This is a genomic window from Burkholderia sp. BCC1972, assembly GCF_905339605.1.
Lineage (GTDB): Bacteria > Pseudomonadota > Gammaproteobacteria > Burkholderiales > Burkholderiaceae > Burkholderia.
This window is the reverse complement of the sequence record NZ_CAJPGH010000039.1, coordinates 1-56,359: the sequence shown is the minus strand read 5'-3', so window position 1 is coordinate 56,359 and position 56,359 is coordinate 1. Positions and strand designations below refer to the sequence as shown.

Annotated in this window: 40 protein-coding genes and 2 pseudogenes; 14 read left to right on the top strand and 28 right to left on the bottom strand. The window is 65.1% G+C overall.

What is annotated here, in order from left to right; all coding sequences use genetic code 11:
* Positions 1-522 precede the first annotated feature (522 nt).
* Both cynS and U5798_RS34425 read right to left on the bottom strand, forming a co-directional pair.
* Positions 523-993, bottom strand: a complete 471-nt coding sequence (cynS, locus tag U5798_RS34430; RefSeq protein ID WP_322084638.1) for a cyanase — start codon at positions 991-993, stop codon at positions 523-525.
* A gap of 36 nt (positions 994-1,029) precedes the next feature.
* A complete protein-coding gene (locus U5798_RS34425) occupies positions 1,030-1,689 on the bottom strand; it encodes a carbonic anhydrase (RefSeq protein ID WP_322084637.1) in 660 nt (219 codons plus the stop codon).
* 113 nt (positions 1,690-1,802) lie between these two features.
* Between U5798_RS34425 and cynR the strand changes: the two genes are divergently transcribed.
* The 6 genes from cynR to U5798_RS34395 all read left to right on the top strand — a co-directional run bounded on the left by cynR (position 1,803) and on the right by U5798_RS34395 (position 9,504).
* The gene (gene cynR / locus U5798_RS34420) at positions 1,803-2,699 is read left to right on the top strand and encodes a transcriptional regulator CynR (RefSeq protein WP_322084636.1); all 897 of its coding nucleotides are present in this window, start codon (positions 1,803-1,805) and stop codon (positions 2,697-2,699) included.
* A gap of 208 nt (positions 2,700-2,907) precedes the next feature.
* Complete coding sequence (locus tag U5798_RS34415; protein WP_322084635.1) at positions 2,908-5,460, top strand: type VI secretion system Vgr family protein; 2,553 nt, start codon at positions 2,908-2,910, stop codon at positions 5,458-5,460.
* Complete coding sequence (locus U5798_RS34410; protein WP_322084634.1) at positions 5,457-6,506, top strand: DUF4123 domain-containing protein; 1,050 nt, start codon at positions 5,457-5,459, stop codon at positions 6,504-6,506. The genes U5798_RS34415 and U5798_RS34410 overlap by 4 nt, the downstream gene beginning before the upstream one ends.
* A gap of 16 nt (positions 6,507-6,522) precedes the next feature.
* Positions 6,523-7,002 carry a DUF3304 domain-containing protein gene (locus U5798_RS34405; RefSeq protein WP_322084633.1) on the top strand — a complete coding sequence of 160 codons (480 nt, stop codon included), beginning with the start codon at positions 6,523-6,525 and terminating at the stop codon, positions 7,000-7,002.
* Positions 7,003-7,019: 17 nt separating this feature from the next.
* The gene (locus U5798_RS34400) at positions 7,020-7,475 is read left to right on the top strand and encodes a DUF3304 domain-containing protein (protein WP_322084632.1); all 456 of its coding nucleotides are present in this window, start codon (positions 7,020-7,022) and stop codon (positions 7,473-7,475) included.
* A gap of 16 nt (positions 7,476-7,491) precedes the next feature.
* Entirely contained in the window at positions 7,492-9,504 is a 2,013-nt protein-coding gene (locus tag U5798_RS34395) for a phospholipase effector Tle1 domain-containing protein (protein ID WP_322084631.1), read from the top strand.
* A gap of 76 nt (positions 9,505-9,580) precedes the next feature.
* On the opposite strand, the gene U5798_RS34390 is transcribed toward U5798_RS34395, so the two are convergent.
* Both U5798_RS34390 and U5798_RS34385 read right to left on the bottom strand, forming a co-directional pair.
* Entirely contained in the window at positions 9,581-9,784 is a 204-nt protein-coding gene (locus U5798_RS34390; protein WP_124476610.1) for a hypothetical protein, read from the bottom strand.
* 34 nt (positions 9,785-9,818) lie between these two features.
* Positions 9,819-11,138, bottom strand: coding sequence for a DUF3422 domain-containing protein (locus U5798_RS34385; protein WP_322084630.1), 1,320 nt, complete (start codon positions 11,136-11,138; stop codon positions 9,819-9,821).
* Positions 11,139-11,299: 161 nt separating this feature from the next.
* Between U5798_RS34385 and U5798_RS34380 the strand changes: the two genes are divergently transcribed.
* On the top strand, positions 11,300-12,175 hold the full coding sequence (locus tag U5798_RS34380; RefSeq protein ID WP_124456650.1) for a LysR family transcriptional regulator: 876 nt from the start codon (positions 11,300-11,302) through the stop codon (positions 12,173-12,175).
* Here U5798_RS34380 and U5798_RS34375 read toward each other — a convergent pair whose 3' ends face one another.
* Positions 12,176-12,736, bottom strand: a complete 561-nt coding sequence (locus tag U5798_RS34375) for a hypothetical protein (RefSeq protein WP_124456651.1) — start codon at positions 12,734-12,736, stop codon at positions 12,176-12,178. It abuts the gene before it with no gap.
* 82 nt (positions 12,737-12,818) lie between these two features.
* On the bottom strand, positions 12,819-13,169 hold the full coding sequence (locus U5798_RS34370) for a hypothetical protein (protein ID WP_322084629.1): 351 nt from the start codon (positions 13,167-13,169) through the stop codon (positions 12,819-12,821).
* 304 nt (positions 13,170-13,473) lie between these two features.
* Here U5798_RS34370 and blaOXA point away from each other — a divergent pair, with 304 nt between their 5' ends.
* Positions 13,474-14,304, top strand: coding sequence for an OXA-1043 family class D beta-lactamase (gene blaOXA / locus U5798_RS34365; RefSeq protein WP_415859531.1), 831 nt, complete (start codon positions 13,474-13,476; stop codon positions 14,302-14,304).
* Positions 14,301-15,440, top strand: coding sequence for an acyltransferase (locus U5798_RS34360; RefSeq protein ID WP_322084627.1), 1,140 nt, complete (start codon positions 14,301-14,303; stop codon positions 15,438-15,440). The genes blaOXA and U5798_RS34360 overlap by 4 nt, the downstream gene beginning before the upstream one ends.
* Before the next feature lie 206 nt (positions 15,441-15,646).
* Here U5798_RS34360 and U5798_RS34355 read toward each other — a convergent pair whose 3' ends face one another.
* The 3 genes from U5798_RS34355 to U5798_RS34345 form a co-directional block, all read right to left on the bottom strand.
* A complete protein-coding gene (locus tag U5798_RS34355) occupies positions 15,647-16,237 on the bottom strand; it encodes a class I SAM-dependent methyltransferase (protein WP_322084626.1) in 591 nt (196 codons plus the stop codon).
* 258 nt (positions 16,238-16,495) lie between these two features.
* Positions 16,496-18,217, bottom strand: coding sequence for a ubiquinone-dependent pyruvate dehydrogenase (gene poxB / locus U5798_RS34350; protein WP_322084625.1), 1,722 nt, complete (start codon positions 18,215-18,217; stop codon positions 16,496-16,498).
* A 145-nt stretch (positions 18,218-18,362) separates the two neighbouring features.
* Positions 18,363-18,863 (bottom strand): Lrp/AsnC family transcriptional regulator, encoded by a 501-nt coding sequence (locus tag U5798_RS34345; RefSeq protein ID WP_322084624.1) that lies wholly within the window; start codon positions 18,861-18,863, stop codon positions 18,363-18,365.
* A 196-nt stretch (positions 18,864-19,059) separates the two neighbouring features.
* Here U5798_RS34345 and U5798_RS34340 point away from each other — a divergent pair, with 196 nt between their 5' ends.
* A complete protein-coding gene (locus U5798_RS34340) occupies positions 19,060-20,076 on the top strand; it encodes a 1-aminocyclopropane-1-carboxylate deaminase (RefSeq protein ID WP_322084623.1) in 1,017 nt (338 codons plus the stop codon).
* Positions 20,077-20,131: 55 nt separating this feature from the next.
* Here the strand turns inward: U5798_RS34340 and U5798_RS34335 are convergent, their stop codons facing one another.
* Positions 20,132-21,211 (bottom strand): fimbrial protein, encoded by a 1,080-nt coding sequence (locus U5798_RS34335; RefSeq protein ID WP_124456658.1) that lies wholly within the window; start codon positions 21,209-21,211, stop codon positions 20,132-20,134.
* 1,407 nt (positions 21,212-22,618) lie between these two features.
* Here U5798_RS34335 and U5798_RS34330 point away from each other — a divergent pair.
* Positions 22,619-22,783: pseudogene (locus tag U5798_RS34330) on the top strand (aminocyclopropane-1-carboxylate deaminase/D-cysteine desulfhydrase family protein); the annotation flags it as partial.
* 75 nt (positions 22,784-22,858) lie between these two features.
* On the opposite strand, the gene U5798_RS34325 reads toward U5798_RS34330, so the two are convergent.
* From U5798_RS34325 to U5798_RS34290, 8 genes are all read right to left on the bottom strand, one after another.
* Positions 22,859-23,998 (bottom strand): polysaccharide pyruvyl transferase family protein, encoded by a 1,140-nt coding sequence (locus U5798_RS34325; RefSeq protein ID WP_322084622.1) that lies wholly within the window; start codon positions 23,996-23,998, stop codon positions 22,859-22,861.
* On the bottom strand, positions 23,995-25,155 hold the full coding sequence (locus U5798_RS34320) for a glycosyltransferase (RefSeq protein ID WP_322084621.1): 1,161 nt from the start codon (positions 25,153-25,155) through the stop codon (positions 23,995-23,997). The genes U5798_RS34325 and U5798_RS34320 overlap by 4 nt, the downstream gene beginning before the upstream one ends.
* A gap of 15 nt (positions 25,156-25,170) precedes the next feature.
* Positions 25,171-26,214, bottom strand: coding sequence for an EpsG family protein (locus tag U5798_RS34315; RefSeq protein WP_322084620.1), 1,044 nt, complete (start codon positions 26,212-26,214; stop codon positions 25,171-25,173).
* A gap of 31 nt (positions 26,215-26,245) precedes the next feature.
* Positions 26,246-28,420 carry a glycosyltransferase gene (locus U5798_RS34310; RefSeq protein ID WP_322084619.1) on the bottom strand — a complete coding sequence of 725 codons (2,175 nt, stop codon included), beginning with the start codon at positions 28,418-28,420 and terminating at the stop codon, positions 26,246-26,248.
* Positions 28,417-30,624, bottom strand: a complete 2,208-nt coding sequence (locus U5798_RS34305) for a polysaccharide biosynthesis tyrosine autokinase (protein ID WP_322084618.1) — start codon at positions 30,622-30,624, stop codon at positions 28,417-28,419. Before U5798_RS34305 ends, U5798_RS34310 begins: the two co-directional genes overlap by 4 nt.
* Complete coding sequence (locus tag U5798_RS34300) at positions 30,621-31,082, bottom strand: low molecular weight protein-tyrosine-phosphatase (protein WP_322084617.1); 462 nt, start codon at positions 31,080-31,082, stop codon at positions 30,621-30,623. The genes U5798_RS34305 and U5798_RS34300 overlap by 4 nt, the downstream gene beginning before the upstream one ends.
* A gap of 52 nt (positions 31,083-31,134) precedes the next feature.
* Positions 31,135-32,196, bottom strand: a complete 1,062-nt coding sequence (locus U5798_RS34295) for a polysaccharide biosynthesis/export family protein (protein WP_322084616.1) — start codon at positions 32,194-32,196, stop codon at positions 31,135-31,137.
* 124 nt (positions 32,197-32,320) lie between these two features.
* Entirely contained in the window at positions 32,321-33,634 is a 1,314-nt protein-coding gene (locus U5798_RS34290; RefSeq protein WP_415859530.1) for an undecaprenyl-phosphate glucose phosphotransferase, read from the bottom strand.
* A 986-nt stretch (positions 33,635-34,620) separates the two neighbouring features.
* Between U5798_RS34290 and U5798_RS34285 the strand changes: the two genes are divergently transcribed.
* From U5798_RS34285 to U5798_RS34275, 3 genes are all read left to right on the top strand, one after another.
* Entirely contained in the window at positions 34,621-36,183 is a 1,563-nt protein-coding gene (locus U5798_RS34285; RefSeq protein ID WP_322084614.1) for a ShlB/FhaC/HecB family hemolysin secretion/activation protein, read from the top strand.
* Positions 36,184-36,363: 180 nt separating this feature from the next.
* Entirely contained in the window at positions 36,364-39,804 is a 3,441-nt protein-coding gene (locus U5798_RS34280) for a GLUG motif-containing protein (protein WP_322084613.1), read from the top strand.
* 449 nt (positions 39,805-40,253) lie between these two features.
* Positions 40,254-41,249: a fimbrial protein gene (locus tag U5798_RS34275; protein WP_322084612.1), complete on the top strand. Its 996-nt coding sequence runs from the start codon at positions 40,254-40,256 to the stop codon at positions 41,247-41,249.
* Positions 41,250-41,488: 239 nt separating this feature from the next.
* Here the strand turns inward: U5798_RS34275 and U5798_RS34270 are convergent, their stop codons facing one another.
* From U5798_RS34270 to U5798_RS34225, 10 genes and pseudogenes are all read right to left on the bottom strand, one after another.
* Positions 41,489-42,508: a fimbrial protein gene (locus tag U5798_RS34270; RefSeq protein ID WP_260434999.1), complete on the bottom strand. Its 1,020-nt coding sequence runs from the start codon at positions 42,506-42,508 to the stop codon at positions 41,489-41,491.
* A gap of 225 nt (positions 42,509-42,733) precedes the next feature.
* Positions 42,734-45,223: a fimbria/pilus outer membrane usher protein gene (locus tag U5798_RS34265; protein WP_221623710.1), complete on the bottom strand. Its 2,490-nt coding sequence runs from the start codon at positions 45,221-45,223 to the stop codon at positions 42,734-42,736.
* A gap of 88 nt (positions 45,224-45,311) precedes the next feature.
* Complete coding sequence (locus tag U5798_RS34260) at positions 45,312-46,031, bottom strand: molecular chaperone (RefSeq protein ID WP_124456669.1); 720 nt, start codon at positions 46,029-46,031, stop codon at positions 45,312-45,314.
* Between the two features lie 68 nt (positions 46,032-46,099).
* Positions 46,100-46,669, bottom strand: coding sequence for a fimbrial protein (locus U5798_RS34255; RefSeq protein ID WP_322084611.1), 570 nt, complete (start codon positions 46,667-46,669; stop codon positions 46,100-46,102).
* A gap of 553 nt (positions 46,670-47,222) precedes the next feature.
* A complete protein-coding gene (locus U5798_RS34250) occupies positions 47,223-50,207 on the bottom strand; it encodes an ATP-binding protein (protein WP_322084610.1) in 2,985 nt (994 codons plus the stop codon).
* Between the two features lie 45 nt (positions 50,208-50,252).
* Positions 50,253-50,912 carry a response regulator gene (locus tag U5798_RS34245; RefSeq protein WP_124456671.1) on the bottom strand — a complete coding sequence of 220 codons (660 nt, stop codon included), beginning with the start codon at positions 50,910-50,912 and terminating at the stop codon, positions 50,253-50,255.
* 329 nt (positions 50,913-51,241) lie between these two features.
* Entirely contained in the window at positions 51,242-51,430 is a 189-nt protein-coding gene (locus tag U5798_RS34240) for a hypothetical protein (protein WP_124456678.1), read from the bottom strand.
* A gap of 122 nt (positions 51,431-51,552) precedes the next feature.
* On the bottom strand, positions 51,553-54,636 hold the full coding sequence (locus tag U5798_RS34235) for an ATP-binding protein (protein WP_322084609.1): 3,084 nt from the start codon (positions 54,634-54,636) through the stop codon (positions 51,553-51,555).
* 387 nt (positions 54,637-55,023) lie between these two features.
* A complete protein-coding gene (locus U5798_RS34230; RefSeq protein WP_322084608.1) occupies positions 55,024-56,046 on the bottom strand; it encodes a hypothetical protein in 1,023 nt (340 codons plus the stop codon).
* Positions 56,047-56,169: 123 nt separating this feature from the next.
* Positions 56,170-56,359, bottom strand: a pseudogene (locus tag U5798_RS34225) (hypothetical protein); the annotation flags it as partial.

Genomic DNA, 56,359 nt, shown 5'->3' with positions numbered 1-56,359 from the left:
CTCTCGATGCGGACGAACGTATCGTTCGGCTTGAGCATGTTTGCCGTCGCACGATTCAATGCATCAGGTGTACTGAATGAATCACGTTTCATGATGGTCCGTGTTGAGCAGGTAAGCGAATCTCAGGCGTCAGGCGCGACCGGAATCGGCCGATGCACTGGCTGTCGTGAACATTTCATCGGTTTTCATCGGGCTTTCCGCACGTTTCCGTCGTCTCCAGGGCGAATTTTTAAACCCGTCCAAAACTTTTTGGATCGCGGATTTCCGTTCCGGACATTGAACGGGATCGATGTTTGGGGAGGCAGGAAAAAGAGGGGCACGACACGGCGTCGCGCGGCAGCGCGGGCACCCGGCGGTACACGTACCGCCGGGCGAAACGGAGGGTGGGGAAAACGAGCAGCCGGGGCGGCTGCCATGCGCAGCCGGTGCGCCGAACGGAATGGCGGGAACGCGCGCCGGCCGGCAGCCGGCGCCCGTCGGGCGGAACCTGCGCGACACCGCTGCTGCGGCGCCGTGCGGGCGTCAGAACGGCTTGGTCGGCAGATACTTGCCGTCGAGCGTGATCACCGCGCGCGAACCGCCCTCGGGATCGTCGACCTTCTTCACGTCGAGCCGGAAGTTGATCGCGCTGATGATGCCGTCGCCGAACTTCTCGTGGACGAGCGCCTTCAGCGTCGTGCCGTACACCTGCAGCATTTCGTAGAAGCGATAGATCGTCGGGTCGGTCGGTACGCGATCGTCGATGCTGCCGCGCAGCGGGATCGTCTGCAGCAGCAGTACCGCATCGTCGTCGAGGCCGAGCTTGTCGGCGACGACGCGCGCCGCATCGGCCGGCAGCGCATGCTGGCCGAGCAGCGCTGCCGTGACGAACGCTTCACTCAGGCCTGTGCCTTCGGTGAGCTGCGCGAACGACAGGTTCTTGCGCGCCCTCGCGAGGACGACGGTTTCCGCAAGCGCGTGGCGGGCAGTCTGGCTGTGCTGGGACTGGATCATGGCAATTCCTCGTGGTGGGGTGGGAGCAATCCGGATTCAGGCCGCGACGGCGAGCGTCGCGGGGGTTGCGCGGACACCGGGGTGGTCCGCGAGGGGCACGAACCGGCCGGTCGCGCCGTCGTAGGCGTCAATGCAGCCCGATTCGATGTCGTAGACCCAGCCGTGCAGTGCGAGACGCCCTTCTTCGAGCGCGAGCCGCACGGCGGGGTGCGTCTTCAGGTTGGCGAGTTGCGCGACGACGTTCTCGCGCACCATCGAGTCGATCCGCTCGCGTTCGCTGCGATGCGTGCGCGCCTCGTTCACGACGCGTGCCGAATCGGCGTAGCGCAGCCAGTGGCCGACGGCCGGCATGTGGTCCATGCATTGGCAGGTCGCGATCGCGGTCATCGCGCCGCAGTCGGAATGGCCGCAGATCACGACGTCGGTCACGCGCAGCGCGGCGACCGCATATTCGACCGACGCCGACACGCCGCCCGGCTCGGGGCCGTACGACGGCACGATGTTGCCGGCATTGCGGATCACGAACAGGTCGCCCGGTTCGCGCTGCGTGACGAGTTCCGGCACGAGCCGGCTGTCCGAGCACGAGATGAACAGCGCGCGCGGGTTCTGGCTGCGTGCGAGGTCGCGGAACAGCGCGGCGCGTTCCGGATAGGCGTCGCGCTGGAACTTCAGGAAGCCTTCGATGATGTCCTTCATCGCGTGTTCTCCGGTGCAGGTGGAATCGATGAAGGGCAGGTTACGCCGGACTTCCAATAACGTAAAAGACCGATTTATGATCTAGCTGATAAGCAAGACTTATAGGACCCGCCATGCTGCTGCGCCATATCAACTACTTCCTGGCCGTCGCCGAGCACCGCAGCTTCACGCGTGCGGCCGCCGCGCTGCACGTGTCGCAGCCCGCGCTGTCGCAACAGATCCGCCAGCTCGAGGAGACGCTCGGCGCGCAGCTGTTCGACCGCACCGGGCGCGTCACGCGGCTGACGGACGCCGGCGACGTGTATTTCCGCTATGCGCGGCAAGCGCTGCACGATCTCGCGGAAGGCCGGCGCGCGATTCACGACGTGCAGGACCTGAGCCGCGGCTCGCTGCGAATCGCGGTCACGCCGACCTTCACGAGCTATCTCGTCGGGCCGCTCGTCGAGGCGTTTCATGGGCGTTATCCGGACGTGACGCTGTCGGTGCGCGAAATGGCGCAGGAGCGCATCGAGACGCTGCTCGTCGACGACGAGCTCGATGTCGGCATCGCATTCGAGGACGTGCAGTCGGCGGAGATCGAAGTGGAGACACTGCTGGTCGAGACGCTCGCGCTCGTCGTGAACCATCGGCATGCACTCGCGGGAAAACGCAGGGCCGGCCTGCGCGCGCTGCACGACGCACCGCTCGTGCTGCTCACCGCGGAGTTCGCGACGCGCGCGCAGATCGACCGTTATTTCCGCGTGCACGATGTGCAGCCGCGCGTGCTGATGGAAGCGAATTCGCTGGGGGCGGTGATCGAGATCGTGCGCCGCACGCACCTCGCGACGCTGCTGCCCGCGACGATCGCGACGGGGCATGACGATCTCGCCGCCGTCGCGCTCGATCCGGCCGTGCTGCGGCGCACGGCCGTGCTGCTGCAGCGCAAGGGCGCGTACCGCAGCGCGGCCGCGCGTGCGTTCGTCGAGCTGGCGCTCGCGCAGGGGGCGGGGCCGGTCGGGCATTCACGATGACATGGACCGTCGCGCGCGGCCCGCTCGGCTGCTGGCGGCTGCCTGGCCGGCTGGACGTGTCGCGCCGGGCCCCACGTCCAGCCGGTGCCGACGTCGCCGAAATCGTGTGATTTATCCTGTAAAATCGCGAATCGAGAGAATTTGTACGATAAAACCGGCGATCGAATCGCTGCCCGCTCATCGTTCTCGATTCAAGAGGGCCACGACGATGAATTCCCAAGAACTGGTTCGCGCGATCGGCGGCGGCCTGTTTCAGCAAGCTCGCCTGCTCAAGCTCGACACGCCGCTGGGCCAGAATGTCCTGCTGCCGCAGACGGTTCACGGTGTATCCCGGCTGGGCCGCGATTACACGTTCACGGTCGACGCCGTGTCGACTCGCGACAATATCGAGCTGAAAAAGCTGATCGCACAGCCTGTCACGCTGTGGATCGAACAGCAAGGCGACGCCTATCTGCCATGGCACGGCTACGTGCAGACCGCGCGCCGGCTCGGCTTCGACGGCGGCGTCACCTCGTATCAGATCCGTTTCATGCCGTGGCTCGGCTTCCTCCGGTACCGCCGCGACCAGCGCATCTGGCAGGATCGCACTGCCGACGAAATCCTGACCGACGTTTTCAACCAGCATCCGCAAGCCGCCGGCATGTTCCGGTTCGCGCTTTCCGCGCCGCTGCGGAACCGGTCGTTCTGCATGCAGTTCGAGGACGACTGGCATTTCGTCCATCGCCTGCTCGAGGACGAAGGCCTGTTCGGCTATTTCGAGCAGGCCGGCGATGGCTCGCACCACACGCTGGTAATCACCGATTCGCTCCGCTCGCTGCCCGCCGCCGCGCCGGCACGCGTGCCGTTCCAGCGCACGGCCTCGGGCGACGAGACCCAGGCGCTCGTCCAGTGGTCGGGCTCGCGCACGCTGCAGAGCAGCCACTACACAACGCGCACGTTCGACTACAAGTCACCCGGCACCGCACTCAATCCGAAGGGCACCGACGTCCCGACCCGGCCCGATCAGGGCGACCTGCCGAACCAGGCCGAGGTCTACATGTATACGGGTGCCTATACGTACGGCGCCCAGGGTGACGGCAACCGCCAGTCGACCATCCGGATGGAAGAATGGGAATCGCGCGCGAAGCGCTTCCACGGTATCGGCGGGATGCGCGGCATCGACGCGGGCCGCGTGTTCGAGCTGACCGACCATGCGGCCCATCCGCCGGCGGAACAGGACGGCAACCGGTTCGCGGTCGTCGAGACGGTGTGGTGGATCAGGAACAACCTTCCGGCTATGCCGTCGCATTTCCCGCACGGCCTGGCCGCCCGGTTCGACGCGATGAAGGCGCAGCTCGGCGACGCAGCCGGTGCGATGACCATGCGCCACGCCGATGGCAGCGAAGGCTTCTATCTGGTCGAAATCGAGGCACAGCGCCAGACGGTACCGTTCCGCAGCCCGTTCGAGCACCCGAAGCCCGAGATGCATCTGCAGACCGCGACCGTCGCGGGGCCGAAGGGCGAGGAAGTCCACACCGACGAACTGAACCGGATCAAGGTCCGGTTCCACTGGGATCGCCAGAATGAAGGCGACGAGCGCGCATCGTGCTGGCTGCGCGTCGCGTCGTCGGACACGGGCGGCGGGTACGGCAGCGTGCATGTGCCGCGCATCGGCGAGGAGGTGGTCGTCGACTGGATGTCCGGCGACTGCGACCGGCCGATCGTCACCGCGCGGCTCTACAACGGCGCGACCAAACCGCAGTGGCACACCGACGGTCTGCTGTCCGGATTCCGCTCGAAGGAATACGCAGGCGGCGGCTACAACCAGCTCGTGATGGACGACGCGACCGGGCAAAACCGCGCGCAACTGTACAGCAGCACGGCGAACAGCCTGCTGCATATCGGTTATCTGATCGAGCAGTCCGGGAACACGCGCGGCACCTACGTCGGCAGCGGCTTCGACCTGCGAACCGACGCCTACGGTGCCGTACGCGCGAACCAGGGCCTGTACGTCACGACGCATCCGAACGGCGTGTCGAGCCAGCCGCTCGACGTGCGCGAGACACAGCAGCAGCTCGTCGGCGCCGAGGGCCTGCTCGAATCGCTGTCCGACGTGAGCGAGACGCACCAGGCCGACACACTGAGCCCCGGTCGCGACGCACTGAAGACGTTCACCGACGCGACCCAGCAGAGCATGCCCGGTGCCGCGTCGGGCGGACGCACGTCGGGCGGCGGGACCGGCAACGCGAATGCGTTCGCGCAGCCCGTGATGCTGTTCGGCAGCCCGGCCGGCATCGGGCTGGCGAGCCAGCAGTCGGTACAGATGGTTGCCGACCGGCACGTCAACATCGTCAGCGGCCAGACGACCCATCTCGTGACCGGGAAGTCGCTGATCGCCAGCGCGATTGCGTCGGTCAGCCTGTTCGCGCAGAACGCCGGGATGAAACTGTTCGCCGGCAAGGGCAAGATCGAGGTCCGCGCACACGACGACGACGTCCAGATCACCGCACAGAAGACCGTGAAGATCGTCGCCGCCACGGCGCAGATCGACGTCGCGTCGAAGCAGCCGATCCTGCTGACCTCCGGCGGTGCGTATATCCGCATCGGCAACGGCAACATCGAGATCCACGCACCCGGCAAGGTGGATTTCAAGGGCGGCGACCACAGCTTCTCGGGCCCGACCAGCACCGACTACCCGTTGCCGCGCCTGCCCGAAGGCGTGTGTTCGGAATGCCGACGCAGCGCCGCAAAAATGAAATCCGCATTGACGCCCCGTACATGACATCCGCCGCCTCGATGAAGCCGTTTCACGACCTGACGCGCGCGCTTCCGCTACCGGCTCAGTGGCCGCGCACGACCGTCGCGCAACGGCATGACGATCTGCGCGACTGGCATCGCACACGGCAAGCCGCGGAAACGCGCGCGCTGCGCCTGCTGGCGCTCGTCGACGGCGCGCTGGACGATACGATGCTCGATGCGGCACGAGCACGCGGCATCGCGTGGCAGTCGCTGTATCCGGACACGATGCTTGAAGCGTCGCGGCCCGAAATCGGCCCGTTCCTGCTCGACCTGACGGCGGACGACGACGCGTCGCGCGCGACGATGCTCGACTTGCTGAATGCCGGGAGCGATTCGGATCTCGTCGTGTGGCTCGCGACCGGTCATGCATTGCCCGCGCTCGCCGCGTATCTGCATCCGCTTGCCGAGGCGACGTTGCCGGACACGCGTCGGGCGCTGCTGCGCTACTACGATCCGTCGATTCTCGAAAACCTCGTGCCGATCCTGACGCCTGCGCAACGGCGCGAGCTGCTGGCGACGTTCGTCGAACTGCGTTATCGATTCGATCCGTGGGAGAGCATCGTCGGCGAGGAAAAGGGACCGCTGCCCACCGCCGCCGCAATGCCGATCGTGTTCACGGAGGCGCAGTACGATGCACTCGCACGCGAGGGATTTGCGGAGACACTGTATTTCCAGTTGCATGACGAATTCCTGCCGCCGATGTCGGCCGTGCCGGACCGCTGGGGCATTCGCTATGTAAAGGATCTGGTCGCGCGAGCGCGGAGCCGGCACGGGCTCGTGAACGAGAACGACCTCGCGTATTTCGTGCTGATCGGGATGAACGTGCATCCGGCGTTCGATGCGCATCCGGCGATCGCCGGAAAGATCGCAGCGCGCGGAGAAGTGCCTCCGCCAATGTCGTCAACGCTCGCGGATGTCGACGCGGACGTTTGGGCTACGTTGCTCGATGCGCATCCGCTCGCCGGATATGCCGGCGAGTCGCGGGATGCCGAAGCAATAGCGGCCGATGCGTCGCCTGACGCGGGTTGAGCGACGGGAGATGAGGATGGTGCGCGAATTGACGTGCGGGATGCGGCGGGCCGTTGCGGTGGGCGCGGTTGCCGCTGGCGGTTTGTGGACTGCGTTGGCACATGCGGGGAGCGACGGACCGTATCGCGTCATCGGGTACAACTTCACCGATCGGAGTATCTATCGTTTCGTGATCGACGGGTTTGGGGCGGGCAACCTGCGCGCGCACAAACCGGGCGGTGGCGGCGGAACCGTGTGCTGCGTGGAAGTGCCGCGCGGGAAAAGAACCTGGCATATCAAACTCGAGTACGAGTTGACCCAGGAGCAGTACAAAAACAACCTGCCTGGCGACGTTTACGAAACGGACATCGCGATTCCCCCGCTTCCCGACAAGCACGGTGGATATATCGAGTTTTACTTTCGTCCGGACCGCAGGATCGAGGCTCGATGGGCGGCAGCTCCGACTGATCCGCGCAACCCGAATACAACGAGCAATGCGTCGTCTGCGACGAACTGAATGACAGGAACATCGACATGCTGACTTTGCTTCGCCGCCTCATTCGCAACCCCATCGTCATCGCGGCACTGCTGCTGAGCGGCGCATGGTGGGTACATGCACAGACTACAAGCTACGGTCCCTATCGCGTCGTGGGGTTCAACTATACCGAGCGAGGTGTCTACAACTTCGTCGTGGATGGCTTCGGCGCAGGCAGCGTGCACGCCCGCCAATTTGGCGGTGGCGGCGGTACCGTCTGTTGCATGGCGGTGCCGCGCAACAAGAAAACCTGGCACCTCAAGATCACGTACGACCTGACCCCCGAAGAGGATGCCAAGAACCTGTCGCCGGAAATCTATGAGACGGACGTCGCCGTCCCGAAGCTCCCGAACAAGCGCGACGGCTATATCGAGTTCCATTTCCTGCCTGAACGTAAGATCGAAGCGCAGTGGGTCGAATACCCGACGATGCCGCGCATGCGCGCCACCAACTAGTCCAGCGAGGGGAAACATGTCGAATGAAACCATCGCCGCACAAGGCGCCTCAAAAAGCCAGTCCGAATCGGCATCGGCTGCATCGCGGGCCACACGCGCCGCGAGCGTCAGTGCACAACTTCCGGCCGAGCCGCCCAGCCCGTGCTTTCGTTGCAATCAGGAGATTTATCAGAGCTTCTTCTTCGACGGTTTCGCACAGAGCCTGGCCGACACCGATCGCCTGTCGAATATCGCACGTCTCTTCAACGCACACGCTGACAGCAGCGATGAGTTCGGCATCTACAAGATGTATTACGAAGGCATGGGCCGGGACTTGTCGGGGCAGACGGTCGGTGCGGTCAAGAAAGTCCTGACCGATTCCGAAGCCGCCTTGCTCAAGGAAGCCGATGCCAAAGTGATCAAGGATCCCGGCAAGAAGATCGCCGCCGACATCGCCCAGCGGTTTCGCGACTCGCCTGCCGACAAAGGATTGTTGTCACGGGGCACATCGTCGGTCCTCGACGGGCTGGAGCATGCGGGAGAGACCGCGAGAAATCAGATCAAGGAATCAGTGACGCCGGGAAAAGTGGCTGGTGCCCTGCTACCCGCCGCCACGACCATCGCGGCAGACTCCATTCCGGTTGTCCGGGACAGTGAATTCGCTGCGGGTTACATGGGTACGGGATTTGATGCACGGGTGAACAAGGCTATTGCGGATTTCAAGAATAACGTCGCGCACGCCACCTCGGCCGATCCACGCGAAATCAAGCGCATTCGCGTGGCGATTTTCGGATATGACCGCGGCGGTGTCATCGGACGGAAATTTGCAAACGAATTGATCGGAAAGACCTGCAAGCAGAAGGACGGCAAGATCACTTACGCCGGCATCGAGGTCCAGTTCGATTTCATGGGGCTGTTCGATTGCGTATCGACGTCCTATGCGGATTCGATCTTCACGAAAGTCGTCGCGCCTGTACTTGGCGTCGTCCCCGGCGAAGGCAAGGTCGCCAGCATCAGCATCAAGGGGCTGAGTTTCTTCCTCGCCCTGTCCAAGCAGTCGCTCGGGCAATTCGACATCCAGAAGGAATTCAAATCGATTGTCCATCACGTCGCCGCAACGGAGCTGCGCTTCTACAAGAACCTGGATTCACCACGAAAATCACCGGACCACGCGAACCTGCTGGAGATCGTCTATCCAGGCAGTCAATCGGACGTCGGCGGCGGCTTCCGGGACGGCGAGGATCAAAAATCCTCCGAGCTGGCCCGTGTCTCCGCACGAAACATGCTCGATCGTGCCTGGTCCGCCGGCGTGCCGATGCTGCCGCTCGCCAAGCTGCGCACGATATCTCCATTGGCGGCACGCGAATTCGATTATCGCAAGACAGTCAATGTCAACGGCAAGGATCTCAACGTCAACGATCTGTTCGGTGCGTACACTGCGATGCTGCCGAAAACAAGCGGTCCGCTCGAGAAACACTTCCTCGAACATCAGAAGCTGTTCGTGTCGTGGGCACGCTATGTTCACGATCGCACGGGCCACTACAGCAGCGGCAGCAATCTTTTTATCAATACCATCGATGCGGACGTCTACAACTCGATCTTCACGAGTGGTGGTGGCTTGCCGGACTACGAAGGTCGAGACTGGTACTACAAGGGCCAGGATCCGAACTCCAAGGTTCCGCAGTCGACCTTCGGCGAACGCCGGACGGTCAACGACATCTCGGACAAAACGGTGCGTGCACTCGCCACCGCATGGGTACATCCGCCAAAGCTGACGCCGGAAGTGATCGCGTTCTTCGACAACTTCGTGCACAACACGATTACGCGGCTCAATAACGTGTCACTCGGCGACGGCGTATTCATGCAACTTCGCGAAATCGAAGAGAAAGGCTGGATGGCGCGTCAGACCGACGCCGCCAAGGACTACATCAAGAAAGTCCTCGGCAACATCTCCAAGAACATCAAGGACGCTCAGGACGAATACGTCCGGCAAGTCACGTCCGGCCAGATTCCTCACGGCGCGTCGATCGGCGATCTCTCCGGCGACTGAGCATCACCCTTCGGTTCGGTTAGCAAACCACCCGGCCGCACGCGCGGCCGGGCAACTCACGCTCCCGCGTCGGGCGTCAGTTGTACCCCAGAATCGCCACCGCCGCGACATCCGGCCGGTCGAGCGTATTCCCGACGAGCGACGTCATCGGTTCCTGCAGAACGGCCTGATACGACGTCACGCGCGCCGCTTCCGGCACACCGGCATCGTCCGCTGCCGGCTCGTCGAACGCCGCATCGAAACCGCTGTAAAACCCCGCTTGATTCTGCGAAAAAGTCATCTCCACTCCTTTCCTTGATTATGCTTTTGATGGTCTAACCGACCTGCTTCAACACTGCTGCCTGCACGGGCGCACCGTCATGCGCGGCTTCCGATCGCGCCAGCTGCGCGCGCGTGCGCCGCGTGATGTGAATCACCGCGAACACGACCGGCGCGATCAGCAGGCCTTCAGCCAGTTCCGGATCGACCGGCAGGTTCATCACGTGCAGCGCCTTGAACGCCGCCGTCGCAAGCGACAGCACGTAGTACGAAATAGCCGCCACCGACAGCCCTTCAACCGCGTGCTGCAGATGAAGCTGGTTGCGCGCGGTACGTTCCATCCCGGCCAGCAGGCGCGTCACGTCCTTTTCCTGCGCGAGGTTCACGCGCGTGCGCAGCAAGTCGACGGCGCGGGCGATCCGCGCGGCGATCTGCTCGTGGCGGGCCCATACGCTGCGGCACGTTTCCATCGCCGGCGCAAAGCGCCGCTCCATGAATTCGGCGATCGTCGGCATCCCTTCGATCCGCTCCTCGCGCAACTCGTGGATGCGCGCCAGCACGAGCTTTTCGTACGCGCGCGACGCACTGAAGCGCGCGCCGGCCCCTGCCAGCGACTCGACCCGCACCGCGAGATGCGTGAGCTTGACGAGCAGTGCCGTGTCGTCGCCGTCGGCGCCGCTCGCGTCCATCCGCTGCATCAATGCATGCAGCGCCACGTGGATCTCGTCGAGCTCGCGGCTCATCCGGCGCGCGACCGGCAGCGCGAGCAGCGCCATCATCCGGTACGTCTCGATTTCATACAGGCGCTGCAGCAGGCGACCGCCCTGCTCCTCGCGGAAATCCTCGTCGACGACGAGAAAACGCATGAAACCGTCGTCACGCACATGCCAGTCGCAGAACACCTTGCCGCCGCCGAGCACGCGGCTGCCGACGAGCGCGGGCCCGTCGATCCAGCGGCGCAGGTCGACGCACACGAGCCGCGCGGCCTCGCCCGACAGCAGCTCCATCCGCACCGCGACGAAGCGGATGCCGGCCAGCCGCGCGAACCATGCGGGTGGAATGCCTTCGATCGCGAGATCGTCGAAATAGCCGGTATCGCGGCGCGGCGCGACGAACGTGAAGGTCGAGAATTCGGTGTGGCGCTCCCACTTCAGGTGCCAGCCGCACGGCGACTGCACCGCGTAGTGCGTCGCGCCTTCGTGCGGCGCGGCAATGCCGGTATCGCGGCACAGCGCGTGCAGCAGCGTTTCGTGGATATCGGGCTGGCCGTCCGCATAGATCGCGTAATGCGTGAGCGACACGGCTTCGGCGAGCCGCAGGAACGGCCGGGCATGCAATTCCGCGGCCAGTGCGGCGCGCAACGGATGGTCGATCATCGATACACCACGCTTCCTTGTTCAGTGCTGCACGCCGGATCGACCGGCCTGAACGCCGCGCCGCCCTCGGGCGAAACGCCAGCGTGATCGCACTATGGCAGACACACAGCAACAATAAAAACGCATAATGCTGATCGTTACGTTCAGTTTTCCTGATACCGATGAAGATGCTCGATCACGACGTGCTGGCCACCGTCGTCGCCGTCGCGGAGACCGGCAACATGACCCGCGCGGCCGAGGCCGTGAACCGCTCGCAGTCGGCCGTGAGCATGCAGATCAAGAGCCTGGAAGACGCGATCGGCCGGCCGCTGTTCATGCGCAAGCCGCGCAGCATCGTGCTGACGCGCGAGGGCGAGGTGCTGCTGGGATTCGCCAGACGAATGCTGGCGCTGCGCGACGAGGCATGGGCGGCCGTGGTGCGGCCGGAAGTGACCGGCAAGGTCGTGATCGGCGTGCCGGACGACTATGCGTCGTCGCTGCTGCCTTCCGTCCTGAAGAAATTCTCGGCGACCTACCCGAAGGTCGAGATCCAGGTGATGGGGTTGCCGAGCAGCGCGCTCGCGCCGCTGATCAAGGACGGCACCGTCGATCTCGTGTGCGGCACCCGCATCAAGGGGCTGACCGGCGACTTCATCCGCCACGAGCCGATGGCGTGGGCCGCGATGACGAACGGGCCGCGCGTCTGGGAAGAACGGCCGCTGCCGATCGCGGTGTTCATGCCGGGCAGCGTCGCGCGCGAGAACGCGATCCGCAGCCTCGAACGCGCGAAGGTGCCGTACCGCACGTCCTATGAAAGCCCGAGCCTGCTCGGGCTGCTCAGCATGGTCGAAGCCGGCCTCGCGGTCGCGCCGCTCGCGCGCTGCGCGATTCCCGCGCAACTGTCGATGCTCGGCCGCTCGCACGGGCTGCCCGACCTGCCGCCGCTCGAACTGATCCTCGCACGCAGCACGAAATCGAAGCGGCCGCCGTGCGACTTTCTCGCGGAACAGCTGATGGAAGACCTGCAGCGGCAAACCGGGCAGGCCGGCGACGCCTGATCAGCGCGTCGCGCCGAACCCGGCCGCGGCCAGCGCCGCGTTGACGTTCGCGGCGACCGCATCGACAAGCGCCTCGAGCGTGTCGCCGCGTACGTGCCGGTGTTCCGGCGCGATGTGCTCGGCCCGTTGCCAGCCCCACTGCGGACCCGACGCGACCGACAGCGTCGCACCGAACCGGTGGCCATGGCGGCGGCCGAAGATGCTCACGCGCCGCTCGGCCACATATTCCTGTTCGGGCAGGTAAAGCCGGATCTCGACTGCGACCTGGACGGGATCGTTGACGCGCGCGGCTGGGCTGACGGCCGCACCGAATACCTTGCCGATCCGCCAGGTCACGCAGGTCTCCCAGGCCGCGAGCGGCCCGCCGATCGCATCGACCCGCTCCGTGTCGACCGACCACTGATGCCTTGCAGGCAAGGCGATCGCCTGATGCAGCAACAATTCGGCCACGCGTACCGTCGTCAGAAGCTGACGCGCGAGCTGCTGACCCGACGGCAGCGACGCCGTCCGCGCGCGGCGGCTTGCCGGCCGCGCGACATGCACTTCTTCCTGGACGTACATGGACACTCCGTATTCAGGGGGTCGCGCCGCGTACGACGCGGCGCACGAACCATCTGCGAACGAGCAATGGTCGTTCCCGGTGTCACCGGGCCCGCGGCCCGACACGCAACCGGCGCGCAACCGGCCCGATCACCGCATCGGCCTGCTGCGCGATCAGCATGTGCAGCGTGAGGTCCAGGTCTTCCGGCGCGATCTCGAAGTGAACGTGGATCACGTCGCGCACCGCGCGGGCGCTGACGACATACACGCCGAGCGGCGAGTGCAGCAGCGCCGCGAGGCGGCCGCGCGCGTGCTCGGCGGAGTCGGACGTCAGCGTGACGGGCAATTGCAGCCGCGGGCGCGGCGGCGGGAACGGAACGACGTTGGTGCGTGCACCGGCGCGCAACTGGCGGCCGGCGACATCGAAGGCGGGAACGGGATGAATGAAGGTCATGGAGCGGACGGAAGCCGTCTCGGCTGTTCGACACACCCCCAGCTTAGAAGAGACTGCATAAACGTCGTGCAAAAAAATGGGGCGGCCGTGCAAAAAACGGCATGCAGGCGCCCCGATTGCACCGCGTGCACGCCATTCCGCCCGCGCGGCCGTCGCCCGCCCCCGTCAACCGTGACAGGTCAAGCGGCGGCGCTCCGCCGATACACTGTGTGCCATCCCGACGGCCATGAGCCGCAGCATCCCCGATGCGGCCGTCGCTTCGATTGCGCGCGGCCTCCCGCTACCCGCCCCGCGCACCTTCCCCATGCCTTCCAAGGAGCGCCTGTTGAAGCACTTACGCCGCGCGCTGTTCGCCTTCGCCGCCGGCCTCCTGGCCGCCGCATCCTCCCACGCCCATCCCGTCTGCACCGTCGTCGCCGACGCCGCCACCGGCCGGGTGCTCGTACAGCAAGGCGATTGCGCGACCCGCGTGACGCCGGCATCGACGTTCAAGGTCGCGATCAGCCTGATGGGCTTCGACGCCGGCGTGCTGAAGGACGAGCACGCACCCACGCTCGACTTCCACACCGGCTACCCCGACTGGGGCGGCGCGCCGTGGCGCGAGCCGACCGACCCGGCACGCTGGATGAAGCTGTCGATCTTCTGGTATTCGGAGCAGGTCGCGCAGGCGCTCGGACAGGCGCGCTTCCAGCAGTACACGAGCGCGTTCGGCTACGGCAACGCCGACGCCACCAGCAAGCAGGGCGAACTGAGCGGCGTGATGGGCGCGTGGGTCAACGCGTCGCTACGGATCTCGCCGCTCGAACAGGTCGCGTTCATGCGCAAGATCGTGCGCCGGACGCTGCCCGTCAGTGCGCATGCGTACGACATGACCGAGCGCATCACGCTGATCGACGCGCAACCGGGCGGCTGGACCGTGCACGGCAAGACCGGCACCGGCTCACCGGGGCTCAAGTACGACGCCGCGCATGCATACGGCTGGTTCGTCGGCTGGGCGACGAAGGGGCCGCGCACGCTGGTATTCGCGAACCTGATCCAGGACGACAAGCGGCAGACGCCGAATGCCGGACTGCGCTCGCGCGACACGTTCCTCGCGACGCTGCCCGCACTCGCCGAACCGGGCCGGCCGCAATGAGCGCCGGACTGCGCAACGCACGAATCGACCTGCTGCGCGGCGTGTCGATCCTGCTCGTCCTGCTGCATCACTTCAACATCGCGTACCCGCTGCGCGACACCGCGCTCGCGCGCGTGTTCGGCTGGGACACGATCCACGCGATCGTGCGCAACGGCAACTACGGCGTGACGATGTTCTTCGCGATCTCGGGCTACCTGATCACGTCGAATGCGCGCCGCCGCTGGGGCAGCCTCGGCACGCTCGACGTGCGTGCGTTCTACGTGTCGCGTATCGCGCGCATCGTCCCGTGCCTGCTTCTGCTGCTCGCGCTCGTCAACGGCCTCGCGGCGGCCGGCGTGCCGATCTTCACGAACCACGCGCCGCAAGGCATCGCCGTGTCGTACTGGCTCGTGAACCTCGCGTCGCTCACGTTCTGGATGAACGTGCTGATCGGCACCTACGGATGGGTGAACTACGCGCTCGGCGTGCTGTGGTCGCTGTCGGTCGAGGAGGTGTTCTACCTGTCGTTTCCGCTGCTGTGCATCGCGCTGCGCCGCAACACACGGCTGTTCGCGTTCTGGCTGCTGATCGCCGCGATCGGTCCCGTGTATCGCTACACGCATCCGGGCGACGAAGGCGGGTTCCTCTACGCGTACTTCGCGTGCTTCGACGGCATCGCGATCGGCTGCTGCACCGCGTTGCTCGCCGAACGCGCACGCTGGCAGAGGCTTGCGGCAGCGCCTGTGCAATGGCTGACGGCAACCTCGATGGTCGTGCTCTATCTCGCATGGCCGATCGCCGCAAGCCATGTGCTCGGTGTCTCCGCGATGGCGCTCGGCACGGCCGTGCTGCTGATCGGCGCGCATGCCGAACGCGCACCCGCGCACGGACGCATGCTCGCGCCGCTGCGCTGGAGCGGCCGGCTCAGCTACGAGCTGTATCTGTTCCATCTGATCGTGCTCGGCGCGCTGCGTACGTTCTGGCCGCCTTCGGGCATGCACGGCGACGGCAAGCTGGCGTTGCTCGTCGCGTATCTGGTGCTGTCGGCCGGATTGAGCGCCGCCATCGCGAGCGGCTATGCGACGCCGCTCGACCGCTTCATCAAGCGCGTCGCGACGCGGCCCGCGGTACGCGTGGCGGACGACGCGCGCGTGTAGCGGCTGTCGGCGGACCAATGTCCGGCGGCTACGCGCGGCGCTCGGTCCCTGCGCGGTAGCTTGACGTGCAGTGCCGCTGCCAGGAGGCACGCGTCTCTCGTGAGGCTCGTCGGCGAAGATCTCGCGAATGGAGATTCGAAGGATTCGTACGACTGATGAAAGCATTGGGCAGGGCGCTGCATCCGTGCGCCCTGCGCGCGGCGGTGTCACCCGGCGTGTTCGGCGGCAGCGCTGCGCACGGTCACGATGCGCGCAGGCGGAATATTTGCCCACACGATCCGGCTGCCACTGGCAACAAATGCCGAATCGCCGAGCGGATGGCGGCCGGGCGGCCGCAGGTCGTACGTGAACTGGATCATCACGCCGTCGGCCGACAGCACGCGATGGCATTGATCGACGATCGCCGCCACGGCCTCCCGCGGCAGCGTGCGCAGCGGCAGGCACGACACGATCGCATCGACGCGCGCATCGGGCGGCAGCAGCCGCTCGAGCTGCCGCGCATCGCCCGAGACGATCGAGATGCCGGGAAAGCGCCGTCGCAGATGCTGCACGAACGCCGGCGAGCGTTCGACCACGACGAGGCGCCGTGGCGCGACGCCGCGTTCGAGCAATGCCGCAGTGATTGCACCGGTGCCGCCGCCGAGCTCGACGACCAGCCCGTCGCCGTCCGGCACCGCATCGGCCATCTCGCGCGCCAGATGCCGCGAACTCGGGCACAACGCACCCACCGCAGCCGGACGGCCGACCCACTCGCGCACGAACAGTGCCGAGACCCGCCATGCGTTCGGCCACATCATGGGCAGACCTTGAGCGGTTGCGCCGCCGGCTTCGACGTGCCGGCGGCTTCGTGGAACAGGGCTACGGCGACACGGGGCTTGGGCATGCGCATCCTCCTGGACGAATCGATCCGCCGCAGGAAGCGCGACGATCCAATCGATTCTAGGAAACGCAAACTTAAGGCGACGTGAAGATTGACCCTGATTTGACTGATCAATTCGTGCCGGATCAGCCGACGAATGCCCGGCCGGCGCGGCCCCGACGCGCCCCGTAGCGCCTCACCGCAGGTTGGTTCTCGCGAGCTCGACGATTTCATCGCCGCGCCCGCTGAGGATCGCACGCAGCATGAACAGGCTGAAGCCCTTCGCGTGCGCGAGCTCGATCTTCGGCGGCATCGCGAGTTCGTACTTCGACGTGACGACGTCGACGACGGCCGGCCCGTCATGCGCGAACGCCATGCGCAGCGCTTCCTCGACGTTCTCCGAATGCTCGACGCGTACGCTGAAGATGCCGGCCCCCTTCGCGATCGCCGCGAAGTCGGTCGGGCTCAGGTCGACGTTCGTATCGAGATAGCCGGCCGCCTTCAGTTCCATCGACACGAAGCCCAGCAGGCTGTTGTTGTACACGACGATCTTGATCGGCAGGTTGAGCTGGCGCGCGCTCAGCAGATCGCCGAGCAGCATCGACAGCCCGCCGTCGCCGGACAGCGACACGACCTGACGCCCCGGATGCGCACCTTGCGCGCCGAGCGCCTGCGGCATCGCGTTCGCCATCGACCCGTGATTGAACGAGCCATGCAGTTGCCGCTTGCCGTTCATCGTCAGGTAGCGCGCGGCCCACAGCGTCGGCGTGCCAACGTCGGCCGTGAAGATCGCGTCGTCGGCCGCGACTTCGTCGACGATCTTCGTCAGGTATTGCGGATGAATCGCGCGGCCCGGCGGCTCGGCCACCGCGAGATCGTCGAGCCCCTTGCGCGCGGCCGCATAGTGCTTCAGCGCGTTCTCAAGGAAGCGCCGCTGCGTCTTGCGCGTCAGGCGCGGCAGCAGCGCCGCGATCGTTTCCTTCACCGTGCCGACGAGACCGAGCGCAAGCGGCGCGCGATGGCCGAGCTGCGAGCCCTTCCAGTCGATCTGCACGACCTTCGCGTTCGCCGGATAGAACGGCCGATACGGGAAATCCGTGCCGAGCATCAGCAGCGTGTCGCACGATTCCATCGCGTGATAGCCCGAGCTGAAACCGATCAGCCCCGTCATCCCGACGTCGAACGGGTTGTCCCATTCGACGAACTGCTTGCCGCGCAGCGCATGCACGACCGGTGCGCCGAGCGTGTCGGCCAGCGCGACCACTTCGTCGTGCGCACCCTGCGTGCCGCTGCCGCACAGCAGCGTGACCGCGTCGGATGCGTTGAGCAGCGCCGCGAGCCGGTCGAGATCGGCATCGGCCGGCAGGATCGACGGCGGCGCGGAATCGCTCCATGCCGGCGCTTCTTCCGGGCCGTCGCCGAGCGCGATGTCGCCCGGCAGCACGATCACCGCGACGCCGCGCTCCTCGATCGCGGTGCGCATCGCGCGCGCGAGCACGCGTGGAAACTGCGACGCGTTCGTCACGAGTTCGGCGAAGTGGCTGCACTCGCGAAACAGTTCCTGCGGATGGGTTTCCTGGAAGTAGCCGAGGCCGATCTCGGTCGACGGGATGTGCGCGGCGATCGCGAGCACCGGCTGGTGATTGCGGTGGCAGTCGTACAACCCGTTGATCAGGTGCAGGTTGCCGGGGCCGCAACTGCCCGCGCACACCGCGAGCCGCCCGGTCGACGCCGCATCGGCACCGGCCGCGAACGCCGCGCTTTCCTCGTGCCGCGTATGCATCCAGCGGATCGAGCCGATCTGGCTCAGGCTGAACGACAGGCCGTTCAGGCTGTCGCCCGTCACGCCCCAGATGCGCTCGACGCCTGCTGCCGCGAGCGTCTTCGCCAGGTATTCCGCCATCGTCTGTCTTGCCATGATGCCCTCACAGTTGGGTGGTCGCGACATGCGGCATCTGCCCGCATGGGCGCATGATAGTCAAGGACGCGAAACGACGTCTGAACGGTGCAATCTCGAATTGTGCCGCGCGGAACACCGACGCGAAATCGGCCTGTTCGTCGCGCTACAGCGGCAGCGCATGCGTCGACAGGATCTCCTTGAGCACCATGAACGAGCGCACCTGCCGTACGCCCGGCAGGTAAAGCAGCTGTTCGGCGTGCAGCCGGTTGAAGCTGTCGTTGTCGCGCGTGCGCACCAGCATGAAGTAGTCGAATTCGCCCGTCACGACGTGGCACTCGACGCATCCCGACACCTTCTGCGCGGCCTTCTCGAACGCGGCGAACGCTTCGGGCGTCGAGCGATCGAGCACGAAGCCGATCACCACCAGCATCCCCGCGCCGAGCGGCTTCGGATCGAGCAACGCGACGATGCCGCGGATCAGCCCCATTTCCTTCAGCCGCTCGACACGCCGGAGGCAGGCCGGCGCGCTCAGCTTCACCTTCGCCGCGAGGCTCACGTTCGAGATCGACGCGTCCTGCTGCAGCTGCCGCAGGATCGCGCGGTCGATGCGATCGAGCGCCGGCGCGGCGTCGGCCGGCGTTGCACTGCCGCGATCTAATTTCATTGCGTCAACCTCCATTTCAGCGAACTAAAATTGTTTATCTCTCATACATATCGTCGATAACGTAGGTCACGGCAATTTATTTCGCAAGCTCATTTCCCGCGCTTCTGCCTATCATTTTTCTCATCGGGGCACGGCCTGCCGGCCCGCCCGATCGATCCGATTTCCCGCCCAGTCCATTGCTTTCCGGAGCCCGCCGATGAACCTGCAACGCTTCCCCCGTTATCCGCTGACGTTCGGCCCGACGCCCATCCAGCCGCTCAAGCGCCTGAGCGCGCATCTCGGCGGCAAGGTCGAGCTGTATGCGAAGCGCGAGGACTGCAACAGCGGCCTCGCATTCGGCGGCAACAAGACGCGCAAGCTCGAATACCTCGTCCCCGATGCGCTCGAGCAGGGCGCGGACACGCTCGTGTCGATCGGCGGCGTGCAGTCGAACCAGACGCGCCAGGTCGCGGCCGTCGCCGCGCATCTCGGGATGAAGTGCGTGCTCGTGCAGGAACACTGGGTCAACTATGAAGATCCGGTGTACGACCGGGTCGGCAACATCCAGTTGTCGCGGATGATGGGTGCCGACGTGCGGCTCGTGCCGGACGGCTTCGACATCGGCATTCGCCGCAGCTGGGAAGAAGCGATGGAAAGCGTGCGGCAGGCCGGCGGCAAGCCGTATCCGATTCCGGCCGGCTGTTCCGAACATCCGCTCGGCGGGCTCGGGTTCGTCGGCTTCGCGGAAGAAGTGCGTGCGCAGGAAGCGGAACTCGGGTTCAAGTTCGATTACGTCGTCGTCTGCTCGGTGACGGGCAGCACGCAGGCGGGGATGGTTGTCGGCTTCGCGGCCGACGGGCGCGCGGATCGCGTGATCGGCATCGATGCATCGGCGAAGCCCGAGCAGACGCGCGAACAGATCACGCGGATTGCGCGGCATACGGCCGAGCTGGTCGGCCTCGGCCGCGATATCGTCGAACAGGATGTCGTGCTGGATACGCGATATGGCGGGCCCGAATATGGGCTGCCGAGCGACGGCACGCTCGAAGCGATTCGACTGTGCGCGCGGCTGGAAGGGATGCTGACCGATCCCGTCTACGAAGGGAAGTCGATGCACGGAATGATCGACAAGGTGCGGCTCGGGGAATTCGAGCCGGGGTCGAAGGTGCTGTATGCGCATCTCGGCGGGGTGCCGGCGTTGAGTGCGTATAGCGACACCTTCCGCGAGGGTTGATGCAGCGCCGCTACGTCGACCGACCGGCGCGCGCTTCGCAATCCGACCGGCGGCGCTATTGATAGGAAAAGGTGAACGTCGTGGCCGCGTTTACCGTCCCCGCCGTAAGAAGCCCGGTTCTGACGTACCGCACAGCCAGCGGGATGGACAGCGCGTTGTCCCTGCCCCTGCCCACGAACCATTGATTGGTGTTGCCTTTCGCGCTCGAATCCGGGCCGAACGAGATCTTGCTCGCGTCGTTCGCCCGGTAAAGCCGGAGACCGACACCGCGCGCCGTCGAGCCGGGCGACAAGCTCAGGACATCCGTGGTATTGACCGGATTCGCGACGTCGGTCATCGTCACATAGACGTCGACCGTGCCCCGACAACTGACCTGCAACGATGTCGTGCCCACCACGTCCGAGACGTCGCCGACCGCAGCCAGCTTGCCGGCATAAACCCGCGATAGCGAAATGTTGCTGGTCGCGGCCGACGTCAGCGAACAGCCGCTCGCCGTTACATTGAGCGTAAAAGGGTCGAGCGAAATGGTACGGGTGTCAGAATATCCGTTCGAGCCGGAGATCCTGAATCTGAACATCGGACGCGGCTTCGACGTATGTGAGCCTGTCACTATCTGACCCGAAAATACAAGCGCGACGCGAAAAACGGTATACCACTTGTAATTGCTCGCGGGGACCTTGGCAACCTCGATTTCCCCGGGTCCGAGCACCGTCCATCCGCCCGTGCTTTGTTGCTGAACGCCTGCCATGACGGCAAAGCCGACACCGGGAACACCCGTTTCATAAACAGGATGAGTTTGCCCATCCACACGATACGTGACACCCGGAACCGGTGTCCCCAATGCGGTTGCCGTAATGGTCATCTCCGCTTTGCAATCGTTATAAATCACGCTCGTCTTCTCCGATGTCAACGCGTTCGGACCAACCAGTGTCCCCGGTACGTATGCGTCTCGCGAGGCCGTGATGTTCGCCGGAACCTTCACCGAAGTGCTTGACGAAAATACGCCCAACTCACACGCCAGCGCGTTCGTTTGCGGAGCCAGCAGACAGGCCACCCCCCAAAAAAAGCTCTTCACCAGCAACCGGATACGACACATCCTCGCTCCGTAGAAGTTTTTGAAATAAATGAAATTCACTTATTTTCTCTTTGACGTCAAAAATTATGGATAAGCAAAGCATTAATTTTGTTAAGTACGACCATGATGCAAAATCAGACCTATCTCGATCCACCTAAAAAATGTAGGGTGAGTACGGCAATCACGTTCGAGCTTGATCGCATCGGGTCGCCCTGAAAAGTTGCGCCGACCGAGATCGAGCATCACGACTGCCCGGGAGAGACACGGCGGCGCCTTTCGGTATCGCAGCCGTGCCTCTCCACCGGCCGGTTCAATACCTGTCACGGGACTGAACCGTGCAGTGTCTTTATCTCGATGTCGCCGTGGTATATCGGCCATCGGGTTACATCGGAGGGGCGTGTCTTCCGCCACCATTTGTAGAGACCGCGCCTGAAGCGGGCGTAACGGTCGTGCGAAAACGTGTTCGATACGCCCATGACGGACGCGACGCGTTTGCCGTTTCGAAAGACATCCGTCAGCGCGTCGCCACCGCGAACGTCGGGCCGAGATCGCAGCACCTATCGGATCGCCTGCCCCGGTTCGCCGAGCGCAATTGTCAGACACGGCGTACCCGGCGCACCACGCACGTCGACCCGGCATTTCCCGTCGTTCAACAACAGCGCAAAGGGCGGCGATCCGTCGCTGTCGCCTTGATGCAACCACACGATGCGTTCCAGTTGTCTGGAATCGAACCGGTCGTCCGCAGGAATCACCGTCGACCAGCACACCTCGTAATCGTGGCCGCATTTACACCGCGCGGTCGCGTCGACACGGATCGATTGCCAGATCGACGACGGGTTTTACCCTGCCATTTCAAAAAACAAAAAACGACTGATGACGAATAACCACACAATCGTCATAAACCGTCAAATATATTATTAACGCAATACGATACTGATCCAAATGACACTCGGACTTGCCGCACCCTTCTCCAGAGTTTTTCGGACCAAATCAACGCGATTCCGTATACTGCCATCGTAAAAAGTCATTCATAATAGGACACGTACTAAATATATTGAGATCTTCACGTGTTTTGTCCTATTTCTCAAACAGACCACGTCCGCTACCTAACGAGTCGATCGATGTCAAGCAATTGCATGTACCTATCGTCAGGCACGCCGTCCGCGCACTCGTGCTTCATCGCTGTTGGACAGTGCCTCGCATGACCTCGGCCGCGGCACTCGCACGACATGCCGCACGCGGAGAACGGCTGCACGGCAGGAATCACGGGGGCCGGTCTCGCGGCATCCATTCTTGATACCGGCCGTGGCAGGCTTATTCGCTTTGAGCTGGTTCGGGCAGATGCGTCGCACGATCGTCAGGATCCGTGCGGCATGGTTCGCGTGAGCCTGGCACCAGTCTTCTCCAGCGGCCGTGCCCAGCACCCGGCGCATGCTGTTTCGACGCGCCAATGCGCCAGAACGGTTCGTGCAAGGCGTGCTGGCCGATCCCGTTCACGAACGGCAATCGGTGCACGGGATGATCGACAAGGGACGGTGCGGGGATTTCGAAGCGGGGTCGAAGGTGCTGTATGCGCATCTCGGCGAAGTGCCGGCGTTGAGTGCGTATAGCGGGATTTTTGGGGAGGGGTGACGAGGCGGGCGCATGCGCGAGGCGGGCCATACCGGCGCGCATCGCGCCGCCGCGCCCGCATGACTTCATGCATCGTCAGTCGCGCAATCCGGCAACGGTGCGGATGAAATCGGTGAATCCACGGCGATACCGTTCCGCGCGCAGGTAGCACGCTTCTTCGACACCGTCGCGCGGTACGTCCTTCAGCGCACCGATCGCCGCCACGCAATCGCTCGGGGCCGGCATCGGGTCGCGCGGCCCGGGCAATCCTCGATCGTCGAGAAAGTCGGCGCATTTGCGCTGATAGCAGAACAGCAGCACCGGCACGCCGTACGCATGCGCCGTGATCGCCCCATGCAGCTTCGACGTCACGACGCACGATGCCGACGCCAGCACGTCGACGATCGATTCGACCGAATCGCCGTAGCGAACATCATCGATTTCCATTGTCCGCGACGTATGGCGACTGCGTATCGCGTCAGCCACCCGCGCGCTGGCATCGTCCAGCGCAACGAAGCGAACACGGTCGAAACGGCCGCTTCGATCCGCGTCGCGCAGGATGGCCGCCGCGTGCTCGACATAGCCCATCAAATGCACCGCGACAACCAGCGTGCGTGCCTCGTCGGCGCGCGCTGGCCGATAAAGCGCCGGCAATGCGAATGCGAGATCGCCGAGCAGCTCGGCGGGCCGCCGGACGAAGGCTCCGTTCAGTTCCTCCAGCGAGGCTGCGTCGCGCACCGCGAGCGCGCCGAGCCGCGCCGTCAGGGCGAGGAATTGCCTGAGCCGCCCGCCGTCGTCGAACGGGCCCACGGAAACGCCGAGTGCGGCGACCGGCTTGCGCATCAGCGCGCCGCCGAAGACGATCAGGCGCGCGAATGCCAGCGATGCATGGGCGCCGAACAGTGAGCCGCCACCGAATGCGGCGACGTCAGCCCGCACCAGCGCCGCGCAGTAGGTCGCAAAACGCGCGATCGTGCCGATCGTGCCACTGCACCCGACGCCGCGCGAGAACGGCTTCCATCGCCATGCCGCGCTCAGTTCGCGCCGCACCGGCGCGCCGACGAGCATGGGGCGTACATTGCCCGCGCGCCCGGCCAGCCGCTGCAGCACGTAGCCGAACAGGTCGTCGCCGAAATTGTGGCGACCGTAAAAGCCGAAGAACGCGATGCGCACCGCGCGTCGCCTCGTCGGCCGGGCGCACACGTCCCGATGCGTGATGTCGGTCGACTCGCTCATGGCGTCTCCTCCCGCCATCCTCGGCGCACGGGCACGCGTGGCACGCGGCGCCCGTGTGCGGCCTCGTACAGCGCATCGAACTCCCGCACGAAGCGCACGGCGCCGAACCGGGCGAACGCGCGTTCACGGGCCGCATCGCCCATGCGTCGCCGCAGCGCCGCATCGTGCAGCAGCCGTTCCGTGTAATGCCGCAGTTCGTCATCGTCGTTGACGAGAAAACCGGTCACGCCGTGCTCGACGATGTCGCGATTGCCGACGATGCGGCTCGCCACGGCCGGCAACCCCATGGCCTGCGCTTCGATCAACGCAATCGGCATGCCTTCCCACAGCGACGGCAACACGTAGACGTCGCTGCGCGCCAGCGCATCGCGCATCGCATCCGGGCCGATCCAGCCGGACTGCTCGACGGGCGTATCGGCAAGCCACGCGCGAACCTGATCGGGCGCACCGTCGCCAAGCCATACGCAGCGCACGTCGTAGCGGCCGGCAAGCGACTGTGCGAGCCGCGCGAACCGCCAGGGCGCCTTCTGATAAACGACGCGGCCGGACGTGCAGACCACCGCGGCCGCGCGCGCCGGCGCATCGCCGGTCTCGACGAAGCGGCTCAGGTCGATTGCATTGTCGACCACGAACACGCGCTTGCGCGACAGCAGCATCGCCGCATAGTGCGCCTCGCTGCGCGAACAGGCGACCAGCGGGCCGCCGATCGCGTGCAGAACCCGTTCGATGCCGATCAGCACTTGCGCCCGCCGCCGCGAAATGTCGCGGCGCAGGAACGCGAAGCCGTGCGGCGAGTACAGCGTTCGCCTGGCGCAGCCGAGCAGACGCGCAGCCATTCGGCCGAGCGCGCCGGCCTTCGACGAATGAAGATGGATCACGTCGGCGCGCAGGCGCAGCAAGCAAACGGCGACCCGGAACAGCGCGAGCACGTCGCGCGGCCCGATCGAGGTCGACATCGGCAGCACGCGACGTTCGACGCGGGCATCGAACCACGTGTCGAGCACGTCCGGCGACGGCGTATCCGGCCGAATCGAATGCACGACGATCACCTGATCACCGGCCGCGGCCTGCGCATTCGCGAGCAGCGCGATGCAGTGGAGCACGCCACCGCCGAGCGCCTCCGTCATGTGTACGATTTTTCGGGGAGAAGCTTTCATGGTCTGGTTTTCTGTTTATCGATAGATCGCATCGAGCGCGGGCAGCGCGCGATACGGCAGGAACGGAGAGGCGCCGCGACCGGCCTCGTCGAGCATGTTGTTGAACCGCCCCGCCAGCGCGACGAGGCCGATGAGGAAAAGGCACACGGCAAGGGCATGCGACATGCGGCCGCTCGCGGGCCGGTACTGGCGCAGCATCACCACGGCCATCAGGAACGTGAGCAGCAGCTGGAAGCGGATGCCGGCATAGCTGACCCGCGTGAGGCCATAGAACGCCGCCTCCAGCACGGCAAGCAGCCAGAAGCCGGTGCGCGGCACCGAGAAGTCGGCGCGGAAGCGCCACAACGTGACGAGCATGGCTGTCTGCAACAGCACGAACAGCAAGCCCGACGACGCATTCGGCGCAGCCATGCCCGAATACAGATCGGTCTTGTCGCCGAGATAGACCGGCATCGCGACGGCCGCCACGCACGCGCACAGCACGCCGAACGCGAGTGCCGGACCCTGCCCACGGCGCGTCGCGGCGGGAAACAGGACGAAGAGCAGGATCGACGAGTAATGCATGCCGGTTCCGAACACCGTGAAGGCGAGGTAGCGCCACGGCCGCTCGTGCGCCGGCACGCGCGTCGCCAGCAGGAACAGCGACGCCGCGAGCCCGAACCGCATCACGTTCATCGACAGCTCGTAGAACATGCCGGGTACGATCAGCAGCCCGCCGAACCACGCGCCGTATCGCGCGCCGCCGAGCGCCCACATCAGGGTCAAAGCGATCAGCAGCGAGATGCCGTTGACGACGAAACGCGGGTCGGGCCAGATGGACCAGAGCAGCGTGGTCAGCGCGTGGAAGAGCGGCTCCGATCCGTAGCCGCTCCCCGCGTCCAGCCCGGAAAACGCGGCGTAATACGCGGCGGTGTCGGTACCGGCATGCCCGCGCAGCACGACGAGCGCGATCATCGGCAACGCAGCCGCCAGCAGTACCGCCCGGCTCGTGCCGCCATAGGTCGCGCACAGGGCTACGCCGAAATAGAAGATCGCGAGCGGAACGATGTACTGGATCATCGAGCGCTCCGCACCCACGACGCGCGACCGTTCATGCGAACCGCCCCGACAGCGCGCATCGCCGCAGATACTTGGCGAAGCTCAGCGCCGCATGGACGCACCATTCGCCGACGCCGATCGCGCCGACGCGACGGAAGTGCCGGTAGTTGTGCTGCTCGCCCTGCTGGATCTTCCACAACTGGCCGCTCAGCCCACCGGCGCCGAACTGCGCCTTGTAGACATGCGACAGCGGCATGTCGAACAGATAGGCGGCGCCGCGCTCGACCAGTACGAGCTGCAGCAGCATGAAATAGTCTTCGGCGTGACGCTTGCGCTCGTCGAAGCGGGCCGCGACATCGGCGCGCACCATCACGCTCGACGGCGTGAAGCGATTCGAGAACAGCACGGCGCGACGCGACACCGGCACGGGCGGACGATGCGCCGCACGATCGGCCGGCAACGCGCCCCCCTCCGGCAGCTGCTGCACCGGATGGCCCGTGATGGCCGCTTCGGGCCGGGCTTCCATCCAGCCGCACTGGCGCGCGATCTTGTCGCGATGCCACGTATCGTCCGCGTCGAGGAACGCGACGAAGCGCTGCGTCGCGAACAACCAGCCGACGTTGCGCGCCACGCCCGGGCCACCGTTGCGCGACAACGCGATCACGCGAATCCAGTCGCCGCCGTATCGCGTTCGCAGGCTTTCGATGCACGCGAGCGTGTCGTCGGGGCTCGCATCGTCGACAAGGATCAGCTCGGCGGGCCGCCACGTCTGCGCGTAGACCGACGCAACCGCCCGCTCGAGCGTCGCGACGCTGCAATGACACGGCACGATCACGCTGACCGGCGCGACCGGCGGACGATCGGCGTCGGCCCGTGCTGCCGCTGCGACCGACACGCCGCGCGTCGCCGCCCGTGCATCGGCGCACCCGTCAGGAACGTGCCCGGATGACACCGCTGCCACGCAACGCCGCCCCGCCGCCCATGCCAGCGCACACCAGAGCACCTCGCCCGCAATCGCCGCAGCCACCGCGCCGGGCAATCCCCAGCCCGGCATCAAGCCCACGCCGAGCCCGATGCCGACGGCGAGCGCGACGAACGCGCACCGGTTCCGGAGCACGATGAAATCGCGTGTCGTCATCACCGACGATGCGCTGGTCGTCACGAACCGCAGCGGCGCGCAGACTGCCATCCATTGCACGAGCGGAACCGCGTCGCGATAGCGCTCGCCGAACGCGAACGGCACGACTGCCGGCGCAACCACGACGAGCGCCACACCCACTGCCAGGCCCGCCAGCACCATCCAGCGATTGCCGACATGAAACGCATGCCGCAGGCGCGCCGGGTCCGTCACCGCCCATCGATGCAGACGCGGCATCAGCAGCTTCTGGAACAACACGGCCGGCAACAGGTAGACCGCGGCGAGCGTCGTGACGACGACGTTGTACGTGCCCGCATCGCGCGGCCCGAGCATGACGGCCGCCACGATCAGGCCGCCCTGCGCATAGGCGAAATAAAGCAGGCTCGCGACGCCGAACGGAAGTGCCTGCCGCGCAACCTGTGCGACACCGGGCACCGGTTCGGCCGGGCCGCCCGCGTCCGTCCCGTCGCCATGGCCATCGAGTACGGCATGCCCGTTGCGCAGCACGCGCATCGACCGCCACGCGCCGACCGTCATGCCGACGGCAATCGCGCCGAATGCGATGGCGACGAACGTCGTGCCGGCATGCAGCCGGACGGCCAGCACCGCGACGACGAACCGTGCCGCATGCTGAGCGAGCTGCCATGCGCTCACCCGTGCAAATCGGCCTTCGAGCTGGTAACGCGCGCCACACAGCTCGACGGCGCTCTGGCCCAGCAACGCCGGCAGCATCCACAGCAACAGGTGCGCCGTGTCGTGCTCGCGCACGCCGACGCCCGCCCATGCAGCGACGGCCGCGGCGGTGACCACCGCACTGATGCAGATGAAGTGCAGCGACGCCGGCACCCAGCGCGCCGCGCGCGCCCCTTCAACCCCGTAGGCACGCAGCCAGAACGCAGGTATGCCGAACCCGATCGCCGGCGCGGCGATCGTCACGACGGCCAGCGCCGTCGAAAAATGGCCATAGGCCTCGACATCCCACGCGCGGGCAAGTACGGCCTGCACCGCGAATGCCAGCACCGCCGCACCACCCGCGCTCAGCACCAGCAGTACGAGCGCCGTCGCATCGCGTCTCGTCGCACGCGTCATGACCGAACCTCCTGCCCAGGTTCGCCGGCACGCGTCTTCGTCGCGCCATATCGATAGGTCGCGTACTTCATGCCGTAGCGGAACCGACCGGCATGCGGATCGATACCGTTGTGGATCACGCCGTCGAGCTCGACGCCGACCTGGCGCAGACGGCGCGCCGCTTCCTGCAGTTCGCCGCGCTCGGTGCGCCCGGCTCGCGCCACCACGTAGACATTGCCTGCCGCAAACGGCGCCAGCAGCGTCGCGTCGGTGACCAGCAACAGCGGCGGACTGTCGATCACGACGACGTCGTAACGGCTCGCCAGCTCGGCCATGACGGCCGACAGCGTCCCGGCGTTGAGCAGGTCCGCGGCATTGCGGCGGCCCACACCGGACGCCAGGAAATCGACATTGGCATGACGCGTGGCGCGAATCGCGCCATCGACCGACGCGTCGCCCGCGAGCACGTCGGCGAAACCGGCCGGCGCGGTGCCGAACATCGCGTCGAGCCGACCGCGGCGCAAGTCGCCGTCGACCAGCAGCACACGCTGGCCGACCGCCGCGAGCACCAGCGCGAGATTGGCCGACACGAACGACTTGCCGACGCCGGGCGTCGGGCCCGTGACCAGCACGACGTTGTTGCCCGACGTGCGCATCGAGAACTGCAACGTCGCACGCAGGCTGCGCAGGGCCTCGATCGCCGGATCGTCGGGATCGCTGCTCGCGAGCGGACCCATGCCGGCGCCGCGCCTGCCGATCACGCGCGGCACGGCGGCAGCCACCCGCAGGCCGGTCGCGTCCTCGAGTTCCGCCGGATCGGACGGTGCCCGGCAAAGCAGCCCGCGTCCGTAGGCGGCCGCCATCGCCAGCAGCGCGCCGAGCAGGCATGCGCCCGCGATCCCGAGCACCCGCCGGAAGCGGATCGGCCGCTGCGGTTCCTCGGCCAGATCGAGCACGCGCACGTTGCCGATACGGCTCGCGCGCAGCAGCTTCAGTTGCTCGATGTTGTCGAGCAGGCCGACGTAAAGCTGGCTGTTCACCTTCACGTCGCGCTCCAGCCGCACGAGCTCGCCTTGCCGCTTCGGCAACTGTGCGATCCGGGTGCCGATTTCGTTTGCCTGCGCATCGAGCACGGCAATCTGCCGGTCGAGCGACACGACCGATTCGTGCTCCGCCGTGAAGCGGCCCAACAGTTCGGCGCGCTTCTGGCGCAACTGCACGCGTTGCGTCTCGTTGTCGGCCGCCGCCTGCAGGATCGCCTGCGCGTCGCCTGCAACGTCGACCGATCCGAGCTTGCTGCGCAAGGCAGCCAGCCGTGCCTCGGAATCGTCGAGCGTGCGGCGCAGCTCCGGAAGCTGCCGCTCGAGAAAATCAAGCGATCGCGCGGCCTCGGCCGCCTTGCGCGCAGCATTCTGCTCGACGTAGAACCCGGCAATTTCGTTGAGCGTCGCCGTGATCCGGTGTGCGTCGGTACCTCGCAGCCGGACACTCAGCACGTTCGAATCCTTGCCCGCTTCGGCCACGCCGAGTGCGTCCTGCAACCGGACGATCGCGTCGAGGCGCGCATGCCGGACCAGTGCGAAGCGCGTACCCGGCGCCGCCTGCAGCGCATCGATCTTCAACGCGACCGGCCCGCTCGCGCCGTCGAACTGCATGCGCCGCCCGACCTCGCCGGTCGCGGGCCCGGCAAGCCCCGGCCCCGACAGCACATAGCGCCCGCCGGGCAGCACGACGAGCGCGTACCGTTCTCCTTCGAATCGTGCCGGCACGTCGAACACGTCGATCGCCGCCTGCGCGTCGCCCCACGCATAGCCGCCCCATCCGGACGCGTCCGGCGATTCACCCGCGCCCTTCATTCGTGCGAGCGCACCGCCGATCAGCGGAAAACGCACCGGCCGCGCATCGATGAACAGGCGCTGCCGGTCGACGGCGCGCGCGACGACGAAGCGCGATCCGAGCACACGTTTTTCGGTCTCGGCGGACGTCTTGACGCCGAACATCGACGACAGGTCGCCGAACGCCGAACGTGCCATCGAATCCGTGCTGCTGTCCTCGACCTGCACGAGGATGTCGGCCTGATAAACCGGCGCCGACAGCATCGCCCACGCGACGCCCGCGATCGCGAACGTCGCGAAGACCACCGCCATCGTCCGGCGATGGATCAGGAACGTGTCGAGCAATGCGGCGAAATCGAATGTGCCTTCCTGGGCTGAGGTTCTCGTCATTGCCAGCCTCCCGATCGACGCCGGCCCGCGTAGCCGAGGTGGGCGATCCAGTCGGACACGCCGGTCGCGAGCAGTGCGTAGCACGCATCGAAGCGCTCGCGCGGTTCGCCGACCGGATCGAACACGTCGACCTGGTCGAACGCGCGCACGAGAAACACCTTGCCGCGCGTGAACGGATGCCGTGCTTCGAGTTCGCGCCGTTGCGCCACGGTCATCACGAGAATCAGGTCGGCCGCCCGGCACATCGCGTCCGACAGGCGCGCCGCGCGATGGCCGGACAGATCGATGCCGTGCGATCGCAGCACCGCGACGGCTTCCGGTGCTGCGGGTTCGCCGACCGGCGCATCGAGGCCGGCCGACATCACCGCCACCTCGGGCAGCAATCGGGCGAACAGGCCGGCGGCCATCGGGCTGCGGCACAGATTGCCGCTGCAAACGAAGAGAACGCGGGAGATCATGAATTCGGAATACATAAGAGGTATCGGGACAGGCGCGCGGCGGCGCCATGCATCACTTCGTCACCAGCCCGGCCGTCAGGCCGGCGTTGATGGCGGGCAGCAGCAGGTTCAGCACGCGGCTCGCGCGCACCAGGCCGTTCGCGTCGACATAGACGACGTCCTTCGGCTGCAGGTCGAACTCCTTCGCGACGAGCATCGAGACCGGCGACGTGCCGTCGAGGTGGAACACCTGCGGCTGCTCGTCGAGCGAGCCGCGGATCACGTACATCTGTGCGGCATCGGCCGAACCGGAATTCAGGCCACCGGCCTGCACCAACGCATCGGCCAGCGTGATGCGCCCGTTGCGATCGGGCGTCGCGGCCACCGGCTTGCCGACCTCGCCGATCACATAGATGAGGCTGTCGTTGCGCGACGCGACGCGCAGCAGATCGCCCGGCTTCAGCGCAACGCGCGCCGCGCTGCTTTGCGCGGTCGTTCGTTGCGTCAGGTCGAGCGTGTACGCCGCGCCGTCGCGAACCAGTTCGATCCGGCTGCGATCGGCCGAATCGCTCAATCCGCCCGCACGACCGATCGCCTCGTAAAGCGTCGTCGGCACATCGTTCAGCGGCAGGACACCCGGATTGCGCACCTCGCCTTCGACCAGCACCTGCCGCGACCTGAACGACGCAACGCCGAGCGTGATCTGGGGATCGCGGAAGTAGCGGGACAACGCCGCCGCGACACGGTCGCGTGCCTGTTCCGGCCGCAACCCGGCGACCTCGATCCGGCCCGCGTACGGAAAGGACAGCGCGCCGTCCTGATCGACGACGAAGCCGGCGGCCGGATCGGCGTCGCGCGTGGCACCCGGTTGCTGCGGCCCCTGCGCGGCGGCCAGCTCCGGGTGGTTCCAGACGACGATCCGCAGCACGTCGCCGGGACCGATCGTGTACGGCGCCGGCGTTCCGGCGAGCGCGCGCGACATGTCGAGCGACGCCTGGGCGGCATGGCCGCGCATCTGTCGGACGCGACCGAGATCGAGTTCGACGATCGGGATATGCCGATCGGCTCGCACGCCGTCGCTGTCCGCATCGACATAGACAGCCTGGGGATTCCGCGCATCTGCCGGTGCAGCCATTCGCATGCCCGGCGCATAGGCGCACCCGGTCAGTACGGCGCACATCAGCCATGCAGTTGCGTGGCGCGGCTTCGGCAGAAAGCGGCAAGCGGACGCGACGCGCGCCTGCCGTGAAGTGTGTTCGTCAATACGCATTGCTGTGTGCCTTCCCGTGAAACAGCGTCGCCAGCACGATGCGCACGTCGAACGCAAGGGACCAGTTCCGCAGGTAGTACAAGTCGTGCTCGATTCGCCGCTGCATTTTTTCGATACGGTCGGTCTCGCCTCGCAGCCCGTTGACTTGCGCCCAGCCGGTAATGCCGGGCTTGACCCGATAGCGCTGGATATAGCCATCGACGAGCTCCTGGTAGACGAGGTCGTGTTCCACCGCATGCGGCCTCGGCCCGACCACCGACATGTCGCCCATCAGCACGTTGAAGAACTGCGGCAGCTCGTCGAGGCTCGTGCGCCGCAACAGCGCGCCGACGCGCGTGATGCGCGGATCGCCTCGTGTCGCCTGCCGGACTTCGCCCGATGCGGCTGCGTCGTGCTCGCGCATCGTCCTGAACTTGTAGATCGTGAATACGCACCCGTAAGCGCCCTTGCGTCGCTGGCGGAACAACACCGGCCCCGGGGACGACAGCTTCACGGCGATCGCGATCGCCGCCAGCAGCGGCGCGATCGCAATCAGCGCGAGGCCGGCGAACATGCGATCGAAAATTGCCTTGCCGACACGTGCCCGTGCCGACAGCGGCGATGCCACGAGATCGAGCGAATAGCCGGAACGTGCCGCGCAAGGGCGCAGTGGCGTCACCTCGGTCAGGTCGGGCATGAACCGGATGTCGACAAGGTCCTTGTCGAACGCGCGAACGATCGCGCCGACGCGATCGGCCTCCGACAACGGCAGCACGATCCGGATTTCCCCGACATCGACACGACGCACGCACTCGACGAAAGTGTCGAGATCGAGAAACACGCGCGCGTCGTCGACGTTAGCCGCCGGCGGTTCGGACATGTCGAGAATCGCTGCCACCTGAAGCGGCAAGTCAGCCACATGAACATCTCGATCTCGACCTGCAAGCGCGAGACAGCGAGCGCGATGCCCGACAAGCGCGACGGGCCGGTATCGAGCCGCCCGTCGCGTCGTACCGATACCGAGCCACCAGCACACCGCTCGCGACGCCGACAGCATCACCGTCGCCAATGCGAACCAGCCGATCACCCACTCCAATGAACGTGCGTACGCAGGATTGAACGCAACCGCCGTCACCGCACCGACACACAATGCGACTGCAACGCTGCCCGGCATCCACCAGATGCGGCGCCACGACGTTCGCTGTTCCGCGCCGTCATACGTACCGACCGAGGGGAACAGAACCAGCGCGCACGAAATCGACAGCGCAATCACGACTGCATCGGACACGGACTGCTGCGATCCGTCGAACCAGCGCTTCGCCATCCAGGCGGTGGCGGCGAGCAGGACGATATCCGCGAGACGGAGCCAGGAGCTCTTTCCCTGAACGACGGGGGCGTTTCTAATAGGGTTGAACGAGCGCATAAACCTGATCGATCACTCACCGCAAGCCAATGACGACGGGACGGCAGCGCGCGCTCGACGCGCACGCTTTCCACCGGCCCGATCCATGACTGAACAGGCTCGCGACTTCTTCCATTATTTAGATATACGAAATACATGTCGGGGAGACGGCCTGCGATCAATGTCACAAACCATTAAATTTCACGAACCGACCGCGATGTTCGAGCGCTCGCCGAAGCATGCTGCGCTCGGCTTATCGCCGCTCCACCACTTACCGACATGAGTCAGGTATCGATACTGCCATCCCGATTTGCCGTTTTAAATCGGTCAAGTACTAAATAAATTGGCGTCCCGATGAGTCTTGTCCCATTCATCGACAAGACTCCGTCACCTACTCAAGGAATCAAGAATGGTCAAGTGACGGCAACGCGTATCGCCCTGCCTTCGCGTCAGTCGAAAAGCGCGAGGCAAGCCTGTTCTACCGGCCGACGAATGCCGTGTGATGCCTCCGATCGATGCATCGATACGATTGGTCAAACGCGCATCCGCGAAAATCAGGCAAGACAGAGTAATTTCGCAAATGCGCTAGTACTAGTTCGATTTTCACGTGCGCGTCGCTTTCGTATTATTCCCGGCATCAATAACGGACCGTCGCAGAAGGCTGAGACTGGTCCACGCATCTGAATCCGGGGTGAGGTATTTACATCAACTGTCGCACTCGGCCATCGATGATCGTCCGCATGTCGGTGACCGCCTCCGGCCTGCCGCCAACACCGTGTCCCGAACCGCGAACGGCACCCTGCGGTGCGCACGCGCCACCCGTCGCGAACCGAAAAATCGGATACTTCGTCGCGGCCCTGCTTTTCCCCGGTCTCGCCCATGCACAGGTCCCCAATGCCGGGCAGTCGATGCGCGACATCGAAACCGTCCGGCCGTCGCTGCCCGCCACGACCCGCCCCGAAATCGACATCACGCCGGCCGAGGCAACGCCCGCGCCCGTGGACGATGCCGGCCCGCGCGTCACCGTTCATGCATTCGACATCGAAGGCAATACACGCTTCACCACATCGCAGCTGACGCTTCCGCTCGCCGACCTCATCGGCCGCGACCTCGGTTTCGGTGAGTTGCAGCAGGCCGCCGCACGCGTCACTGCCTACTATCGTTCGCGCGGCTACGTACTCGCCCGCGCATATCTGCCGCGTCAGGACATCGAAGACGGTGTCGTCCGGATTGCAGTCGTCGAAGGGCACTACGGACAACTCGAACTGCACAACCGCACGCGCGTGATCGATCGCGCGCTGCGCCAGCCGCTCGCGTCGCTGCGGTCCGGCGACATCGTGCACGCCGATGATCTCGAACGCAGCCTCACGCTGCTCGACGAGATGCCGGGCGTCACCGCCAAGGGTACGCTGCGGCCGGGCACCGAGCCGGGCACGACGGATCTCATGATCGACGCCGAACGTGGCCCGTTCGCGAGCGGTTCGATCGAAGTCGACAACTTCGGCGATCCCGTTACCGGCCGCTATCGAGCAAGCGCCAGCGTCGACGTCAACGCGCCGCTGCGCGTGGGCGACCGGCTCTCGCTGCGCGGCCTGACGAGCAACACATCCCAGCGCTACTTCCGCACCGCATACCAGGTGCCGGTGGGTCCGGCATCGACACGCATCGGCGTCGCGTATTCCACGATGCCCTACCGGCTCGGCGGCACGTTCAAGGATCTCGACTACCACGGCAACGCGAGCGTGCGCAGCGCATTCGTCACGCAGCCGCTGGTGCGCAGCCGCCGCGCGAGCGTCAGCGCACAGGTCACCTACGAGAACAAGCAGCTTCGCGACGAATACGGTTTCTACAACCTCGTCAGCGACAAGCACGTCGATCTCTGGACGTTCGGCATCAACGGCTATGGCCAGGATGGCTGGTTCGGCGGCGGCCGCAGCAGCGTCTCGGTGACGCTCGGCACCGGCCGCCTGAGCGGCAACGACGCGCTCGGCATGAACGACTTGAACCGAACGCATGATCGCTTCACCAAGCTCACGGTCAACGCAATGCGGCTGCAGGCGCTCGGCGCGCGACTGCAGCTCCTGACGCAATTCGGTGCACAACTCGCATCTCGCAACCTGGACGGCTCCGAGAAATTCAGCCTCGGCGGGCCCTACGGCGTGCGCGGGTATGCGCTTGGCGCCGGTAGCGGCGACCAGGGCTGGCAAGCGAGCGCGGAGCTGCGCTATCAGGCGGCGCCCGGCATCCAGGTCAGCACATTCGTCGACACCGGCCGCATCCAGGTCAACAAGCAACCGTGGAACGGCAACCGCAACACGCTGCAGCTGTCGTCGGCCGGCGCCGGCGCCAGCTGGTTCGGCTCGAGCCGGCAAGTCAGCGTGACCGCCGCACTTCCGTTCGGCCGGGCCGAGAACGTCGCGAACGTCACGCGCTCGCCAAGCGTCTGGCTACAGGCCACGCAATATTTCTGAGCAGCAGCAAGCGCCCGGCCCGCTTCCAGACGCGAATCGGGTCAGGCATCGAGCGGATGGCAATGCCATCCGCGCAACGACGGGTCGGCGACTTTTTCCGATCCGGAACGGCGATTTGTTTAGGTATACAGATCGTACAAAAGCCAATTCAACGGCACTCATCAAGAGGACATCAACAACATGAACAAGACGTACGCACTGGTATGGAACCCGGCGCAGGGTTGCTGGAACGCCGTCGGGGAAACCGCGCGACGCCGCGGCAAGTCCGCCGGCGGCAAGGGCATCGCCGCAGCCGCCGTCTCGCTGCTCGGCTTCGCCGCGCTGCCCGCCTTTGCACTGCCCACCGGCGAAGCGATCACCTCCGGCAAGGCTGACATCGTCCGTGGCGACGACGGCAAGTCGATGTCCATCAACCAGCACTCCGACAAACTCGTCACCAACTGGCAGGACTTCAGCGTCGCCGGCGGCGAACGCGTGTCGTTCCAGCAACCGGGCAGCCAGTCGATCGCACTGAACCGCGTGATCGGCAACAACGGCAGCCAGATCCACGGCCAGATCGACGCCAACGGCAAGGTTTTCCTCGTCAACCCGAACGGCGTGCTGTTCGGCTCCGGCGCGCAGATCAACGTCGGCGGCCTCGTTGCGTCGACGCAGAACATCGCCGATGCCGACTTCCTCGCCGGCAACTATCGCTTCGCCGGCAACTCGAATGCATCGATCGTCAACGACGGCAAGATCACCGCAGCCGATGGCGGCAGCGTCGCGCTGCTCGGTGCGCGCGTGTCGAACAACGGCGTAATCCAGGCGAAGATGGGGCGTGTCGCGCTCGGCGCCGGCAATGCATTCAACGTGACCTTCGACGGCAACGGCCTGCTCAACCTGCAGGTCGAAGGCGGCGCCGTCGATGCACAAGCGAGCAACGGCGGCCTGCTGAACGCCGACGGCGGCGAAGTGCTGATGACCGCGCGCGCAGCCGGCGATCTGCTGAGCGCGGTCGTCAACAACGCGGGAACGATCGAAGCGAAGGGACTCTCCGGCAACGGCGGCAAAATCACGCTCGACGGGGGGACGGTCCATGTTGCCGGCAAGCTCGACGCCAGCGCAACGGCCGGACGCGGCGGCGAGGTCCTGACGCGCGGCGAGCAGGTGACGATTGCCTCCACCACACGCGTCGACACGCTCGGCTTGAACGGCCAGACCGGGTCGTGGAAGATCGAAGCGGCAAACGCCGGCGTGGACGACGTCGGGCTTGACGAGAACGGCGGCCGCACCATCGGTACAGGCACGCTTGCACGGAACCTCGACTTGACCAACATCGAACTGGTCAATACGAAAGGCGACCTGAGCGTCGCCGGCCCCGTATCGTGGACCAGCAATAACGCGCTGACGCTGACCTCGCGCAAGGGCAATGTCGATCTTCAGAAGAAAGTATCGGCGACCGGCGCGAATGCGCGCCTCTTCGTCAATGCCGCCGACAAGATCCGCATCAACGACGCGCTGAAACTCACTGGCCGCAACGCGCACCTTGAACTCAACTCGACGAACGGCCATACGCTCGCGAACGACGCCGCCGTGACCTTGTCCGGCGACAACGCGTCGTTCCGCTCGAACGGCGACGACTACAAGGTACTGCACACCCTCGCCGATCTGCGCAACGTCGACGCGAACCTCAAGGGCCGCTACGTGATGGGCAACGCGATCGACGGCGCGAATGCGCGCTTCCGCAGCCTCGCCGGCGGCGGCGCGTTCTCCGGCACGTTCGACGGCCTCGGCAATACGATCAGCCGCCTGATCATCTCGAACCCGGGCCAAACCACCGTCGGCCTGTTCGAACAGAACGCGGGCCGCATCGCGAACCTCAACCTGCTTAACATCGCGACGACCGCGAACGGTCTGCCCTACGGCTCGCCGACGTTCGTCGGCACGCTGGCCGGCATGAACACCGGCGTGATCTCGAACGTGAAGGCCAGCAACGTCGTCGTCACGACGCAGGGGCGCACGATCGTCGGCGGGCTCGTCGGTGCGAACTACGGCACGATTGAACATGCGCAAGTATCCGGGCGCATCGACGGCGGTCGCGATGCCCTGTCGATCGGCGGTCTGGCCGGCGAAAACCGTTCGCTGCTGGCGCGGCCGCCGATTCCGGCGGCGACGATCCGCGACAGCCACGCCGACGTGCGCGTGACGGCGGCACTCGACGGAGCGACGGGCGGCCTCGTCGGCATGAACACGGGGCTCATCGAAGCGTCGTCGAGCACGGGCAGCGTCATCGGCATGGGCGACAAGGCGATGGTCGGTGGCCTGGTCGGGGTTAACGAACGTGGCGGCGTCATCACGGATTCCTCGTCGTCCACGGCCGTCACCGCGCGCCAGTATGCCGTTGCCGGCGGCCTGGTCGGCGCCAATGCCGGCACCATCCTGGCGTCTCGCGCCAACGGCAAGGTCACGGTCGGCGATCGCGGCATCGCGGGCGGCTTCGTCGGCGTGACCTCCGGCGAGATCGAACGGTCCGCCGCGAACGGCGACGTTGTCGCGACGGCCTCCGGCACGGTCGGCGGTTTTGCAGGCTCGAACCTCGGCCGTATCAAGACTTCGCAGGCCAACGGCAACGTGGCGGCCGGCAACTCGACCTGGGCAGCAGGCGGCTTCGCCGGCTACAACGAAGGCGACATCGCCGCATCGACCGCCAACGGTAGCGTCATCGCCGGTACGGACAGCACGGCGGGCGGCTTCGTCGGCCGCAACCACGCGGCCGGCCGAATCCATGCATCGAGCGCTCACGGAAGCGTCAAGGCCGCGGACAAATCGACGATCGGCGGCTTCGCGGGCAGGAACGACGGCTTCGTCGAGACGTCGCTGGCTGCCGGCACCGCGACCGGCGAGCACGCAGGCACGGTTGGCGGTTTTGCCGGGATCAATACGGGCGCCATCGCGACATCCGATGCATCCGGAGACGTGATCGCCGGCAACGCAAGCTCGGCAGGCGGCTTCGCCGGCGTCAATACTGGCCGCATCGAATCGTCCAGCGCGTCCGGCAACGTGACCGCCGGCGCCTCGAGCACGGCCGGCGGGCTCGTCGGTGCCAACCGTGGCATCGTCCAAACGGCCAGGGCACTCGGCAACGTATCGGCCGGGATGGCCTCCACGGCCGGCGGCCTCATCGGCAGCAACACGGGCACCGTGCTCGACACGCGCGCCGATGGTGCCGTGAAGGCCGGCGACCTGTCGAAGGCCGGCGGCCTGATCGGCGCCAACGATTCCGGACGCATCGAGCAGTCGCGCGCATCGGGTCATGTCGAAGCCGGTGCGAACAGCCACGTCGGCGGGTTGGTCGGCAGCCTCATCGGCCAGGTCTCTCAGTCGCACGCAACCGGCTCGGCGAAGGGTGGAGACTTCAGCTACGTCGGCGGCCTCGTCGGCAGCAACGGTGGCGTCGTCACGGCGTCGTCGTCGAGCGGTACGGTTTCTGGCGGCAGGTATGCACGACTCGGCGGCCTCGCCGGCGGAAACTTCGGCTTCATCGAGGGCTCGTCGACCACCAGCCGTATCGACGTCAAGGCGGGCTACGACCAGCTCCACGGCCCGCTGGTCGGCGTCAACTACGGGCACGTGGCGCCCTAAGCGCCACCCGCAATGGCGTTCGGTGTCGTCAGTTCGAACCGATGCCCGAACGCCATGACGCGTCGCAAGCAGGATAAGCGCGCGTGGCCGGCAGCCTCCGGGCTGTCGGCCCATGGACCGGTCAACCGGGAATACCGGGCGAGCCGGTCTTTTGGATTTTCAGTACGAACAGCAAGATGACACGCGAATTCGGTTCACACGGGGACACCGATTCGGACAATCCGGTAACGACGGCAACGGCCTGCCTGTTATGTATCGCATCTGCCTCGCTTTCCGGTAATCGGATTTGGTACTTGTCCCATTTCAATCTTCTCCGCCCCAATGAACAATCGCAGACCTGCTTGAGCAGACCACGTTGGTGTCCATTAAGCACCGGCTCCAGATCCCGTGCTTGTCTTGCTCCGCAGCCCGGAAAAAAATCCGATACTTCCGATACAAGGCGATGAAGAATGAAATACTCGATATTGTTATTAGCACTACTGCCGATTCATGCCCTTGCCGCATTCACAGCCAACACGAAAGACGGGCGGGATTATTTCGTCGTCTCCGTTCGCGGATTCAATCCCCCGCCTCTCAGTCCCGGTGACATCCCGATCGGTGGGATCATCTATCAAGCCGAAGGATCAGGACTCACCTTCACCAATGCGGCTGACCCTTGGGGTCCTAAATCGACCTGCTCCACCAGTACCTATACGTACATTGCCGGCGTTGGAGTGCCTGATGCCAACAAGGTTTATCCAACTTCCGTGCCGAACGTCGGATTGCGAGTCGTATCGCCCACCGGGCAGGTGGCACCTTTCATCGATGGGCCGAGCGCTCTGGTCGAGCCTTGGAACATATACTATGCACCCACGATCCAGCTGATCAAAACCGGAAACGTGACGGAAAGCGGCGTATTGAGCGGTGCCTATGCGAACTACTGGGCGAACAGCGGATCGGATCAGGTGCTGGTGGAATATCGCTTCGCTAAACCCGTCCTCGTCACCCCCAAGGCTCCGAGCTGTAGGGTCACGACGCCACGCACCCCGGTACCGATGGGTGAGACGATGGCATCGACCGTTTTCACCGGCGTCGGCTCGACGGCGCCGTCCCGATCGTTCGGGATCGACATATCCTGCTCGGGCGGCGATACGGGAATGTCTGCCAAGGTGTATGTCACGCTGACCGATGCGACGAATCCCGGCAATACATCGACAACGCTTTCGCTATCGAAGGGTTCTACCGCCACCGGCGTGGGCATTCAGCTCCTGAAGAGCGACGACGTGCTCGGATACGGTCCGGATTCCGCCGCGATCGGCAACACCAATCAATGGCTGGGTGGGCGAGTCGCACAAGGCGCGCCAGGCATGAGCATCCCGCTGCGCGCCCGCTACGTGCAAACCAGCCCACGCATTACGTCGGGAACGGCGAACGCCAATGCAACGTTCACGATGAGTTATCGATGACGTCACTGCCATACGAAGATTGACTGGCTCGTATCCCGTTACCCGAGACGCCCTGCGCAAGGCATGGACTGAAGATCGAGATATCCATCGCGGCACATTCGAACCCGGACTGAACAGTGATCGAAGCTGGCGCACCCCGCCCTCGACGCGCCGCTCATGGCCCACAATATCGGGTGCTGATTCAGACTGACCCGAGCGGTCGTCGAACACTCCGACAGCCGCTCCTGTGTCGGCTCGTGCTACTGGTAGCTCATGGTGAACGTCGCTGCCGCATCGGCCAATCCCCCCTTCAGCGGGCCGGTCCCTCTCAGATAGCGCGCTTTCAACGGAATGGACACGCTGGTATTGCCGTACTGCCCGACGAACCACTGATTGGGATTGCCAGACGCGGGGGAATCCGGCCCGAAGCTGACAATGGTATCGTTCGCTCGACGGATTTCCACTCCGACTCCAGTCGCGGCATTGGAACCGGACGAGGCCAGTGTCAGCAGGCCGCTGCGGTTACCTGGCCTCGCAGCATCGGTCAGCGTGATATACATCCTGGTCGATGTCCCCGCCGTCCCGTTCGAGCACCTCAGATTGATCGAGAACGACTGGTAGTCGGACGCGCCACCTGTCTCAAGCGCCTTGGTCGAAACCGAACCCAGCGGCACGCCGATCACCTTGTTCTGTACCGTACAGGTCGGCACGGAAGGGACAATCGGCAAACCGCCCGTCAAGAAAAGACGGCGCACCACGGATCCGTGGTCCGGGTAGTATGTTTGTCCGATCTCGCCGGACAGGGACCCTGCCGCCGTGATAGGGCCAGTCTTGACAAGCTCGATGGTAAAGCCGCTCGAACTCGACAAAGGCCCCCCTGTGGAAGGCATATAGTCCTGGTTCGGCCACCATTGGTTTGGATTGATCCCCCCCTTTATACGATAACCGACGCCTGCCACGGGAGTCGCATAGGTATGGTAGTTCGCGTTATAGGCACCGATGCCTCTATATATCCGGTTCCCAATAGGGAGTTTGATGCCGTTGGCATCTGGGCAGTATGCTGTGCCGGACTTCCCACTTCCTGTTCCCTTGCCAGTGTACAAGACGGTGCCGTCCGGCACTTCGGGATCGAAAGCAGCGGGCTGAAACGCAGGAAACTCGACCTTCTGATACGGAACCTTTTGTTCACTGGGGTAATCCTCCTGCACATAGCATTCCGCAAGAGCCGATACAGGAATCGACGTCGCGACGGCGACAGCACACATAACAAGTAATTTCATAAACACCTCCGGTACGTAGCCTGCAGGACGGACCGCACGACGCAATCTCGTTGCGCACATTCGCTTCCGGCGCGGAATAGCTTCCAACTCTCATTCGCTCGGTGATGTGTGCGCCACGCATCCATTTCCGCATATAACAGGCATGAGCCCACGTTATCGATTTGCCACGCGATCAATCCGACGCGCGGCTCGCAGAACGAGCGGTTCCGCCACCTCATGTGGCACTCATCGACCTGCCATCTTGCAGCTCATCGCCACGCGCTCATAGGCAACGGCCTTCTTCCGCTCCGGCAACGCATAGCCGCCTTCGCACGAGCCCTCGCTCCAGCGAATCGACAGACGCCCCTGTTCCTTGATGCCGAACACAAGCACGCGCGACTCGTTGTCGACCATGCCGAGTACCTTGTCGTTCTCGTCATAGGCGGTCGCGCCGAACGGCACCTTGCCGCCACTTGCCGTCGTCACGTCGAACTGAACCCGTCGCCCCGTTTCCGCGGCGAACTTCGCCTTGACGATTGCACCGCGCGTCGGCACCACCGACTTCGCGTTGTCGGTCAGGTCGGTATCGAAGCCGAGGCTCTCGGTATCGATGTTGAGCCAGTTGTAGCGATACGGCTGCGCATACGGCAGGATCGCGTAACCGCGGCGGTCGGTGCTGATGCTCGTCGACGACGTGAAACGCGCGCCGCGCACGCCCGGCACCTCGGCGATCGCAAAAGTCTCGCCGACGGTCTGCCCCAGCGTGATGCCGCCGCCATGTGCGACAACCGACCCAGCCACGCCGACATCGACGTGCTTGCCATGGCCCGACTGGTTGTAGTTCGTCGTCAACTTGGCCAACGGCGTGTCCCAGCCGAGGCCCACGCCCCCCGAACCACCGTTGTGCTTGCGGTAGTCGCCCTGCACCGAATAGTTGACGGTATTCGAGTCGTTCAGGAAACCGCTCAGGCCGACTTGCGAACTCATGTCGCCGTTCGTCGACGCGACCGTGTTCGCGAACAGGCGATGCGATCGGGTGCTGCCGCCGAGCGGAATGCTGACCGACGCGGTGAACTGGGTATCGGAACGGCCAAACGGCCCCGAATCCCGCGTGTGCGCCACCGCGACGCTGTAGCTCAGATTTTTCAGCGCACCGCTATAGCCGAGCTGGATGTTGCGGCTCGAACCGCCCTGGTTCCAGTAGCTCGTATCGCCGACACTCGCGTACACGGACCCGCGCGTGCCCAGCGACTGGTTGATGTTCAGGTCGACGCGACTCTTCTGGCGGCGATACCCGCTGCCCCACTGGCGATCGAGATCGTCGACGTGCTGGCTCAACGTCCGATAACCGTCGGTCGAGTAGCGATAGCCGACCATCGTGAACGTCGTATCGGTTGCCGCCAGCGTCTTCGAGTACAGGAACCGGAAACTCTGCCCGCTCGCCTTGCGGCCCGGCGCATTCGACTGGCTGTGCGTGATGTCGAACGACACACCGCCCAATCGCGAGTTGTAGCCGACGCCAAGTGCGACCGCCGCGTATCGCTCGGCGCCGATGAAGCCGCCGTAGCCGGTCAGGTTGTCGGACACGCCGTAGACCAGCGTGCCCTGCGCGAACTTCGGCCGCGACTGCCCGTAACCGCGATACTGCCCGGCCGAGAATGCATAGCGCATCGTGCCGCGACGGATCATGACCGGCAGGTAGGAATACGATTGCCGATACGTGCGCACGCTACCGTCGGATTCGATGATACGGATCTCGAGGTCGCCGTTCGAGCCGCTCGGGTAGATATCGCGGAACTCGAACGCGCCCGGCGTCACCGACGTCGAATAGATCACGTAGCCGTTCTGGCGAACCTCGACCACCGCGTTGCTCTGCGCGATGCCGCGCACTACCGGCGCATAGCCGACTTCGTTGTCCGGCAGCATCCCGGTATCGGAGCTGACCTGCACGCCGAGAAAGCGCACGCTGTCGAATATCTCGCCGGACGAATACACCTCGCCCGCGGAGAGCCGGCCCTTGATACGCTGAAGGTCGCGCTCGACGTAGGTTCGGTTCGCTGCGAAATCCGACGGGCTACCGCGCCGCCACGACACCGCCGATTCGTTGCGCAAACGCCATGCACCGATGTTCAGCCCGTTGCGCAGCCCGAGGTAGGCGTAGTCGCTTCGGTAGCCCGAATCGGTGTTGTGACTGAAGTTGGCCTGATAATTCGAATAGGCGGCAGTAATGCCTTCGTCCCACAGCGACGAATCGACGTAGCCGCGCGTTTGCCCAGGCGCATAGATCTGCGGCACGCTGACGTCGAGCGTCAGGGTCCCGACGTCGAAACTCGTCGACGCGCCGTCCACCAGCGCACCAAAGTCGATCGGCGCGTCATCCGCCAGCCCCTGCTCCAGCCGGTGCTCTCGCTCGAGACGCCTCACATCGACGCCGAGCGATTTCAACAATCCGTAGGTGATGACGGGCCGGACTTCGCCCGATGCATCGGACTTGAACAGGATCGACTCGCGCTTCGCACGTTGCTGGTTCAGCGACACATCGACATCGTAGATGCCCGGTGCAACCGAACTGCCTTTTTCGAAATACGAAAGCTCGACGGGCCCGTCCCCCTTCTTGAGGAACATCTCGTTGAACTCGGCGGCCTGCCCCACAACGGGCGCAAACGCGGCGCCAAGCGCCATCAGACAGGACGCGCGCTGGCATGCCTCTACGATTTTCTTGACAGTAGTGTTCATGTCCGACTACGCGCCCCTCATACAATATTTGTTAGTACAACGTATCTATCAAGACTTGCAGAATCGATTTGACCCGCACACCGTCGCGTTACTTCGTCACGTCGGATTGCGTATCGACCGTTGCGCCGAAATCGTTGATCGAACTGAATTCAATTTTGGTATTCGCCGGCAGTGCGTTTCCTGACAAATTCTTGACAGCGAGGCGCTTCGACGACTTGGGCTCGATCATTTCGGTCACGACTGGGTACGTGCTCCCGCCGGCCTTGAGACTCGCGTGGCCGAGCGATACGAAGTACGGCGTGTCATTGACGACTTCCAGTGCCGGCTTGCCGTGGCTTTCACTCCAACGCCACTTCAGCTGCCCCGGGGCATCTTCGGGCTTGCCGGATAGATCGGCAGGCCGGTAAAAGAGCTTGATCCGCTGCCGAACCGCGATTTGCAGGGAGTTGTCGCCCTTGGATTTTTGCGGGATCTCCTGCACGCTGAGCCAGAACACCGATTCACGATCGGCGGCCAACCCTTCACCCGCATAGAAGATCCGGAGGATTTGCTGCTTGTCACCGCCGAGGCGGCTCAGCGACGGCGTGATCGCAAAGGGCAGGTCGCCTTTGTTGCCGTCCGGCAATTCAAGCCACGACTGGATCATCACGTCGTCTTTCGACTGATTCTTGACGATGACCGACGTCTCCTTGCTTTGCGCCGGATAAACGATGCGCGTGCCGGACAACGAAACGCCGGCATGCGACGGAATGGACACGAACAACATCGAGCCGGCCGCGACCAGCCCGGCAATGAGCTTTTTCTTCATGACGGAATTGAATCTGGAGGCGGCGGCGACACGGCACGACGTGCCATGCCACCGCTCGATTGGGGGATTTACTCGTACGACAGCGTGAACGGCAGCGTGCCGTTGGCCGTACCGGCGTCGATCTTCTCGCCGTTCGCGACGTAACCGGCACGCATGTTCAGTGCGGCGGTGTAAACCGGCGCTTCGTCCGTACCGCCCTTGACCAGCGGCGCGTTGACCGTTTCGTTCGCCGCCAGGTTCACCAGCTTGTTGTTGCTGTCGTACACACCGATACCGACACCCGTTGCCGTGCCCGAGATCTTCAGCAGATTGTTGTTCTTGCCGTCGATGCCCGAGCCCGACTGCGGATCGAACTTCATTTTGACGAGCGTCAGGTCGGTCGCCGTGTTGCCGCAGTCGAGATTCAGGTTGATCGACGTGCCGCCGATGGAATCCGCGGCGACCGTGCCGAGGTTGACCGCGATGTCCTGGCTACCCTTGCCGCCCGTCACGTTCGTGCCCGAGCCGCCGGTGATCGAGCACGATGCCGCGGTGATGTTGCCCGTGAAGTTGATGGTGCCGTCGGCCGCCATGGCCGAACCAGCTGCGAACATACCTGCGACTGCTGCGAATGCGAGAATCTTCTTGTTGAGAGCCACGATTTTCTCCAAATGAAACGTGATTGATTAACTCCTTACAGAGCGGGATCAATGATGCCAATCAATAAGAAATCCGTATCTAGTCCGCGACCGATATAAACCCCCAAATATCTAGTACGAGTACGAAATTAATGTTTTTGGCCGCCCGCGCAACGGAATGTAAAATAGTTCTAAAGATTCAAGACGCTTGCCGAACGCCTATGCACCGAGAGTCACGAGCGTGAGTCGAGCGCAGGGGGATTCGCCGAAGACGCGCGATAGGGTGCGAATAAACGTTCCGGCACGGTACGACGCCGCTTTCCGGCTCCGAAATAGCACCGAAAATCAGCGTGGCCGCCGATTTCGGCCGCGCGCCACGTCGGCCACCAATGAACAAGCGGGATCAACTGAAGATACGAAAACAGGCCGACGTCATAAAACCGCCAGTCTTCTTTCAAGAGGAATATAACGACCGGTGCCCGAACAGGGTCTTGCAACGCTGTCCTGATCGAAATACAAGTCTGTAGAACACATCCTCGTATTGAACCTCGCACGGTCGCCAAGCCGACGTTTTTCAGGTGCCGGCCAATCTCGACAGTGCGGCCTCGACGACGCCCCTCGCTTCCGGCCAGTCGAGCAAGAGCGCGTTCACGCCGCCTTCGGCGAGCCGGCGCTCGCCGCGCGCACACGCATCACCTGCCTCAACCATGCCCGCCAGCGCGAAACCGCCGCGCATCGAATGGAGTTCGCGCCCGAGGCAATCGACATCGCCGCGCGCCAGCGCATCTTCGACCACTGCCAAGGAGTGCCGCGTCGCGCTACGCAGCTTGTCGCGTATTTCGTCCGTCATCGCCGGTGGCTGGAGGACTTCGGAATCGGCGGAATACGTGTTCACGGAATTGCCACGCATCCCGTGCCGCCGCAAGACCGCCTCGAGCGCATCGATCGACAGCGGCTTGAGCACCACCTCGACCGCGCCCACCTCCGTGCACCTCCGGCGGTCTTCGTCGGTCGCATGCGCGGTCATCGCGATCACCGGCACCTTCGCACCCTGTTCGCGCAAGAAGTTTGCGAGCGCGAACCCGTCGAGCTCCGGCATGCCGAGATCGGTCAGCACGACGTCGAACGGATGTGAAAAATACGCACGCATCGCCTCGATGCCGTTTGCGACGATCGTCGCGTCGTAGTGCAGCGCATCGAGTTGATCTCGCAGCAACGCGCGGCTCGCCGGATGATCTTCCGCCACGAGTACACGCAACGGCGCTTCGTCCTCGTGCGGCCAGGCCGGCGCGACCGGCACCTCGGCATCCGGTTCCTCGAACGCCAGCCGCCAGTCGGCAGGCGCGGCGGGCAGCGGCAACATGGCCGTGATCGCCGTGCCTTCGCCCGCCCGGCTGTCGACTGCCAGATCGCCGTGCATCAGCCGGGCAATCCGGCGGCACAGCGGCAATCCGAGCCCGGTACCGCCGAAGCGGCGATAGATCGACGCATCCGTCTGGATGTAGACGTCGAATAGAGACGGCAAGCGGTCGGCAGGAATGCCCATGCCCGTGTCCCGCACCGCGATCTCGAGCCGCTGCGCGGTTCCCGCCGCCGGCGCCAGCCGCGCGCCGATGCTGACGCTACCACGTTCCGTAAACTTGATTGCATTGCTGACGAGATTCGATACGAGCTGGCGCAGCCGGGTCGGATCGCCGATATAGCCGTCGGCCAGCTCCGGCGCGATCCGGCAGTCGAGCGCCAGGTGCTTCGCCTCCGCGAGCGGACGGAAGATCGCCGCGACGTCGTGCAACACCGCGCGCAGATCGAACGGCATGGCCTCCAGCACCATCTGGTTAGATTCGGCCTTCGACAGGTCGAGCACGTCGTTGATCACGCGCAGCAGCGCATCCGATGACGACATCACCGTCTGCAGGCGCCGCCGCTCGTCCGCCGGCAACGCCGCGCGCGCCATCAATTCGAGATTGCCGACGATTGCATTCAGCGGCGTACGAATCTCGTGGCTCATTGTCGCGAGGAAGGTCGACTTCGCCTTGTTCGCGTCGTCCGCAGCTTCCCGCGCCTCGCGCAGCTTGTCCTCGGCCTGCTTGCGCGCGGTGATGTCGGTGAGCGTGCAGAGCAGCACGTCGACGCCGCGATAGCGCGTACGGACGATATGCGCGGCGAGATAGGTCGTCCGGCCGTGGGCGAGGTCGACCGGCAACTCGTGCACGACGACGCGCGGCGCCCGCCCGCCCGCGATACTGGCGTGGTAAGCCTGCCAGATGCGCTTGCCGAGCGACGGCGCCGTTCCGGCGTCACCATAGGCCTCGGCGGCGTCATTGCGCACCATCGTGTCACCATTGGCCAGCGACAGCAGCATGAGTCCGGCTGGCGCCGTGCGGATCAGCGTGCGGTTGAGGGCCTCGCTCTCGATCAGGCGAATCGCACGGCGGTTGGCGGGGCGCAACGCACGCCGATCGAACGTAACGATCGAGATCCATAGCAGTGCAATGGTCAGCAGTGCGGTGGCGACCGTCAGGCCGGCCGGTATCGCGACGGCGCCCATGACGCTGCGCCACGAGAAGGTCGCCATCAGCACCAGATCGGAATTCGGCAAGCGGTCGCTGATGACGAAACGGGTGCCGACGCGATGCACGAACACCCGCTCGCGTTGCGGATCGTTCGCATGGTCGAGCGCGCGGGGAATCATGTCGCTGCTGCGCTGCGCGCCAGCCAGAAGTTGTGCGCGCGTATCGATCAGTGCATAGTCCTCGTCGCCTGAAAGCGGCGCGAGGATGCTATCGACCTGGGAACGCACGGCGACGACGCTCCAGGCAAACGGCTGCCCGTCGGTGTCATACAGCCGGCGGACGAAGCGCATGATCGGATGCCCGAGCAGCGGATCGAAACGCCGCTCGATCAGGACCGCGTCGTTGTGCGGGATGGCTGCATCGGACGGTATCAGCTGCCGTGCCAGCTCCTTCACCTGGAACCCATCCGGCAACGCGGCCGCCTGCGTGGCGGCCCCGACCCCGCCCACGGCCACGAAATTCCCGTCGATACCGATCAGGTAAATGTTGAACCCCGGGAGAACCGGGGTCACCTTGGGCGCCACTTCCAACTGCGGCATGATCAGGCCGAGATAGCGCGAATACCGGCTCTCCCGATCATCCTGCGTGATGTCGGCCAGTCCGATCAGCGCGATCTGGCCCGATCGGCGCCAGATTATCCTGCCGCGGCCCTCAGTGAATTCTCGCAAAACGTCTCGCGATGCCTGCTTGTCGAACCTCCAGAGGTTCATCGCGTTGTTCGCCTGTTGCCCCGACAGCAGGTACGTCGCCTGCAGCTCGGCAGATAGCCGCGCCTCACGCCGCAGAAACGCCCCTGAAGCCTGCGTGAAGTAATCGAGCACTTCGAGCCGCACGACGAGCGCCGCGCACACGAGGATAAACGCCGTAATCGCCGCGCCGCTGCCGTACAGCAATGCGTGCTGCTGGCGCCGCACGCGCCCCGGGTCGAATGGCTTGCGGCCCGCCGCGGCGGCATGCGCAAGCAGCGTTTTCAGTTTCGTGGGCATGCTTGTTCTTGGAGTCTCTCCCCGGCGCGCGCCGCGATCGCCCGACTAGGCATCGGTCCCGGGCAATTCGGGCAACTGCCCCTCGCTTGCATAGCGGATCAGGTCGGCATCGCGGACGATGCCGAGTTTCTTCATCGCGCTCGACTTCTGCGAACTGATCGTCTGCTTGCTGCGATGAAGCTGGACCGCGATCTCGCCGACCGTCAGGCCGGCCCCGTACAGCCGCACGACTTCGATCTCGCGGGCGGTCAGCGTGCGGATACCCGCGGACGGCTGGCACTCCTCCAGCAGCTTCTTGACGAACGGAGACAGATAGTTCGCTCCGACGAACGCCGCATGCACCGCGCCGACCAGATGCGAAATCGCGTCGGACTTGCTCAGGATGCACCCGACGCCCTGCTTCTGGATCGCAAGCAGCACGCTCGGGTTGTCGATCATCGTGATCGTCACGAGGCGCAGCGCCGGGTAGCGACGCTGGAGAAACGACAGCAGCGACAGGCCGTCGCCGTACTTGCCGCCGGGCATCACGTAATCGACCACGAGCACGTCGCTCTGCTGCTCGTCGAGCATCGCCACGAGGTCGGTCGAATTCGAGACGGCGCCGAGCAGCTTGATCGTGCTGGCGCCCTCGAGCGCCTGAGACATCCCGAGTGCAGACGAAGGATGATCGTCCGCCACCATGACCCGCACAAAAAATTCATCCATCTCCATTCTTCTCCCGAAACACGTGGCCCTACGTGCCATGTTGTGCGACGCGCCATGATTCGAATCGGTCTTGCAACACGGTCGCGTTGCAACGTTCGGCGAACCGGGCGGTGCGCAGCGTAATTTTAAGATAATAGACGGGTTCCGCATCGCGGCGGTGCGATGCGGCATGGCGGCCTGCGCCCGCACCCGATCCGATGCAGTCGCAGCCTCGCCGGGCACGGCGTTGCAGCACGAACCTGCATGGATCCGACGCCCACACGCGTTCGATCGGCGGCGCCCCCACGCCGTCGATCCATCGCGTTCCGCACGGCGGCCGGAGCCGCCCGCTAGCGTTTGACCGCGGAGGTGTCGGATTCGCCCGATCCGTCATCCGCGGCGTGCTGCCATTCGGTGATGATCCGCCGCTTCTGCGATGGCGACATCATCATGAATTCGTTCAGCTGCATGAGAAAATCCCGTCTGGATTTCTCCGGCAGCGTCGCAAATCCGAGCAGCAGCCTGAACACCTTTCCCATATAGCGCACGGCCTTACCCTTCCTTCTTCAGTCGAAATCACGCGGCACCGAAGCGATGCGGCGTGCCTGCCTTCCCCGTTCCGACGCAGCCGGTGTACAGCGCGCCGACGTTGTTTCTCTTTTTATCGTCCCGGCCAGTGCGCCGCGGCGGCGGCCGTGACCGCCGCCCCCGGCCGCTCGTCCGCCGCACCGGCGGGAGATGCGATTCCGCGCCGCCGCGCGATGCGTACCAGGCCGCGGCGCAGATCGGCCAGCGTCACCGGCTTGGTCAGCACGCATTCGACGTTCGACGCCGCGTAACGCCGGGCGTCGTCGGGCGCGAGATGCGACGCGACGACGATCATGTCGCACGCCAGCGCACGGGTGTGGACAGCTTCCGCCAGCTCGAGCGCCGACATGTCGTGCAGGTCGGCACCGAGCAGCAGCACGTCCCACGCGCCGCCAGCGAGCGTATCGAGCGCCGCGCGGCCGGACGACACGCACCGGACCACGCAGCCGAGCACATCGAGTTGTTCGCGGAAAATCGATCCGTTGACTGACGCGTCGTCGGCAATCAGCACGCGTGGCACACGTGCGCTGATTGCCGGCAGCGCCGGCCGAACGGCATCGGCCGCGCGGCCCCGCCCGCGCAGCAATTCGGCCGGGGCGACGCGGGCCTGCTCGATCGCCAAGCGCAGCCCGTTCAGCGAATAGCTCGACACGCGGATCGTACGGCCCGCGACGTCCGGCCGTAGCGGGCCGTCCGGCGTGGCGAGCACGACCGGCGTACCGCCGCCGATGCTGTCGAGCTCCTCGCGCCGCCATTGGTCTGAATCGCCGAAGAGCACGATCGCGTGAGCACGCGCGAGGCACCCGGCGGCAATCCCGATCGGACTCGGATGCATCGCGACATCGAAACCCCATGCACGCAGATGCGGAAACGCGAACGCGCGCCATGCGTCCTCCGGCGACACGACGATCAGCGCCCGGCCGGCGCCCGCCCCTGCGCCGACGGGACATTTCGGTGCAATGCCCATGTGCAGCGGCAGGCGAACGGTGAACAGGCTGCCGATCCCCGGCGCACTGTCGACCGTGATCGTCCCGCCCATCGCCGCGGCCAGCCGATCGCACAATGCGAGCCCGAGCCCCGTACCGCCGTACCGCCGCGTGATCGACGCGTCGACCTGCGAAAACGGCTTGAACAGCCTGGCCTGTTGCGTACGATCGATCCCGATGCCCGTGTCCTCGATGCCGATCGCGAGCTCGGGCGCACCGCGCGGGCTTCGCGCCACCGCCACGCGCGCGACGATGCGCCCTTCGCTCGTGAACTTGATTGCGTTGCTCAACAGGTTGCCGACCACCTGCGCGAGCCGCGTCGGGTCGCCGCGCATGCGCTGTGCGCCGCTCGCGTCGATATCGGCGAACAGCGGCAACCCTTTCGCCTTCGCAACCGGCGCGAATGCCGCAAGCTCGCGCTCGATCACCGCAATCACGTCGAACTCGATCGACTCGACCGACATCGCACCGGCTTCGATCTTCGAGAAATCGAGGATGTCGCTGACGATCGCGAGCAGCCCTTCGGCCGACACGCGCAGCGTCTGCACGCGGCTCTGCTGTGACGCATCGAGCGCCGTGCGTTCCAGCAGTTCGAGATTGCCGAGGATCACGTTCAGCGGCGTGCGGATCTCGTGACTCGTCGCGGCAAGAAACGACGACTTGGCCGCATTCGCGGAATCGGCCGCGCGCACCGCTTCCTCGAGTTGATGCACGAGACGGCGCTGCGCGCTCGTGTCGGCGAACGCCGCGATCAGCACGTCCTCGCCCTGGTAACGCGCACTGTGCGCAATGACCTCGAGATGGAGCGGCGCATCGCCGTGTGCATCGAGCACGAGCTCGGTCATCATCGTCCGGCCGGCTCCGCCGTTCGCGACGAACGCGTCGTACTTCTCCAGCACCTGCGCGGAAAGCGCGTGATGATCGCCGCCGTGCGGCAGCAACATCTGCGTCAGCGCGTCGCTCGCAAGCATCACGCGCCGGTCGGACAACGACACGAGAACGATGCCGACGGGCGCCATCGCGATCACGCTGCGGCACAACGCCTCGCTGTCGAACACGCGCGCCGAGCGCGCGTAGACCGGCACGAGCACGCGCCGGTGGAACCGGACGAGCAGCAGCCACATCACGGCGATCGCGAAAAGCGTCGTCGCCGCGAGCGCACCGGCCTGCACGCCGATGCCGGCTGCCACGTCGGCCCACGACAGCGCATAGGCGATCGTCCAGCCCGTGGCCGCGAGCCTGCTGCGGAACACAATCGCGCCGTCGCGAAAGAGCGGCTCGCCGGACGCTTGGTCGCCCAGTGCGACGTCAAGACTCAACAGGCGCTCGGTCAACGCGTGCGTGCGCTCGACACCGGGATCGATCGCAATGAGCCGATTGTCCGCGGACATGATGAAGAACGCGCCGGCCGGCGTGCGCTCGGGCAGCCATGACAGCAGGTAGTCGGGCGCGTATTCGGTGACCAGTACCGCGAACGGCTGGCCATCGGATCGCGCCTCGGCGGCCAGCCGGATGCGCACCTGCCCCGTGACCGGATTGAGATAGGGCGGCAGCCAGCGGACGTTCGGCCGCCCATCGTTCGGAGCGGGCGGCCGAACGTCGAAATCCACGTGCAGCGCATCGAACACCTTCGCGCGCGCATCGGCCGACGCGAGCGCCGGATTGTCGCGCGACAGGTGCGGCACCAGCCCGAACATCCCGGTTCGCGTGCTGTAGTGGTAGCCCTCGAGCGTGCGCCCGCGATTGATCGAGCTCGCCGCGCAGATGCGCGACAGCAGGAACGACAGTGCAAGGTAACGCGCGACCTCGTCACGTTGCGCGGTTGCGCCCGGCACGCCGACCACGAGCGATGGAAACGGGGTGATCGCAAGCTGCTGACCGTTATCGAAGAACGCCTTTGTGACGTCCGCCGGCGCCGCGCCGAGCTCGCGCCAGATCAATTGCGTATTCGTGACGCCGTTGCGGAACGACGTCTCGGCCACCTGCACCTGGTCGGCGGTTTCCTCGACACCGTTCAGGAAATTGCGCCGCTCGCCGTCCAGATAACCGTAAACGATCGAAGTGATCCCGAGCCCGCAGGCGATCAGGATCAGGATCGTGACGACGATGCCGCCCCCGAACATCGAGATGCTCTGGTAGCGGCGAATGGATTGAAGCGTGCTGTATGGCATGGCTCGGCGTGACGGCGCCCGAGGGTACGGACATGCGGCAGATTCCCTGCCGGACCGGGCATCACGATGGGTACATTTGGGGTAGCGATGTCCCGATCATGCCAAACGACACTGCGAAAATCAGTCGTGCATTATCCTTTTAGTACACGTCCGATTTGATTGACCGATGATTTTGAACTTGAACGAAAGTTCATCGCGAAATCGCGTAGGGGAACTTATCCGATCGGACAAGTTGCGTCGTCGCTCCGCGGCTGGCGGCCGCGCAAATGAAATACCGCCGGCAAGCCGGCGGCAAAAGGCGCACCCACGGTAGACGCAGCGCGCCTGAGGCACTCGATACGACGCGTTCGGCACGAAACCCCGTCCCGCCGCGCCGGAAACGCCCGCTCAGTTCTGCGTGAGCGGATTCAGCGTCGTGCACAGGAAGCCCGTGCAGTTCTTCGGCGTGAAATAGTACGACGCCATCACCGGCGAGGACACGCCGAGCGCGATATCGCTCAGATACGCGGCGCCCTGTGCGCCGAACGTGTTCGCCTGCTGGACGAAGCTCGCGCCGGTCGACTGGATCGTGGCCGACTGGTACGTGAAGGTCGGCGACTGCGTCTGGTCCTTCACGTAGACCCACGAGATCGTCGAGCCGAACACCATTCCGCCCTTCGCGCGATAGCCCTTCGCGCCTTCGCTGTTGGCCTGCGCGATGAAATCGCTGACGTTCGTCGTCGGCGCCAGCGCATCGTATGTATAGGTCGCGCTCGATGCGTTGTTCTTCATGTACACGTTCGCCTGCACTGCACCCACCGCCATCGGGCCGAGGAACCAGTAGCCCGACTGGCCCTGGCCGTTCGCCTGCGTGAGGAACGCGTTGGCATCGGCCGGCAGGCCGGTCGTCGTGTACGTGTAGGTGGCCGACGAGCCGCCATCCTTGCGATAGAGATCGCCGTACGTGAGCGGCCCTTCGTAGCGGTAGCCGCTCGCCCCTTGCGCGTTGGCCGCGTTGACGAAGGACGCCATGTCGGCCGGCGCCGTCTGCAGCTGGTACGTGTAGGTCTGCGCAGTGCCGTCGTTCACGAAAATCGATTGCGTCCCGCCGTTGCCCGCGTTGTAGAAGTAGTCGCCCAGATAGCGGTAGCCCTTCGCGCCTTCGTTGTTGACCAGCGTCAGGAAGCTCGCCTTGTCGGCCGCGACAGGCTGCGCTTCGTAGCGCCACGTCAGCGTGCTGCCGCCCGAGCCGCCCGAACCGCCATTGCCGCCGCTTCCCGCACCGCCCGAACCCGATCCGCCCGTGCCGCCGCTGCCGCCGTTGTTGCTCGTGCCCGATCCGCCGGACGACGCGGGCGAGGAATTGTCGTCGCCGCCGCCGCAAGCGGTCAGCGCGAGGCAGGTCAATGCGATCAGTGCAACGGCTTTCATCGGAATCACCTTCTGAATGAACAGCACGAACGAAGCCAGTACGCGCGAATCGCGTCGCGCGCACCGACCATCACGAATCAGGAATCAGCGATCAGCCGGCAGCACACCACCGGCCCGGGAACATCAGTTGACCTGCAGCTGGCCACCGCGGCCCAGCCCGCCCTTCACGTCCTGCGCCTTGTAGCTGCGCAGTGCGACGACCATCTTGTTGTACGCGTCGATGAACGCCACGACCGTCGCCTTGCCTTCCGGCGTCGACGAGAAGCCCGCGAGCGCACCGCCCACGCCGCCGCCGAAGCCGCCCAGCGCCGCC

Coding starts and splice junctions, on each gene's coding strand:
- cynS (WP_322084638.1), bottom strand. CDS start 993: ATGATCCAGTCCCAGCACAGCCAGACTGCCCGCCACGCGCTTGCGGAA.
- U5798_RS34425 (WP_322084637.1), bottom strand. CDS start 1,689: ATGAAGGACATCATCGAAGGCTTCCTGAAGTTCCAGCGCGACGCCTAT.
- cynR (WP_322084636.1), top strand. CDS start 1,803: ATGCTGCTGCGCCATATCAACTACTTCCTGGCCGTCGCCGAGCACCGC.
- U5798_RS34415 (WP_322084635.1), top strand. CDS start 2,908: ATGAATTCCCAAGAACTGGTTCGCGCGATCGGCGGCGGCCTGTTTCAG.
- U5798_RS34410 (WP_322084634.1), top strand. CDS start 5,457: ATGACATCCGCCGCCTCGATGAAGCCGTTTCACGACCTGACGCGCGCG.
- U5798_RS34405 (WP_322084633.1), top strand. CDS start 6,523: ATGGTGCGCGAATTGACGTGCGGGATGCGGCGGGCCGTTGCGGTGGGC.
- U5798_RS34400 (WP_322084632.1), top strand. CDS start 7,020: ATGCTGACTTTGCTTCGCCGCCTCATTCGCAACCCCATCGTCATCGCG.
- U5798_RS34395 (WP_322084631.1), top strand. CDS start 7,492: ATGTCGAATGAAACCATCGCCGCACAAGGCGCCTCAAAAAGCCAGTCC.
- U5798_RS34390 (WP_124476610.1), bottom strand. CDS start 9,784: ATGACTTTTTCGCAGAATCAAGCGGGGTTTTACAGCGGTTTCGATGCG.
- U5798_RS34385 (WP_322084630.1), bottom strand. CDS start 11,138: ATGATCGACCATCCGTTGCGCGCCGCACTGGCCGCGGAATTGCATGCC.
- U5798_RS34380 (WP_124456650.1), top strand. CDS start 11,300: ATGAAGATGCTCGATCACGACGTGCTGGCCACCGTCGTCGCCGTCGCG.
- U5798_RS34375 (WP_124456651.1), bottom strand. CDS start 12,736: ATGTACGTCCAGGAAGAAGTGCATGTCGCGCGGCCGGCAAGCCGCCGC.
- U5798_RS34370 (WP_322084629.1), bottom strand. CDS start 13,169: ATGACCTTCATTCATCCCGTTCCCGCCTTCGATGTCGCCGGCCGCCAG.
- blaOXA (WP_415859531.1), top strand. CDS start 13,474: ATGCCTTCCAAGGAGCGCCTGTTGAAGCACTTACGCCGCGCGCTGTTC.
- U5798_RS34360 (WP_322084627.1), top strand. CDS start 14,301: ATGAGCGCCGGACTGCGCAACGCACGAATCGACCTGCTGCGCGGCGTG.
- U5798_RS34355 (WP_322084626.1), bottom strand. CDS start 16,237: ATGATGTGGCCGAACGCATGGCGGGTCTCGGCACTGTTCGTGCGCGAG.
- poxB (WP_322084625.1), bottom strand. CDS start 18,217: ATGGCAAGACAGACGATGGCGGAATACCTGGCGAAGACGCTCGCGGCA.
- U5798_RS34345 (WP_322084624.1), bottom strand. CDS start 18,863: ATGAAATTAGATCGCGGCAGTGCAACGCCGGCCGACGCCGCGCCGGCG.
- U5798_RS34340 (WP_322084623.1), top strand. CDS start 19,060: ATGAACCTGCAACGCTTCCCCCGTTATCCGCTGACGTTCGGCCCGACG.
- U5798_RS34325 (WP_322084622.1), bottom strand. CDS start 23,998: ATGAGCGAGTCGACCGACATCACGCATCGGGACGTGTGCGCCCGGCCG.
- U5798_RS34320 (WP_322084621.1), bottom strand. CDS start 25,155: ATGAAAGCTTCTCCCCGAAAAATCGTACACATGACGGAGGCGCTCGGC.
- U5798_RS34315 (WP_322084620.1), bottom strand. CDS start 26,214: ATGATCCAGTACATCGTTCCGCTCGCGATCTTCTATTTCGGCGTAGCC.
- U5798_RS34310 (WP_322084619.1), bottom strand. CDS start 28,420: ATGACGCGTGCGACGAGACGCGATGCGACGGCGCTCGTACTGCTGGTG.
- U5798_RS34305 (WP_322084618.1), bottom strand. CDS start 30,624: ATGACGAGAACCTCAGCCCAGGAAGGCACATTCGATTTCGCCGCATTG.
- U5798_RS34300 (WP_322084617.1), bottom strand. CDS start 31,082: ATGATCTCCCGCGTTCTCTTCGTTTGCAGCGGCAATCTGTGCCGCAGC.
- U5798_RS34295 (WP_322084616.1), bottom strand. CDS start 32,196: ATGGCTGCACCGGCAGATGCGCGGAATCCCCAGGCTGTCTATGTCGAT.
- U5798_RS34290 (WP_415859530.1), bottom strand. CDS start 33,634: ATGGCGAAGCGCTGGTTCGACGGATCGCAGCAGTCCGTGTCCGATGCA.
- U5798_RS34285 (WP_322084614.1), top strand. CDS start 34,621: ATGCGCGACATCGAAACCGTCCGGCCGTCGCTGCCCGCCACGACCCGC.
- U5798_RS34280 (WP_322084613.1), top strand. CDS start 36,364: ATGAACAAGACGTACGCACTGGTATGGAACCCGGCGCAGGGTTGCTGG.
- U5798_RS34275 (WP_322084612.1), top strand. CDS start 40,254: ATGAAATACTCGATATTGTTATTAGCACTACTGCCGATTCATGCCCTT.
- U5798_RS34270 (WP_260434999.1), bottom strand. CDS start 42,508: ATGAAATTACTTGTTATGTGTGCTGTCGCCGTCGCGACGTCGATTCCT.
- U5798_RS34265 (WP_221623710.1), bottom strand. CDS start 45,223: ATGAACACTACTGTCAAGAAAATCGTAGAGGCATGCCAGCGCGCGTCC.
- U5798_RS34260 (WP_124456669.1), bottom strand. CDS start 46,031: ATGAAGAAAAAGCTCATTGCCGGGCTGGTCGCGGCCGGCTCGATGTTG.
- U5798_RS34250 (WP_322084610.1), bottom strand. CDS start 50,207: ATGCCCACGAAACTGAAAACGCTGCTTGCGCATGCCGCCGCGGCGGGC.
- U5798_RS34245 (WP_124456671.1), bottom strand. CDS start 50,912: ATGGATGAATTTTTTGTGCGGGTCATGGTGGCGGACGATCATCCTTCG.
- U5798_RS34240 (WP_124456678.1), bottom strand. CDS start 51,430: ATGGGAAAGGTGTTCAGGCTGCTGCTCGGATTTGCGACGCTGCCGGAG.
- U5798_RS34235 (WP_322084609.1), bottom strand. CDS start 54,636: ATGCCATACAGCACGCTTCAATCCATTCGCCGCTACCAGAGCATCTCG.
- U5798_RS34230 (WP_322084608.1), bottom strand. CDS start 56,046: ATGAAAGCCGTTGCACTGATCGCATTGACCTGCCTCGCGCTGACCGCT.